This is a genomic window from Pseudomonas sp. A-RE-19, assembly GCF_019956555.1.
GTDB lineage: Bacteria > Pseudomonadota > Gammaproteobacteria > Pseudomonadales > Pseudomonadaceae > Aquipseudomonas.
In genome coordinates, this window is sequence record NZ_JAHBDQ010000025.1 from 1 (window position 1) to 57,671 (window position 57,671).

At 61.7% G+C, this 57,671-nt stretch carries 33 protein-coding genes and 1 pseudogene (1 of these 34 running past the window's edge); 19 read left to right on the forward strand and 15 right to left on the reverse strand.

Going from position 1 to position 57,671, the window contains the following annotated elements; translation table 11 throughout:
• Positions 1 to 198: 198 nt before the first annotated feature.
• The 5 genes and pseudogenes from KGB14_RS28675 to codA all read left to right on the forward strand — a co-directional run.
• A pseudogene (locus KGB14_RS28675) lies at positions 199 to 282 on the forward strand (hypothetical protein); the annotation flags it as partial.
• Between the two features lie 151 nt (positions 283 to 433).
• A complete protein-coding gene (queD, locus tag KGB14_RS17345) occupies positions 434 to 790 on the forward strand; it encodes a 6-carboxytetrahydropterin synthase QueD (RefSeq protein ID WP_003173033.1) in 357 nt (118 codons plus the stop codon).
• Positions 791 to 1,005: 215 nt separating this feature from the next.
• Positions 1,006 to 1,836 (forward strand): alpha/beta fold hydrolase, encoded by an 831-nt coding sequence (locus tag KGB14_RS17350; protein WP_223487979.1) that lies wholly within the window; start codon positions 1,006 to 1,008, stop codon positions 1,834 to 1,836.
• A gap of 250 nt (positions 1,837 to 2,086) precedes the next feature.
• On the forward strand, positions 2,087 to 3,358 hold the full coding sequence (codB, locus tag KGB14_RS17355) for a cytosine permease (protein WP_223487980.1): 1,272 nt from the start codon (positions 2,087 to 2,089) through the stop codon (positions 3,356 to 3,358).
• A gap of 13 nt (positions 3,359 to 3,371) precedes the next feature.
• The gene (gene codA / locus KGB14_RS17360) at positions 3,372 to 4,616 is read left to right on the forward strand and encodes a cytosine deaminase (RefSeq protein WP_095053066.1); all 1,245 of its coding nucleotides are present in this window, start codon (positions 3,372 to 3,374) and stop codon (positions 4,614 to 4,616) included.
• A gap of 102 nt (positions 4,617 to 4,718) precedes the next feature.
• On the opposite strand, the gene KGB14_RS17365 is transcribed toward codA, so the two are convergent.
• A complete protein-coding gene (locus KGB14_RS17365; protein WP_223487981.1) occupies positions 4,719 to 5,711 on the reverse strand; it encodes a diaminopimelate epimerase in 993 nt (330 codons plus the stop codon).
• Between the two features lie 167 nt (positions 5,712 to 5,878).
• On the opposite strand from KGB14_RS17365, the gene KGB14_RS17370 reads away from it, so the two are divergent.
• The 3 genes from KGB14_RS17370 (at position 5,879) to KGB14_RS17380 (ending at position 9,905) form a co-directional block, all read left to right on the forward strand.
• The gene (locus KGB14_RS17370) at positions 5,879 to 7,030 is read left to right on the forward strand and encodes an MFS transporter (RefSeq protein WP_223487982.1); all 1,152 of its coding nucleotides are present in this window, start codon (positions 5,879 to 5,881) and stop codon (positions 7,028 to 7,030) included.
• A 164-nt stretch (positions 7,031 to 7,194) separates the two neighbouring features.
• Positions 7,195 to 8,316 carry an HlyD family secretion protein gene (locus tag KGB14_RS17375; protein WP_223487983.1) on the forward strand — a complete coding sequence of 374 codons (1,122 nt, stop codon included), beginning with the start codon at positions 7,195 to 7,197 and terminating at the stop codon, positions 8,314 to 8,316.
• Positions 8,313 to 9,905 (forward strand): DHA2 family efflux MFS transporter permease subunit, encoded by a 1,593-nt coding sequence (locus tag KGB14_RS17380; protein WP_223487984.1) that lies wholly within the window; start codon positions 8,313 to 8,315, stop codon positions 9,903 to 9,905. Before KGB14_RS17375 ends, KGB14_RS17380 begins: the two co-directional genes overlap by 4 nt.
• 9 nt (positions 9,906 to 9,914) lie before the next feature.
• On the opposite strand, the gene KGB14_RS17385 is transcribed toward KGB14_RS17380, so the two are convergent.
• The 4 genes from KGB14_RS17385 to KGB14_RS17400 all read right to left on the reverse strand — a co-directional run bounded on the left by KGB14_RS17385 (position 9,915) and on the right by KGB14_RS17400 (position 13,863).
• Positions 9,915 to 10,355: a carboxymuconolactone decarboxylase family protein gene (locus tag KGB14_RS17385; protein WP_192343253.1), complete on the reverse strand. Its 441-nt coding sequence runs from the start codon at positions 10,353 to 10,355 to the stop codon at positions 9,915 to 9,917.
• A 241-nt stretch (positions 10,356 to 10,596) separates the two neighbouring features.
• A complete protein-coding gene (locus KGB14_RS17390; protein WP_223487985.1) occupies positions 10,597 to 12,042 on the reverse strand; it encodes a mechanosensitive ion channel domain-containing protein in 1,446 nt (481 codons plus the stop codon).
• 200 nt (positions 12,043 to 12,242) lie between these two features.
• The gene (ycaC, locus tag KGB14_RS17395) at positions 12,243 to 12,869 is read right to left on the reverse strand and encodes an isochorismate family cysteine hydrolase YcaC (protein ID WP_123357471.1); all 627 of its coding nucleotides are present in this window, start codon (positions 12,867 to 12,869) and stop codon (positions 12,243 to 12,245) included.
• Positions 12,870 to 12,996: 127 nt separating this feature from the next.
• Complete coding sequence (locus tag KGB14_RS17400; protein WP_223487986.1) at positions 12,997 to 13,863, reverse strand: pirin family protein; 867 nt, start codon at positions 13,861 to 13,863, stop codon at positions 12,997 to 12,999.
• A gap of 105 nt (positions 13,864 to 13,968) precedes the next feature.
• Here KGB14_RS17400 and KGB14_RS17405 point away from each other — a divergent pair, with 105 nt between their 5' ends.
• Positions 13,969 to 14,877, forward strand: a complete 909-nt coding sequence (locus KGB14_RS17405; protein ID WP_223487987.1) for a LysR substrate-binding domain-containing protein — start codon at positions 13,969 to 13,971, stop codon at positions 14,875 to 14,877.
• Positions 14,878 to 15,129: 252 nt separating this feature from the next.
• Complete coding sequence (dkgB, locus tag KGB14_RS17410) at positions 15,130 to 15,933, forward strand: 2,5-didehydrogluconate reductase DkgB (RefSeq protein WP_223487988.1); 804 nt, start codon at positions 15,130 to 15,132, stop codon at positions 15,931 to 15,933.
• A 3-nt stretch (positions 15,934 to 15,936) separates the two neighbouring features.
• On the opposite strand, the gene KGB14_RS17415 is transcribed toward dkgB, so the two are convergent.
• The 6 genes from KGB14_RS17415 to KGB14_RS17440 form a co-directional block, all read right to left on the reverse strand.
• Positions 15,937 to 19,149: an ATP-binding protein gene (locus KGB14_RS17415; RefSeq protein ID WP_223487989.1), complete on the reverse strand. Its 3,213-nt coding sequence runs from the start codon at positions 19,147 to 19,149 to the stop codon at positions 15,937 to 15,939.
• The gene (locus tag KGB14_RS17420) at positions 19,149 to 19,769 is read right to left on the reverse strand and encodes a response regulator transcription factor (protein ID WP_223487990.1); all 621 of its coding nucleotides are present in this window, start codon (positions 19,767 to 19,769) and stop codon (positions 19,149 to 19,151) included. The genes KGB14_RS17415 and KGB14_RS17420 overlap by 1 nt, the downstream gene beginning before the upstream one ends.
• 153 nt (positions 19,770 to 19,922) lie before the next feature.
• Complete coding sequence (locus KGB14_RS17425; protein WP_223487991.1) at positions 19,923 to 20,372, reverse strand: response regulator; 450 nt, start codon at positions 20,370 to 20,372, stop codon at positions 19,923 to 19,925.
• A 341-nt stretch (positions 20,373 to 20,713) separates the two neighbouring features.
• Positions 20,714 to 23,431, reverse strand: a complete 2,718-nt coding sequence (mgtA, locus tag KGB14_RS17430) for a magnesium-translocating P-type ATPase (RefSeq protein ID WP_223487992.1) — start codon at positions 23,429 to 23,431, stop codon at positions 20,714 to 20,716.
• A gap of 524 nt (positions 23,432 to 23,955) precedes the next feature.
• Positions 23,956 to 25,293: a lysine N(6)-hydroxylase/L-ornithine N(5)-oxygenase family protein gene (locus KGB14_RS17435; protein WP_223487993.1), complete on the reverse strand. Its 1,338-nt coding sequence runs from the start codon at positions 25,291 to 25,293 to the stop codon at positions 23,956 to 23,958.
• A 130-nt stretch (positions 25,294 to 25,423) separates the two neighbouring features.
• Positions 25,424 to 25,906 carry a sigma-70 family RNA polymerase sigma factor gene (locus KGB14_RS17440; protein WP_317851030.1) on the reverse strand — a complete coding sequence of 161 codons (483 nt, stop codon included), beginning with the start codon at positions 25,904 to 25,906 and terminating at the stop codon, positions 25,424 to 25,426.
• A 304-nt stretch (positions 25,907 to 26,210) separates the two neighbouring features.
• On the opposite strand from KGB14_RS17440, the gene KGB14_RS17445 reads away from it, so the two are divergent.
• The 3 genes from KGB14_RS17445 to KGB14_RS17455 are packed head-to-tail and all read left to right on the forward strand — an operon-like array spanning position 26,211 to position 30,750.
• Entirely contained in the window at positions 26,211 to 27,374 is a 1,164-nt protein-coding gene (locus tag KGB14_RS17445) for an efflux RND transporter periplasmic adaptor subunit (protein ID WP_223487994.1), read from the forward strand.
• The gene (locus KGB14_RS17450) at positions 27,375 to 29,348 is read left to right on the forward strand and encodes a MacB family efflux pump subunit (RefSeq protein WP_223487995.1); all 1,974 of its coding nucleotides are present in this window, start codon (positions 27,375 to 27,377) and stop codon (positions 29,346 to 29,348) included.
• Positions 29,349 to 29,355: 7 nt separating this feature from the next.
• On the forward strand, positions 29,356 to 30,750 hold the full coding sequence (locus tag KGB14_RS17455) for an efflux transporter outer membrane subunit (RefSeq protein WP_223487996.1): 1,395 nt from the start codon (positions 29,356 to 29,358) through the stop codon (positions 30,748 to 30,750).
• 140 nt (positions 30,751 to 30,890) lie between these two features.
• Here the strand turns inward: KGB14_RS17455 and KGB14_RS17460 are convergent, their stop codons facing one another.
• Positions 30,891 to 32,516, reverse strand: coding sequence for a PvdJ/PvdD/PvdP-like protein (locus KGB14_RS17460; RefSeq protein ID WP_223487997.1), 1,626 nt, complete (start codon positions 32,514 to 32,516; stop codon positions 30,891 to 30,893).
• 307 nt (positions 32,517 to 32,823) lie between these two features.
• On the opposite strand from KGB14_RS17460, the gene pvdM reads away from it, so the two are divergent.
• The 6 genes from pvdM to KGB14_RS17490 all read left to right on the forward strand — a co-directional run bounded on the left by pvdM (position 32,824) and on the right by KGB14_RS17490 (position 41,795).
• Positions 32,824 to 34,194: a pyoverdine-tailoring dipeptidase-like protein PvdM gene (gene pvdM / locus KGB14_RS17465; RefSeq protein ID WP_223487998.1), complete on the forward strand. Its 1,371-nt coding sequence runs from the start codon at positions 32,824 to 32,826 to the stop codon at positions 34,192 to 34,194.
• Positions 34,191 to 35,477 (forward strand): aminotransferase class V-fold PLP-dependent enzyme, encoded by a 1,287-nt coding sequence (locus KGB14_RS17470; RefSeq protein ID WP_223487999.1) that lies wholly within the window; start codon positions 34,191 to 34,193, stop codon positions 35,475 to 35,477. The genes pvdM and KGB14_RS17470 overlap by 4 nt, the downstream gene beginning before the upstream one ends.
• A 43-nt stretch (positions 35,478 to 35,520) precedes the next feature.
• The gene (locus tag KGB14_RS17475; RefSeq protein ID WP_223488000.1) at positions 35,521 to 36,408 is read left to right on the forward strand and encodes a formylglycine-generating enzyme family protein; all 888 of its coding nucleotides are present in this window, start codon (positions 35,521 to 35,523) and stop codon (positions 36,406 to 36,408) included.
• A 282-nt stretch (positions 36,409 to 36,690) separates the two neighbouring features.
• Positions 36,691 to 38,340 carry a cyclic peptide export ABC transporter gene (locus tag KGB14_RS17480; RefSeq protein ID WP_223488001.1) on the forward strand — a complete coding sequence of 550 codons (1,650 nt, stop codon included), beginning with the start codon at positions 36,691 to 36,693 and terminating at the stop codon, positions 38,338 to 38,340.
• A 113-nt stretch (positions 38,341 to 38,453) separates the two neighbouring features.
• Positions 38,454 to 40,934 (forward strand): TonB-dependent siderophore receptor, encoded by a 2,481-nt coding sequence (locus KGB14_RS17485; RefSeq protein ID WP_223488002.1) that lies wholly within the window; start codon positions 38,454 to 38,456, stop codon positions 40,932 to 40,934.
• Positions 40,935 to 41,435: 501 nt separating this feature from the next.
• Positions 41,436 to 41,795 (forward strand): DUF6124 family protein, encoded by a 360-nt coding sequence (locus tag KGB14_RS17490; protein WP_223488003.1) that lies wholly within the window; start codon positions 41,436 to 41,438, stop codon positions 41,793 to 41,795.
• A gap of 237 nt (positions 41,796 to 42,032) precedes the next feature.
• Here KGB14_RS17490 and KGB14_RS17495 read toward each other — a convergent pair whose 3' ends face one another.
• From KGB14_RS17495 to KGB14_RS17505, 3 genes are all read right to left on the reverse strand, one after another.
• Positions 42,033 to 42,989 carry an alpha/beta hydrolase gene (locus KGB14_RS17495; protein WP_223488004.1) on the reverse strand — a complete coding sequence of 319 codons (957 nt, stop codon included), beginning with the start codon at positions 42,987 to 42,989 and terminating at the stop codon, positions 42,033 to 42,035.
• 75 nt (positions 42,990 to 43,064) lie between these two features.
• Positions 43,065 to 55,451: a non-ribosomal peptide synthase/polyketide synthase gene (locus KGB14_RS17500; protein ID WP_223488005.1), complete on the reverse strand. Its 12,387-nt coding sequence runs from the start codon at positions 55,449 to 55,451 to the stop codon at positions 43,065 to 43,067.
• Between the two features lie 12 nt (positions 55,452 to 55,463).
• Positions 55,464 to 57,671: the end of a non-ribosomal peptide synthetase gene (locus tag KGB14_RS17505; protein WP_223488006.1), read on the reverse strand. 5,613 nt of this gene lie beyond the right edge of the window; 2,208 of the gene's 7,821 nt are visible here — the last part of the coding sequence; its start codon lies beyond the right edge, outside the window — the gene reads right to left on this strand; its stop codon occupies positions 55,464 to 55,466.

Here is a 57,671-nt window from a genome sequence, read left to right on the forward strand (position 1 = left end):
GTCCCCAAAATGATGGCGTTAATGGGCTGAAAAGCCTTTTTTCGTCTGCTTCCCGCACAAAAGCAAACGCCCCGAACAAGTCGGGGCGTTTGCTTGATCCGCTAATATTGCGTTTTCACACAGTCTGCTTCGGCAGCTCCTACATTGATCGAGGACAATCGTAGACCGAGACACGCTTATAATCCCCGCCTGCCAGACATCAAGACGGGTATGACCGCCATCCACATCAAGTTCCCTGCCCTGACCCTCAAGGCCGGCCCACGTGCCTTGGCGCGCATCCGGGCAAACCATGAGTTCCTGGAACTGACCGCCAACGGTCGCCTTGGCGAGCGCTTGCTGACCCTTTAGTCAGTGTTTTGCCCAGAGCTCTGGTAAACTCGCCGCCTGCCCTCATCGCCGCGGCGATCGCCACCTGACAGAGCTGAACATCACTGTGGAAATCTTCAAAGAATTTACCTTCGAATCCGCCCACCGCCTGCCCCACGTGCCGGATGGCCACAAGTGCGGCCGCCTGCACGGTCACTCGTTCAAAGTGGCGATTCACCTGAGCGGCGACCTCGATCCGCACACCGGCTGGATCCGCGACTTCTCGGAAATCAAGGCGATCTTCAAGCCGCTCTACGAGCGCCTGGACCACAACTACCTGAACGACATTCCCGGCCTGGAAAACCCGACCAGCGAAGTGCTGGCCAAGTGGATCTGGAATGAATTGAAGCCCCTGCTGCCGGAACTCAGCGCGATCCGCATTCATGAGACCTGCACCAGCGGCTGCATCTATCGCGGTGAGTAAACCGAGCTAAAGACAACGAAAATCCCTTGTGGGAGCGAGCCTGCTCGCGATGGCTGCCTATCAGTTACATTGATGTTGTGTGTGCCGACGCTATCGCGAGCAGGCTCGCTCCCACAGGTGGAACTGCGTTTCGTCAGTGAATAGAGAAACAGCCTTCAATGGCTGTTTTTTTATGCCTATGCTTTTTGGCTCGCACACGCCAAGAGGACACACCCATGACTGACTGGCCGCTGGCTCAAACCTATCGCTTCAACGGGCACCACGTTCGCTACGCCGTACGTGGCGACGGCCCGCCGTTGGTGTTCGTGCATGGCACGCCCTTCTCTTCCTGTGTGTGGCACCGGATTGCACCGCACTTCATCACCACGCACCGGGTCCACTACTTCGACCTGCTGGGTTACGGGCTTTCCGCACAGCCGGACGGCGATGTGTCTCTGGGCGTACAAAACCAGTTGTTGGTGCAATTGCTGGAGCACTGGGGCCTGGAACAGCCGGACGTGGTGGCCCACGATTTCGGCGGTGCCACTGCGTTGCGCGCACACCTGCTGAACGGCAAGGATTACCGCAGCCTGACACTGATCGACCCGGTGGCGCTGTCGCCCTGGGGGTCACCGTTCGTGCAGCATGTGCGTGAGCATGAAGCGGCGTTCAGCGGATTGCCCGATTACATTCAGCGGGCGATTGTGCCGGCCTATATTCGTGGCGCGATCAAGCGCGAGATTCCCGATCATGAACTCGAGCCCTACGTGCGGCCTTGGCTGGGGGAGCCGGGGCAGGCGGCGTTCTACCGGCAGATCGCGCAGATGGATGAACGTTATACCCGCGAGGTCGAAGGGCTGTACCCGACGGTTCGTTGCCCGGTGCAGATTCTTTGGGGGGAAGACGACCAGTGGATTCCCATTGAGCGCGGACGTGCACTGCATCAGATGATTGCGGGATCGCAGTTTCATGCCATCCCCAATGCCGGGCACCTGGTTCAGGAGGATGCGCCGGAGGTGATTGTGGCGGCCCTTTTGCGGTTTTTACCGCAACACCCATCCCCCTGAAAAAACCGCATTGACTGTGGGAGCGAGCCTGCTCGCGATAGCAATGGCACATCCAGCATCAAGGGTGACTGGCGGACCGCTATCGCGAGCAGGCTCGCTCCCACATGGGGGCTGTGCTCCTTCAGGTGCACCGCTTTCGAGCCCTTCTGCGGCCAAATCCGCCTGCTCGTCTATAAATAACAACACCCTCGCGCCATTGGCACGAGCACTGCAGTACCCCCCGCGTCCTCCATCCAGCAAGGAACGCCACATGACGCAGAACGATCCGGGCAACGATTACCCCCTCAGCGAAGTCCCGATGCATGCCCGCAAGGGGCTTGCCTCCACGGCCATGGTGCTGCTGGGTTTTACCTTCTTCACCGCAACCATGTTTGCCGGCGGCAAGCTCGGTGTGGCATTCAGTTTCGGCGAGATGATGGCGGTGATTATCCTCGGCAATCTGCTGCTGGGCATCTACGCCGCCGGGCTTGGCTACATCGCCTTCAAAAGCGGCCTCAACTCGGTGCTGATGGGACGTTTCTGCTTCGGTGAAGTGGGCAGCAAGCTCAGCGACCTGATCCTCGGTTTCACCCAGATCGGCTGGTACGCCTGGGGCACCGCGACCGCCGCCGTCGTACTCGGCAAATATTTCGAACTGAGCGAGAGCACCGTTCTGGGGCTGATGGTGCTGTTCGGCCTGGGCTTCTGCGCCACGGCGTACATCGGCTATCGCGGGCTGGAGATTCTGTCGTACATCGCCGTGCCGGCCATGATGTTGCTGCTGATGCTGTCGATGTGGGCCGCGACGGTGAAGGTCGGGGGGCTCGAGGGTTTGCTCGCGGTGGTTCCGACGGGAACGCTGGATTGGTCGACCGCCATTACGCTGGTGTTCGGCACGTTCGTCAGTGGCGCGACGCAGGCAACGAACTGGACGCGCTTCTCCCGTTCGGCGCGGGTGGCGGTGCTGGCGAGCCTGATCGGTTTTTTTGTCGGCAACGGTCTGATGGTGTTGATCGGTGCCTATGGGGCCATCGTCTATCAGCAACCGGACGTGGTCGAGATGTTGTTGCTCCAGGGTTTCGCCATGGCCGCGATGGCGATGTTGCTGCTCAACATCTGGAGCACCCAGGACAACACCATCTATAACTTCGCCGTCGCCGGCTGCAACCTGCTGCGCACCAGCCGGCGCAAAACCGTGACCCTGGCCGGTGCGGTGATCGGCACGCTGCTGGCACTGCTGGGCATGTACGACATGCTGGTGCCTTACCTGATTCTGCTGGGCACGGTGATTCCGCCGATTGGCGGGGTGATCATGGCGGACTTTTTCTTTCGCTATCGGGGCCGCTACCCTCGTTTGGCCGACACACAGTTGCCCGCGTTCAACTGGCCGGGGCTGAGCGCTTACGCGGTCGGCACAGTGGCGGCATTCAGTTCGCCGTGGGTCGCGCCGCTGGTAGGGATTGCCGCCGCCGCGCTAACGTATGTGCTATTGACCGGGGTACTGGGTGCCCGTACCGCCGACGCACCACTCCAAGATCTCTAAAAGGACTCGCCTGATGCACATCATCAACGCCCGCCTGCGCAACCAAGAAGGCCTGCATGAGTTGCACCTGGAAAACGGCCTGATTCACACCATCGCCCGGCAAACCGAGGCCCCGTCCCTGGGGCCTGATGACCTGGACGCTGGCGGTAATCTGGTGGTGCCGCCCTTCGTCGAGCCGCACATTCACCTTGACGCCACCCTGACCGCCGGTGAGCCGCGCTGGAACATGAGCGGCACGCTGTTCGAAGGCATCGAGTGCTGGGGCGAGCGCAAGGCAACGATCACCCAGGAAGACACCAAGACCCGCGCCAAAAAGACCATCCAGACCCTCGCCGCCCATGGCATCCAGCATGTGCGCACTCACGTCGACGTCACCGACCCGGAACTGACCGCGCTCAAGGCAATGCTCGAAGTCCGCGAGGAAAGCCGCCACCTGATCGACCTGCAAATCGTCGCGTTCCCTCAGGAAGGCATCGAGTCGTACCGCAATGGTCGGGAACTGATGGAAGAAGCGATCCGCCTGGGCGCCGATGTGGTCGGGGGCATTCCGCATTTCGAGTACACCCGGGATCAGGGCGTCAGTTCGGTGAAGTTCCTGATGGACCTGGCCGAGCGCACCGGTTGTCTGGTGGACGTGCATTGCGACGAAACCGACGACCCGCACTCACGCTTCCTTGAAGTGCTGGCCGAAGAGGCCCGCAGCCGCGACATGGGTTCGCGCGTCACCGCCAGCCACACCACGGCCATGGGCTCCTACGACAACGCCTACTGCGCCAAACTGTTTCGGCTGCTCGGGCATTCGGGGATCAGTTTTGTCTCCTGCCCCACCGAAAGCATTCACCTGCAAGGACGCTTCGATAACTTCCCGAAACGCCGGGGCGTGACCCGGGTCAATGAGTTGCTCGAAGCGGGGATGAACGTGTGTTTCGGTCAGGACTCGATCGTCGATCCGTGGTATCCGCTGGGCAACGGCAACATCCTGCGGGTGCTCGAGGCCGGTTTGCACATCTGCCACATGCTCGGTTATCGCAATCTGCAAAGTGCGCTGGATCTGGTGACTGACAATAGCGCCAAGGCCATGAACCTGGGCGACCGCTATGGGCTGGAACAAGGGCGACCGGCGAATCTGCTGATTCTGTCGGCGGACAGCGATTACGAGGTGATTCGCAGCCAGGGTCTGCCGCTGTATTCGGTTCGCGGGGGCAAGGTGTTGATGAAGCGGCAGATGCCGGTGGTGGAATGGGCGGATCAGCTTTAGAAAGCCGCTGACCAGACGGGCCTCTTCGCGGGCAAGCCTCGCTCCTACAGATCTGCGCTAACCCCGTAGGAGCGAGGCTTGCCCGCGAAAGCAATCTCAAAATCACCGCATCAACCGCGCCGTACCAAACAACCTCACCCGACTCAATTCGCCACCCCGTTCTTCCAGCAAAATCGGTGCCGTGCCGCCAGGCATGATCACCTTCACCTCCCCGGCCGCCACCCACCCCACACGCCACGCGGCGCACGCCACCGCACTGGCGCTGGTGCCCGACGATGCGGTCGGCCCTTCGCCGCGCTCGAACACCCGCGCAACGATTCGCCCCGCGGATTCAAGCATCGCCCATTGCAGGTTCACCCCTGCCACACACGGCTGCCCTGCCCCGGTCGGCATGGCATAGGCGATGCGGGTCAATCCTTCGGCCAATTCCGGCTCGCGCATCCGGGCGTTACTTGGCAACGCATCGGCGGCTGTCACCAACGTCACGCAATGGGGATTACCGATACGCACGAACTGGCTGTGGTTCCAGGCAGGATTGAGCGCCGACAACGGGCGCACATGACTGACTTCGCGCCCCGTCAACGTCAAGGGTTCAACGCCCTGCGCACCCACCGCTTGTGGCCCGAACGATGGCTGTCCCAGGTCCAGCCAGAACCCGTTCACACCCTCGATCTCGGCGGGTTTCACCGAAGTCTCCACCGGCGAAACCGCATCGGCCTTGTCGTGATGAACCCTGAGCAGACAGGCCTCTTCCCTCGGCATCAGCCCTTGCTCGCTGAGGGCCTTGGAAAAAATCGTCAGCCCATTGCCACTGCGCTCGGCCAGGGTGCCATCGGTGTTGACGATCAACAGGTCAAAGGGCGGCGACGATTGAAATGGCCCCACCAGCAAGCCATCGCAGCGATGTGCTTTGCTACCGGGCGGTTGTGTACCCGGAGCCCAGCCGCAGAACGCCTCGATGGCCGATAACGCCCAAGCCTCCCGGGTTTGCGCGGCATGACAGGCCTGCGCAGGCAATTCGATTCCGTTACTGCGCACGTTGTCCGGCGTCACGACTGCGTAAATATTGCCTCGAGCATCGTACATCCGCGTCATGGCGCCCCCTTCTGAGCATTTGATACGTCGACGATATCGCGAAACAGCGGCTCGCTGTGCAAGGATGTCACCCTGCCTGACTGCGGCCCGCCCGGACGTGATGATCGAACCCTTTGCGATTGTTCACTGTCCCTTGGGGAAGCGACGTTTTTTGCCAAGGATCGATGATGACCAACCTCAATACCCAAGCCGCCTTCGTCCCCGGACGTCTGGAACAGATGTCCACCCGCATCGCCTTTTTCATCGCCGGGTTCGGCATCGCGGCCTGGGCACCGCTGGTGCCTTACGCCAAGGCGCGGGCCGGGCTGGATGAAGGAACCCTCGGGCTGTTGCTGCTGTGTCTGGGAGTGGGCTCGATTCTGGCGATGCCCATGGCCGGGATTCTGGCTTCGCGTTTTGGCTGCCGTCGGGTGTTGAGCGGCGGGACCTTGTTGATCTGCGCGGCACTGCCACTGTTGGCGACGGTGTCTACGATTCCGGCGTTGATCGCCGCGCTCTTCATGTTTGGCGCCGGGCTGGGCACGGTGGATTCGACGGTGAACCTGCAAGCGGTGATCGTCGAGCGAGCCAGCGGCAAGACCATGATGTCGGGGTTTCATGGGTTGTTCAGCCTCGGCGGCATCGTCGGCGCGGCGGGTGTCAGTGCCCTGCTCGGCTTGGGGATGTCACCGCTGGGGGCGATGCTGGTGGTGATCGTGCTGCTGGTGGTGGCGTTGCTCAAGGCCGCGCCACATCTGTTGCCCTATGGCAGCGAAAGCTCCGGCCCGGCGTTTGCCGTGCCGCATGGCATCGTGCTGTTTATCGGCGGCATGTGTTTCATCGTGTTCCTGGCCGAAGGCGCGGCGCTCGACTGGAGCGCAGTGTTCCTGGCGCAGGAGCGCGGGATCGACACGGCGTACGCGGGGCTGGGTTATGCGGCGTTTGCGCTGACCATGACCGTCGGGCGTTTGACCGGCGATGCCATTGTCCGGCGCCTCGGTGCCACACGAGTGATCGTGTTTGGTGGCCTGACGGCCGCGGCGGGCTTGGCGTTGGCGACGTTCGCAACCAGCTGGGAAGCGGCGCTGGTGGGTTATGCGCTGCTGGGGGCTGGCTGTTCGAACATTGTGCCGGTGCTGTACACCGCCGTGGGCAAACAGACCGTCATGCCGGAAAGCATCGCCGTGCCGGCCATTACCACGTTGGGCTATGCAGGAATTCTCGCCGGGCCTGCCGTGATCGGCTTTATCGCCCATGGCAGCAGTTTGAGTTTTGCCTTTGGGTTGATGGCGGTATTGCTGGTGGCCGTGGCGATTGGCGGGAAGGTGTTGAAGGTTTGAGACGTCGCAAACTGATTCATGGCGTTCTTCAAGGACATGACCGGCATCCCCCCTGGCGCATGGATTAAGTAAGCGACGATCGGCCGCAGAAACCTATTGCCAGTAAATATTACCTGCGACATATTACATCCGTAATAAAACAGCGTTTCTCACAGGTAATCTCCATGACCAGCATGCCCAGCCTTGAACCCGACCTTGCTGTCGCGGTGAGCACACCCAAGCCTCCCCTGCTCAAGCGGTTGATCTTGCTGTCGACGGTCATCGCGACCCTGGTGTTCGCCGGGCTGTACGCGACTCACTGGTGGACCGCTGGCCGCTTCATCGAAGAAACCGACGACGCGTACATCGGCGGCGATGTGACGGTGATCGGGCCGAAGGTGGCAGGTTACATCGAAGAGGTGCTGGTCACCGACAACCAGAGGGTCAAGGCCGGCGATGTGCTGATTCGTCTCGACGCCCGCGATTACCGCGCCAACCTGGCCAAGGCCGAAGGTGCGGTGGCCGCTGAAGAAGCGCTGCTCGCCAACCTCGACGCTACCGAACAACTGCAACACGCGGTGATCGGCCAGGCCCGCGCCGGTATCGACGCTACCGGTGCCGAAACCGCCCGCTCCCGGGACGATGATGCTCGCTACAAAAAACTGGTTGGCAGCAACGCCGTCTCGGTGGAGAGCGCCCAACGAGCCAACGCCACCTTCAAGACTGCCCAGGCGCAGAGTGCCCGGGCCCAGGCCGAACTGCTGGCCGCGCAACGTCAGTTGAACGTGATCGATACCCAGAAACAGCAAGCCCGCGCGGCGTTGATACAAGCGCGGGCCGAGCGTGATCTGGCGCAGTTGAACGTCGGTTACACCGAGTTGAAAGCACCCGTCGATGGCGTGATCGGCAATCGCCGAGCACGGGTTGGTGCTTACGCCCAGGCCGGTTCGCAACTGTTGTCGGTGGTACCGGCCAGCGGGCTGTGGGTCGACGCCAATTTCAAGGAAGATCAGCTGGCCCGGATGACGCCGGGCCAGCGTGTAATCGTTCATGCGGACGTGCTCAAGGGGCGTGAATTCCACGGCCATCTGGACAGCCTCGCGCCGGCCAGCGGTTCGCAGTTCAGCGTGCTGCCACCGGAAAACGCCACCGGCAACTTCACCAAAATCGTTCAGCGAGTACCGGTGCGGATCCTGCTCGACCCGGCCGACGGCGTGCTCGGTCATCTGCGCCCCGGTCTGTCGGTGACGGCTGAAGTGGACACCCGCGCCGAGCCTGAATCCCCAACCGTGGCCAGCGCGCCATGAACCGCGCCCTCGCCGCCCCCGCACAGCCGTTCAACGCCGCCAACATGGCGACGGCGACCAAGGTGTTCGCCTTCGCCACCATGTGCATCGGCATGTTCATTGCGCTGCTGGATATCCAGATCGTCTCGGCGTCGCTGCGTGACATCGGCGGCGGGCTCTCGGCCGGCACCGACGAAACCGCCTGGGTGCAGACCAGTTACCTGATCGCCGAAATCATCGTGATTCCGCTGTCGGGCTGGCTGTCCCGGGTGTTCTCGACCCGTTGGCTGTTTTGCGCTTCGGCGGTGGGCTTCACTTTAGCCAGCCTGCTCTGCGGCGCGGCCTGGAACATCCAGAGCATGATCGCCTTCCGCGCCCTGCAAGGGTTTCTCGGTGGTTCGATGATTCCGTTGGTGTTTACCACGGCGTTCTTTTTCTTCACCGGCAAACAACGGGTAATCGCCGCCGCGACCATTGGTGCCGTGGCCTCGCTGGCGCCGACGCTGGGGCCGGTAATCGGTGGCTGGATCACCGACATTTCGTCCTGGCACTGGCTGTTCTACATCAACCTGGTGCCGGGCATTTTCGTTGCGGTGGCGGTGCCGATGCTGGTGAAAATCGACCAGCCGGAATTGTCGCTGCTCAAGGGTGCCGACTACCTGAGCATGCTGTTCCTGGCAGTGTTTCTCGGTTGCCTGGAATACACCCTCGAAGAAGGCCCACGCTGGAACTGGTTCAGCGACAGCACGATTCTGACCACCGCCTGGATCAGTGGCCTGGCTGGATTAGCCTTCATTGGTCGCACCCTGTACGTGGCCAACCCGATCGTCGATTTGCGCGCCTTGAAAGACCGCAACTTCGCCCTCGGCTGTTTCTTTTCGTTCGTCACGGGGATCGGCCTGTTCGCGACGATTTACCTCACGCCATTGTTTCTCGGCCGCGTGCGCGGTTACAGCGCGCTGGACATTGGCCTCGCGGTTTTTTCCACCGGGGTGTTCCAGATTCTGGCAATTCCTCTGTACGCCTTTTTGGCCAACCGCGTCGACCTGCGCTGGATCATGATGACCGGCCTTGGGCTGTTCGCCTTGTCGATGTGGGATTTCAGCCCGATCACCCACGACTGGGGGGCCAAAGAATTGATGTTGCCGCAAGCCTTGCGCGGGATTGCTCAACAACTGGCGGTTCCGCCAGCGGTGACCCTGACCCTCGGCGGGTTGGCACCGGCACGGCTCAAACATGCGTCGGGGTTGTTCAACCTGATGCGTAACCTCGGCGGCGCGATGGGTATCGCTGCGTGCGCCACGATCCTCAATGACCGCACCAACCTGCACTTCACCCGGTTGGCGGAGAACCTCAACAGCACCAACGAAGCGCTGAATCAGTGGTTGTCCCAGGTCGGCCATAACTTCGCCGCCCTCGGCCAGAGCGGCGACATCGGCGTCACCGCCAGCCTGCATCAGCTGTGGCTGCTGACCTACCGCGAAGCGCAGACGCAAACCTACGGCGACGCGTTCCTGATGATCATGGTCTGCTTCATCCTCGCCACGGCGATGGTGCCCTTGATGCGCAAGGTACAACCACCGGCCGCGCCGAGTGCCGATGCTCATTGAGCCCGACGCTTACTCCTGAGGCATTTTGCGGAAACCCACGGCCAGGCGGTTCCAGCTGTTGATGGTGGAAATCGCCACGGTCAGGTCGACCATTTCCTTGGGGCTGAACTCGGCGCTGAGCAGCGCATAGTCTTCGTCCGGGGCGTGGGTCAGGCTCAGTTGCGTCAGGGACTCGGTCCAGGCCAGCGCGGCGCGCTCACGATCAGTGAAGAACGGCGCCTCGCGCCAGGCCGTCACGGCGAACAGTCGACGTGGCGTTTCCCCGCCCTTGATGGCATCGGCAGTGTGCATGTCGATGCAAAACGCGCAGCCGTTGATCTGCGACGCGCGCAGCTTGACCAGTTCAATCAACGACTTTTCCAGCGGCAGCTTCGAAACGGCGGCTTCCAGGGCCATCATGGCTTTGAGACCGTCCGGGGAAGCGGTGTAGAAATCGATACGAGGTTGCATGGTGAGCTCCAATCACAGGTGGGGTTGGCGCTACGTTAATGCGGACCTTAGGTTGAACAAATAGCCAATTATTGGGAAGTTGAGGATGCCAATGGACCACAAGATTTTCAGTGACTGTGCCGACGCTTTCGCGAGCAGGCTCGCTCCCACATGGGCTTTGTGTCAGACATCAGTTGTATAAGCACCAAAGATCAAATGTGGGAGCGAGCCTGCTCGCGAAGGGCCGGAACAGGCAAACACATCAGCCGCTACGCTTGCGCAACCACTGCAAAAACCCTTTCTTCTCCACCACCTTGGGCGTTTCCTGAATCAGCGTCTGAGCCTTGTTCAAGCGGAAATCCAGCAACGCCTTCATCGCTTCGCCGATGTCATGCCGCGCATCCAGGCACGGCTGGAGGTATTCCCTCTCGATCCGATACAAATTGCAGACCGTCTTGGCGCTAAAGTCCGCCGGCATCGCCATATCGGACAAAATCCCGCCCTCGCCGATCACCTCTCCCGGCCCCATGCGCCCGGTTTCGAACTTGACCCCGCCACGACTCAGCTCCACCGACACGACGCCGGATTCGATGATGAACAAATGATCGCTGACCTCCCCCGCCGGCAGGATCATTTCACCGGGGCGGAAAGTTTGCAGTGTCATGTTCTGGCTGAAGGTTTCTTTTTCTTCCTGACGCAGGGTCGAGAAAATGTTCGAGGCGTCCAGCAATGCCCGTGGCCGCGACAGGTTGGCAGGTGCATTCGGTTCGACGTTCGACAACAGGCTGACACCGCTGGCCTGCAAGTGCCGGAACGCCAGGTCGAACAGCAGATTGCGGACCATGCGTTTCTGGTCCATCGAGACGACGAAACCACTGATTTCGTATTCCACGCCCGTGGCGCTGGAGCCTTTCAACGCTACACACGGCGCCGGCTTATTCAACAGATAGCGGCATCCTTGCATCGCCCGTTCCAGCGCGTCGATCACCGTTTGCGGACGTGCGTGCGGGCTCAGTTGCAAGCTGATGGAGACGCCGAAAATGTCACTGGGCCGGCTGAAGTTGATGATCTTGGCCTTGGCTGCCAGGGAGTTGGGGATTACCGCCATGCTGCCCTGGGCCGTTTGCAGGCGCGTCGCGCGCCAGTCGATGTCGATGACCCGGCCTTCGGTGCCGTCGATGGAGATCCAGTCATCCAGTTGATAGGGTTTGGTGGTGTTGAGGACGATCCCGGAAAAAACGTCGCTGAGGGTACTTTGCAAGGCCAGGCCGACGATGATCGCCAACGCGCCGGACGTTGCCAGCACGCCCTTGACCGGCAGATCGAGTACGTACGCGAGGGCGGCGATAATCGCGATCAGGAAGATCACCGCGCCAAGCAAATCCTGCAGCAAGCGCCCGGTGTGCCCGACCCGTTGCATCATCACCGCACCGATCAGCACCGTCAGAGTGCGCGCACCAAACAGCCACCAGCCGATCTGCAAACCGGTGGCTGCCAGGTGCAGCGGGACGTTGTCGACCCAGGGCGCCGTCTCCATGGGGTTCATGCCTTCGTTGAACAGCAGCATGCTGAACAGCGCGAAAATCACCACCCGCACCGCCAGTTTCCAGTTGCTGCCGCTGGCCGCGATCAAACGCCACAATCCCAGATCGATCAGGATAAGAATCAATGCGCTGATCAATGGGTGTTCGGTGAGCAGTGACAGCATCGAGCGACTCCAGCAAGGGCCAATGGCGCAAAGATCTCACAGATTGCAGGAGCTGGCGAAGCCTGCGATCTGCAAAACACCACAAAACAAATGTGGGAGCGGGCTTGCTCGCGAAGGCTGCTTCACATTCAACAATAATGTTGACTGTTACACCGCTTTCGCGAGCAAGCCCGCTCCCACATTAGATAGGTGTTATCGGGTTACTTGCTGTTAGTCAGGGTGTTGTAGCTGGTCATCAGGTTGCGGTAGTCCGGAATGTGGTTGGAGAACAGGGTCGCCAGACCTTCCACATCGTTGCGCCAGTCACGATGCAGTTCACAGGCCAGGCCGAACCAGGTCATCAGCTGGGCACCGGAGGACGACATGCGATCCCACGCCGATTGACGGGTCAATTCGTTGAACGTGCCGGAGGCGTCGGTCACCACGAACACCTCAAAGCCTTCGGCCAGGGCCGACAGCGCCGGGAACGCCACACAAACCTCAGTCACTACACCGGCGATGATCAGTTGTTTCTTGCCGGTGGCCTTGATCGCCTTGACGAAGTCTTCGTTGTCCCAGGCATTGATCTGACCAGGGCGAGCGATGTACGGCGCATCCGGGAACAACGCCTTGAGTTCCGGCATCAACGGGCCGTTAGGGCCGGTTTCGAAACTGGTGGTCAGAATCGTTGGCAGCTTGAAGTATTTGGCCAGGTCGGCCAGGGCCAGCACGTTGTTCTTGAAACGGTCCGGATCGATGTCGCGCACCAGAGAAAGCAGACCCGCCTGGTGATCGACCAGCAGAACGGCGGCGTTATCCTTGTCGAGACGTTTGTAGGAAGTAGTCATGGGGTAATCCTCGCTTTTTATCGATGCCGAACGGGCCGGCGTAAGTGAACTCTGTTTTTTCGTTTAAACGCGGCCAGGCAAGCGCATTAGCCAATGCCCGGCACGCCACAGCGCTACAACAATGATTTCAATCACTCATCCGGCCGAAGCGGCCCGACTGGAAGTCGGTAAAGGCCTGATGGATTTCCTGCTCGCTGTTCATCACGAACGGGCCGTGGCCAACGATGGGTTCGTCGATTGGCTCGCCGCTGAGCAGCAACACCACGGCGTCGTTATTGGCCTCCAGGCTGAGCTGATCACCGTTGCGTTCGAACAACGCCAACTGCCCTTCACGCACCAGTTCCTTTTGATTGACCTGAACCGTGCCACGCAGCACTACCAGCGCCGTGTTGCGCCCATCGTGCAGGTCCAGGGTCAGCAACTTGCCGGCATTCAAGCGAATGTCCCACACGTCGATCGGCGTGAAGGTGTGCGCCGGGCCTTTACGGCCGTCGAACTCACCAGCGATCAGGCGCAAGCTGCCAGTGTTGTTCTTGAGCGGGATGCTCGGGATGTCACCGTCGAGAATCGTCTGGTAACCGGGGTCGGCCATCTTGTCCCTGGCGGGCAGGTTGACCCACAGCTGAACCATTTCCAGCGTGCCGCCGGTTTTGGCGAAACCTTCAGAGTGGAACTCTTCATGGAGAATCCCTGAGGCCGCGGTCATCCATTGCACGTCGCCGGGGCCGATTTTGCCGCCGCTGCCGGTGGAGTCACGGTGTTCCACTTCGCCCTTGTAAACGATAGTCACGGTTTCGAAACCACGGTGCGGGTGCTGACCAACGCCACGACGTTCAGTGGTCGGGGTGAATTCGGCTGGACCGGCGTGATCCAGCAGCAGAAACGGGCTGATGTGTTTGCCCAGGTTGTCGTAGGAAAACAGCGTGCGAACCGGAAAACCATCGCCGACCCAATGGGTTCGTGGGCTGGTGTAGATACCGATGATGTTTTTCATCTTTTCCTCCAAATCTGTGGTGTGACGCGATGGACAAAGCTTAAAACCGACGCCTTTGGTGCGCTAGACTGCAAAAATCAGCCTTAGCGTTCTATTTGGAGAACGATGGTGGAAGACCTCAACACCCTGTACTACTTCACTCAGGTGGTGGAACACCGCGGTTTCGCCCCGGCTGGCCGCGCGCTCGACATGCCCAAATCCAAGCTCAGCCGACGCATCGCCGAGCTCGAAGAACGCCTCGGTGTGCGGCTGCTGCACCGCACCAGCCGGCATTGCTCGTTGACCGAAATCGGCCAGGCTTATTACCAGCGTTGCCTGGCCATGCGCGTGGAGGCCGAAAGCGCCGCCGAACTGATCGAACGCAACCGCTCCGAACCACAAGGCCTGGTGCGTATCAGTTGCCCCACGGCGCTGCTGAACACCTGGGTCGGGCCGATGCTGACCCGCTACATGCTCAAATACCCGTTGGTGGAGTTGTTTATCGAGAGCACCAACCGCCGGGTCGATCTGATCCACGAAGGGTTCGATATCGCTCTGCGAGTGCGCTTTCCACCGCTGGAAAACACCGACATGGTGATGAAAGTGCTGGGTAATAGCACTCAGTGCCTGGTAGGGAGTCCGGCGTTTTTGCAGCGCTTGTCGTCACCGGCCACGCCGGCGGATCTCAGCGGTCTGCCGAGCGTGCATTGGGGTGGCGCGCAGCGTGAATATCAGTGGGAATTGTTCGGTGCCGATGGCGCCAGCGCGCTGATTCGTCATACACCGCGGATGGTCACCGACGACTTGCTGGCCTTGCGTCACGCGGTGCTCGCCGGCATCGGCATCGCCCACCTGCCTGGTGTGGTGGTGCGTGATGACATTGCCGCCGGGCGACTGGTGGAGCTGGTGCCAGGCTGGACACCCAAGTGCGGGATCGTGCACGCGATCTTTCCTTCGCGACGCGGATTGTTGCCGTCGGTGCGGACGTTGATTGACTTTCTGGGCGAGGAGTTCAGCCATAGCGATATTGCTTAGGCGGGTTAAAACCCGACACCGAGTCGTGGCTATCGCGAGCAGGCTCGCTCCCACAGGAGATCTGTGGTGTACGCAGATCCAGTGTGGGAGCGAGCCTGCTCGCGATAGCGTCATATCAGGCCCCTCAATACCCCTGACAAGTCACTCATTCATGACTTGCAGTAAACAGTGCTTTGCCCAACCAGCGGTTTTTCTCAAGGGTGCAGCCGGGGATACTCCTGCCCATTCTTACTGCAACCTCTGGAGTCATTGATGTCTATCCCCGCATTCGGTCTTGGTACCTTTCGCCTGCAAGGCCAGGTGGTCATCGATTCGGTGAGCACCGGTCTTGAGCTGGGTTACCGGGTGATCGACACCGCGCAAATCTACGAAAACGAAGCCGAGGTCGGCCACGCCATCGCGGCCAGCGGCATTGCCCGTGACGAGCTGTTCATCACCAGCAAAATCTGGGTCGCCAACTTTGCCAAAGACCGTTTGATCGACAGCCTCAAAGAAAGTCTGAATAAACTGCAAACCGATTACCTGGACCTGACGCTGATCCACTGGCCGTCGCCGGAAGATCAGGTACCGGTCGAAGAATTCATGGGGGCGCTGCTCGAAGCCAAAAGACAAGGCCTGACCCGGCAGATCGGCGTGTCCAACTTCACCGTCGAGCTGATGCAACAGGCCATTGCCGCCGTCGGTGCCGAGAACATCGCCACCAACCAGATCGAGCTGCACCCGTACCTGCAAAACCGCAAGGTCGTCGAGTTCGCTCAAAGCCAAGGCATCCAGATCACCTCTTACATGACCCTGGCCTACGGCGAAGTGTTGAAGGACCCGGTCGTCCAGCACATCGCCGATCGTCTTCAGGCGACACCGGCCCAGGTCACGCTGGCCTGGGCCATGCAGCTGGGGTACGCGGTGATCCCTTCCTCCACCAAGCGCGCCAACCTGCAAAGTAATTTGCAAGCCTGCGCCCTGACCCTGAGCGACGCCGACATGGCGCTGATCGCAGGTCTGGATCGCGGCCAGCGGCTAACCAGCCCCAAGGGCATTGCGCCACAGTGGGATTGAGTCTCAACCTTGGCTCAAGTGCTTGTCCAGCAAGGACATAGCGTGTTGCAGCTGGTCGACGGCGTTGTCGACCAGCGTCAGGTCACCCGCATCAATAACATGCTCCAGTTGCTCGCAACGCTCGATCAGGCGTTGCGCCCGAACCATGCGCGCACTGCCCTTGATGCGGTGCGCCAGATCTTGCAAACCGCGCCGATTGCCACTGGCGTGAGCCTGAAGCAGATTCTCCCGATCGGTCCGATTGGTCACAACCAGTTCGCGCACCAGACGATCGAGCAGTGAACGGTCCGCACCGATGTATTGCTCCAGGCCACTGAGGTCTATCTCGGGTGGCGATTGCGTTTCGCTCACGAATCTGGAGGCCAGCCATGCGCTCAAATCCGCCAGCAGAACAGGCTTGAACAGGCAGTCGTCCATGCCTGCCTCCAGGCAGCGGAGCTTTTCCTCGGGTTGTGCATTGGCGGTAAAGCCCAGAATCAGCGTCGGCGGCAAGCCCAGGGCGCGCTCTTCATCGCGTATGGCACCGGCCAGTTCATAACCGCTGAGCATCGGCATCGTGCAGTCGGTTATGACCAGATCGAATTCATGTTCGCGCCACTGCTCAAGCCCCCGCGCGCCATTTTCAGCGTCCAGAACCTGATGCCCCAGATGGCCCAACTGCCATAAAAGCAGTAATCGATTGGCCGGATGATCGTCGACCACCAGAATCGTCAGCGGCCGCGTCGGCACCTGCGGCGCATTATCCAACCCCGCACTGGAAGGCAGTGGTTGCAATGCGATCAGCTCCAGATGGATGTCGACCTGCGTGCCTTGCCCAGGCACGCTCGCCAGCTGCAACCGCCCGCCCATCATCTCGCACAGCGTGCGGCTGATGACCAGGCCCAACCCGGAACCACTGCGAGCTGATTGCGGATTATTGCCGGCCTGAACAAACGAGCTGAATAGCCGTTGCTGATCGACGGTGCTGATGCCAATGCCCGTGTCTTCAATGCGCACGCTGACCGCCAGGTGCCCGGACGCAATGGACGATGCCCGCAACGTCAGGCTCACCCTGCCCTCACGGGTGAACTTGATGGCGTTGCTCAGCAGATTGGACAGCACCTGCTTGAAACGTGTGGGATCAATCAACACATCGCAGTCACTGTGTTCGTCCAAATCGATTCGCCACGCCAGCGCTTTCTGCCGTGCAAGGCCTTCGAAAACCCGACACACCGAATCCACCAGCCCCCGCAGATTGGCGCGCTCGGGTGTCAGGGATAAATGCCCGGACTCGATGCGGGCGATGTCCAGAATGTCACCGATCAGCGCCAGCAGTTGTTGCGCGGCACTGGACGCCACCTCAATGGCAAAGCGATCGGTGACGCCCTCGTCCGCACGTTTGAGGGCCAGTTCGAGCATGCCGATCAGGGCGTTCATCGGTGTGCGGATTTCATGACTCATGGTGGCCAGAAAAGTGGTTTTGGCGCGGTTGGCATCGTCCGCCTCGTCTTTGGCGTCCTGCAACTGCTGCAACCATTGCTGACGCTGACGGATCTGCCGGCGCTGCCAGGCGATCCAGCCCAGGGCGAGTAACAGCAAGGCGCCAGCCACGGCAAACGCCTGCAGAATGCTTTGACGATGACGCAACCAATAGCTGTCATCCACCACCACGTCATTGCTCCAGCGGGCCACCAGATCGTCCATCTCCTGGGGCGAGATGCTCAGCAACGCCTTGTTCAGAATCGAGTGCAGCGCCAGCGCATCACTTCCGGTCGCCAGAGCGATGCGCGCCGGTTCATCGCCCACGGTACTGCTGATGCGCAGACGCCCGCTGTAATACCGGGCAATCAGGTAGCGGGTCATGAACAATGAACTGAGCGCGGCATCGGCCTCCCCCTTCATGACCATTTCCAGGCCTTGGGCCGGGCCTTGCACATCCAGCATCCGCACCTGCGGTGCCCGGGCGAGAATGAATGCACGCATCGGATGACTGTGATAAATCGCCAGGCGTTTGCCGGCCAGATCGTCCAGCGTTCTCGGGCTACCGGGGGTGACTGCACTGACCAGCGTGTATGGGTTGGTGACGTAAGGGCTGGTAAAACGCAGCCCGGCTACGCCTTCAGTCGTGGGGATGAGAGCCGGCAATACGTCGATCTCGCCAGCCTTGAGTCGCTGGATCTGCTCGTCCAGGGATTGGCCCCGCAGCACGTTGAAATTCAAACCGCTACGCTGGCTGATCAGCGTCAACAATTGCGCGGTCAACCCGCTGAATCGCCCTTGGGCATCATAGAAAGTCAAAGGCGCAAAGTCCCCGACCACGCCGACCCTCACCGTCGGATGCTGATCCAACCAGCGCTGTTCACTGGCGCTCAGACTCACTCGTTGCAGACCCAGCCGATTGGCGCGGCCGGCACTCCATCGTTGCTCGATGGCAGAGCGTTGCTCCATCGGGATCGCCGCCAGTGCCTTGTCGACGATGTTTTTCAGGCGCGTATTGTCCCGAGCCAATGCGAAACCGAACGGGTTGGCGTCAAGGCCGGATGGCCCCATCAACTGAACGTTATTGTGGTAGTTGTTGTTGATCAGGTAATTGGCACTGATAAGGTCCCCGAGGTACACATCATCCTGCCCGTACGCCACGGCTCCGAGTGCATCGAGCGCCGACGAGTAACGTTGCAGATCAGCCTTGGGGTAAAAGGCTTTGACGGTCTGCTCCGGTAGATAGTCGGCGACCATGGCGATGCGTTTTCCGGCCAGATCCTCGGGCATGCGCTCGTCCAGCCTGGTGACCAGCATCGGCTGATCTTCGGCATAGGCGCTGGATCGAGACAGATCGGGATCGGCGGCCTCGAAACTGTTGGAGGTTCCCAGCAGATCCAGGTCTTTGCGTTTGAGTGCCTCCATCGCCGCCTCGCGTGTGCCATAGCGCAGCACCTCGATGTTGACATGCAGCAGTTGCCCAAGCAGCTCGACGTAATCGGCGGTAATGCCCTCCAGTTCATCGTGATTGCGCGTCAATTCGAAGGGCGGGTAGTCCGGCCCCGTTACACCGACGCGCAACACCCGTTTGCTGACCAGCCAATTGCGATCATCCCTATCCAGCTGGACGGCATAGCCTTCCACCGTGGAGCGCCCCAGCAGGCGCAATGACTTGGGCTCGTCGGCCACCGCGACCCGTGCCAGCGATACCAGACACAGCATCAAGCCCCATAGAAAAACACGCACGGTCAGGCTCATCAGATCAGATGATTGCGCTTGGCGAAGTCCCGCAGGTGTACGGCGGCGTTCACCCCCAGCTTTTCGATCAAGCGGGTCTTGTAGGTGCTGACCGTCTTGTGACTCAGGTGCATCAGTTCGCCGATCGCCTTGTTCGTCATGCCCCGGGCCAGGTGCTGCAGGATGGTCAGTTCGCGGTTGGAGAGTTTGTCGATCATCTGTTTTTCGCTGCGTTGCAGGGGGTTCTGCGATCCCGAAGGCAGGCGCGCGAAATAGGTGTAACCGGTCATGACCGCATGCACGGCTTTTTGCAATTGACTCAGGACATTGGTCTTGGCGACATACGCCATGGCCCCGGCGCGCATGCAACGATCCTGAAAGAACCACGGATCGAGCGATGAGAACACCAGCACTCGGCACGAAAAATCACTGGCTTTGATCCGTTCCAGCACATCCAGCCCATCGCCGTCGGGCATGACCAGGTCCAGCACCACAAGTGCAGGTGAATGCTCACGGAGCATCGACAATGCCTCGCTACCGCCGGCAGCCTCGTAAATCCGCTTGAACCCCTCCATTTCCAGTACGATTTTGACTGCGGCGCGTACCACTGGATGATCGTCCACAATCAGCACTGACTTCATGGCAACTCCCTGTGCAAAGACCTGACGATTGCGCACGAATGCACTCCGGATAACGCCGGACCGGACGCAACGGCTGCGCTAAGACTTTTGCATGGAGTGCAGGAAAAATGAACCTGACAAAAATGATAGTAGCGACAAACGGTAGCCCCGGAATCAACCGATCCGTTGCCGATACCGCTCATGCTCCGAGGACTGAACACCTTCACACCCAAGCGGATCGATGAGCGCCATCAGCTGTTGAATGGACAAAAGATCCGGCAGCGCCGCATGGCTCACCTGAACCTTCTGCTGAACCGTTCGCTCAATACCGGCGGCAGGCGTCAGCGGCAATCGTGCCTGCTGGCCATCGTAGATCAAGGTGTGATTAACCTGGCCGTTATCGAGGAAGAACCCCGGCAGGTCAAACGCCCCACCCGCCAGCGAGGCATTGATGACCACCAGATCGAACGGCTCGTAGCCGTACTCGATCAGAGTCAGCATTTGCGCAAGGCTGTGCACCGGTGCCACCCGGTAGTAACCGAGCTGGTTGAACAACCGCTCGGTTTTCATCCGGTGAAAATGCTGTTCGTCGACGATCAGAATTCGTAAGGCTTTGTTCGGCAAAACGTGCCCCCACTGAGGGTTTCAGATTCGTGAGGGCGCAAGGCTACGGAAGACCTGTCGTGTTTTCTGTAGGACTTTTCCTAAAAATGAATGCCTCTGTCCGACGATGGGCGATTGAAGATCAAAAGATCGCAGCCTTCGGCAGCTCCTACCGGGTGTAAACCGTTCGAATGCCTTCGACTGCACCGGCCGGGTGTAACCGTTCGAATGCCTTCGACTGCACCGGCCGGGTGTAACCGTTCGAATGTAGGAGCTGCCGAAGGCTGCGATCTTTTGATCTTGATGTCAGCGCAAGCAAGATCAAAAGATCGCAGCCTTCGGCGCCTCCTACGTTGGCAGCATTACTGCCAGCCAAACCGTCGAACGTAGAAACCTTTAACCGCCTGGGTCAGCGCCATGTACGCCAGCAGTATCATCGGCAGGAACACGAAATACAGCGATGGCAGCGCCTGCAGTTTGAAGTAATGCGCCAGCGGCCCCATCGGCAGAAAAATCCCCACGGCCATGATGACCCCGGTCATTACCAGCAGCGGCGTGGCGGCGCGGCTCTGCAGGAACGGGATTTTCGGCGTGCGGATCATGTGCACGATCAGCGTCTGGGTCAGCAGCCCGACCACGAACCAGCCAGATTGAAACAACGTCTGATGGTCCGGGGTGTTGGCATCGAACACATACCACATCAAGGCAAAGGTGCTGATGTCGAAGATCGAACTGATCGGGCCGAAAAACAGCATGAAGCGCCCGACATCCGCCGGCTGCCAGCGTTGTGGTTTTTTCAGCATGTCCTCGTCGACGTTATCGAACGGGATGGCGATCTGCGAAATGTCGTAGAGCAGGTTTTGCACCAACAGGTGCATCGGCAACATCGGCAGAAACGGAATGAACGCACTGGCCACCAGCACCGAGAACACATTGCCGAAGTTCGAGCTGGCGGTCATTTTGATGTACTTGAGCATGTTGGCAAAGGTGCGCCGCCCCTCCAGCACGCCCTCCTCCAGCACCATCAGGCTTTTCTCCAGAAGGATGATGTCCGCCGCTTCCTTGGCGATGTCCACGGCGCTGTCCACCGAAATGCCGATGTCGGCGGTACGCAGGGCCGGTGCGTCGTTGATGCCGTCGCCCATGAAACCGACCACGTGGCCGTTACCCTTGAGCAGACGCACGATGCGTTCCTTGTGCGACGGCGTGAGTTTGGCGAAGACGTTGGTGGCCTCCACCGCCACCGCCAGCTCGGCGTCGCTCATGCGTTCGATGTCGTTACCCATCAGCAGGCCTTGCTGCTCAAGACCGACTTCGCGGCAGATTTTCGCGGTCACCAGTTCGTTGTCGCCAGTCAGCACTTTCACCGCCACACCATGAGCGGCCAGGGCCTTGAGCGCTGGCGCGGTGCTTTCCTTCGGTGGATCGAGGAAGGCCACGTAGCCGATCAGCGTCAGTGCCTGTTCATCGGCCAGACTGTAAGTGTCGCGCCCCTCGATCATCGGCCGCGCCGCCACCGCCACCACCCGCAGGCCTTCGGCATTGAATGTCGCGGTGACCTGGCGAATCCGCGCCAGCAGTTCATCGCTCAGCGCTTCGTCGGCAACGCCGTGACGCACCCGGGTGCACACCGCCAGCACTTCTTCCACCGCGCCTTTGCAGATCAGCAGAGGCGGCTGATCACGCTCGGCCACCACCACCGACATGCGCCGACGGGTGAAGTCGAACGGAATCTCGTCGACCTTGCGAAACGCCGTACCGACTTTCAGTTCACGGTGCACTTCAACGTGTTCCAGCACGGCCACGTCCAGCAGGTTTTTCAGGCCGGTCTGGTAGTAGCTGTTGAGGTAGGCCATTTCCAGCACGTCATCGGAATCGTTGCCCCAGACATCGACGTTGCGGGCGAGGAAGATTTTGTCCTGGGTCAGCGTGCCGGTCTTGTCGGTGCACAGCACGTCCATGGCGCCGAAGTTCTGGATCGCATCGAGACGTTTGACGATGACTTTTTTGCGCGACAGAAACACCGCGCCCTTGGCCAGCGTCGAGGTGACAATCATCGGCAGCATTTCCGGGGTCAGGCCCACGGCAATCGACAGCGCGAACAACAACGCTTCGGTCCAGTCACCCTTGGTGAAGCCGTTGATGAACAGCACCAGCGGCGCCATGACGAACATGAAGCGGATCAGCAACCAGCTGACGTTGTTGACCCCGGTCTGGAACGAGGTCGGCGCGCGATCGGTAGCACCGACCCGTTGCGCCAGCGCACCGAAATAGGTGTCGTTGCCCGTGGTGAGAATCACCGCCATCGCCGTGCCGGACACCACGTTGGTGCCCATGAACAGGATGTTGTCGAGGTCCAGCGGGTTGCAGGTGTCGTTGTTCTGCTGACGGGGAAATTTTTCCACCGGCATCGATTCACCGGTCATCGCGGCCTGGCTGACGAACAGGTCCTTGGCGTTGAGTACCCGGCAATCGGCAGGAATCATGTCGCCGGCCGAGAGCACGATCAGGTCCCCCGGCACCAGTTGCTTGATCGGCAGTTCGATGCGTCGTGCCCCGCTGTCCGCCACCTCCCGACGCATCACCGTGGCCGTGTTGCTGACCATCGCTTTGAGCGCGTCGGCGGCCTGATTGGATTTGGTTTCCTGCCAGAAGCGCAGCAAGGTCGAAAGCACCACCATGGAGAAAATCACGATGGCGGCTTTCAGGTCTTCGGTCAGCCAGGAGATGACCGCCAGCAAGGTCAGCAGCAAGTTGAACGGATTTTTGTAGCAGTGCCACAGGTGCGTCCACCACGGTAGCGGTTGCTCGTGCTCGACTTCATTGAGGCCGTATTGCTCGCGCAATGTATCGGCTTCAAGTTCACTCAGGCCGTCGGTGTGACTGCCGAGGTTGTCCAGCAGTTGGCCAGTGTTGCTGTTGGCGGCGGCGACCAGGGTTTGCGCCAATGTCGGTGGGACTTCACGACTGACCGTGGTGTCAGTAAAGCTTTCGAGCAACACCAGACGGCGGAAGTGCCGGGCGATGTGGCGGGTACGCAGGAATCCGGCGAAGAATTCCTTGAGCAAGGTAAGGTTCATGGCAGTGCCCCCAGGGTCAGCCGGGAAACCGTCGAGCAGGCGTGTCGAGGCGCTGCGATGACGACACGAGGGTCGAACATCACACGCTGTTGAGCGTCGATGAGAGGGACGTCGGGAGTCGTGCCGGAACTGGCCACGATCGGGATGCCGCTGCTCGCTTTTCGGCGAGATAACGGCACCAAAGGCTGCGCGTTTATCTTGCCGGGAAAATGCCGGTTACCGAGACCGGCCGACAACTGTCACTCGAACAAGTACCCACTGTGGGTCTCCGCTATTGATGAAAACGCGCGAAGCTTACGCCGCGATTTCTAGAGAGTAAACGCTGCAAAGGCGTGTGATGGGGGAATCGCGAGGTTCTTCAGGAAGGGTTCAGGATTCAAGATTTGTGGGACTCTTTCGGGCCCCTTCGCGAGCAGGCTCGCTCCCACAGTGGATCTTCAGTGAACACAGAGTTTGTGTAAGACAAAGATCAAATGTGGGAGCGAGCCTGCTCGCGATGGCGGCCCTTACAGCCGCAACAAATCTCAGCTGGCAGTCGCCAACAACACATCCATCACCGACCGACCCTGCCCACGCAACTTGCCATGCTCATACAACGAACCGGCAATTTCATCGGCACGGATCGGCAGGATCGACAGCAAGGTGTCGCTCAAGCCGTGGCTGGCCTGGCAGAAGCCCTGCATGTAGATGCCGGCCTTGCAGCGCTCGTCGGTGATCAGTTTGTAGTGGCGATCGACCTCGAAATCGCCCAGGTACTGTTCCATCGGCGCCAGCAGTTTGCGGTGCATCTGACGCTCGTAACCGGTGGCCAGCACCACGGCGTCGTAGCGGCGAACCGTGACGTCGCCGGTGGCATTGTTGCGTACCGCCAGTTCGATACCGCGCTCGGTGGCGGTGGCTTTTTCAACGGTGGTCAGGGTACGGAACGCATGGCGCGCGATGCCCGAGACTTTCTGCCGGTAGAAGATGCCGTAAATGCGTTCGATCAGGTCGATGTCCACCACCGAATAGTTGGTGTTGTGGTACTCGTTGACCAGGCGCTCGCGTTCGCTGCTGGCCTGCTGGAACACCAGGTCGGTGAACTCCGGCGAAAACACTTCGTTGACGAAGGGGCTGTCATCGGCCGGTTTGAGGGCCGAGCCGCGCAGGATCATGTCCACCTGCACCGACGGGAAGCTGTCGTTCAGGTCGATGAAGGCTTCCGCCGCACTCTGCCCGCCGCCGATGATCGCGATGTTCATCGGTTGGTTGTTCACGCAGCGCTGCTTGGCCATGCGCTCCAGATACTGGGAATGGTGAAACACCCGACCGTCATCCTTCAGTGCCTTGAACGCTTCGGGAATACGCGGTGTACCGCCGGCGCTGACCACCACCGAGCGGGTGGTGCGCACATGCTGCAACCCCTGAGTATCACGGGAGATCACCCGCAGCGCTTCGACCTGCTGATGGTGCAGCACCGGCTCGATGGCCAGCACTTCCTCGCCGTAGCGGCTCTGCTCGGTAAATTGCCCGGCGACCCAGCGCAGGTAGTCGTTGTACTCCATGCGGCATGGATAGAAGGTGCCGAGGTTGATGAAGTCCACCAGACGACCGTGGTGCTTGAGGTAGTTGACGAAGGAATACGGGCTGGTCGGGTTACGCAGCGTCACCAGATCCTTGAGAAAGGAAATCTGCAGTTCGCTCTGAGTGACCAAGGTGTTGCCGTGCCAGCGGTAGTCCGCCTGCTTGTCGAGAAACAGCACATCCAGTTCGCCCTGACTCGGCCCGCGCTCTTGCAGGGCGATGGCCAGGGCCAGGTTCGAAGGGCCAAAACCGACGCCGATCAGGTCGTGAACGATGGGCGATGCAATTGCCTGTGTCATTTCCAGTGTCCTCTGGATGAACCCCGGAGCAGCGGGGATAACGCCTGGGTGACCTGACCGGCCTTGTGCGGCAGCAGATCGTCTGTTGAATAGGAACGAGGACAATGAAAAAAAATTTAACGAGGGCTGATTAAGGAGCGTCCCACTGACGCATTCGCACCCGGCAATGCTTCATGGCATTGACGATGTGCTTTTCCACCAGCGCCCGGGAAATCCCCAGGTGCTCGGCGATTTGCGGGTGCGACAAGCCTTCGATCTTGCGCAGCAGAAAACTCTCGCGACACAACCGTGGCAATTCCGCCAGCGCACGCTGGAGCATGTCCAGACGCTGACCGTGATCGAGGCTGTTGTGGGGGGATGGCGTGAAGTAGCGCTCTTCACTGTCGAGTACGTCCAGGGATTCGACCTGCCGCAAGGCATTGCGTCGGTGGTCGTCGATCACCAAATTGAGCGCGGTGCGATAAAGAAACGCCCGGGGTTGTTCGATCGGCGTGTCGCTGGAGCGCTCCAGCACCCGCAGATAAGCGTCATGCACCACATCTTCGGCCACCTGACGGTTACCTAGCTTGGCGTTGAGGAAACACACCAGCTCGCGATAGTAGTTTTCCAACATGACTCCCGGTTCTTGGGCCAATCTGTGCCATAAAGAGTGCGCCATAAAAGAGATGGCGGCACGATGATGGCAGCGCGCAAGGGGCGTAATTTATAGTAATTCTCATATAGATTTAAAGCGCTGGATCCATTTGCCTGAGAAATAACCTCATTTGCCGACCTGTCACCCGGCTTAAATTCCGCTCCGGGGTTCTCGTTTACAGGACAGCTTCCCGTGTCTGTCGGTCCACCGACAGCGTTCAACGGCGCGGATCACCGCCGCGATCGCCGAGCGACGGGCCGATTTTCACCGGCTGGAACCCCGCATGAAACGTCCCCGCCCCACCCGACGCGCCCTGTTTGTCACGCTGTGCCTGATCCCCATCGTGGCCCTGGCCGCCTGGCAAGTGATTCCGCCGGGGCGTGAGAAACTCGCCACCGCCGCCGTGACCCGCGCCGATATCGAAAACAGCGTGACCGCCCTCGGCACCCTGCAACCGCGACGTTACGTCGACGTCGGCGCTCAAGCATCCGGGCAGATCCAGAAGATTCATGTCGAGGCCGGCGATCAGGTCAAGGAAGGCCAATTGCTGGTGGAGATCGATCCCTCGACCCAGAAGGCCAAACTCGACGCCGGGCGCTTTTCCATCGACAACCTCAAGGCCCAGTTGCAAGAGCAGCGTGCCCAGCACGACCTGGCGCAGCAAAAGTACCAGCGCCAGCAGCACCTCAAGGCCGGCGGCGCGACCCGCGAAGAAGATGTACAAACCGCCCGCGCCGAAGTGCGGGCGACCCAAGCGCGCATCGACATGTTCCAGGCGCAGATTCGTCAAGCCCAGGCCAGTTTGCGCAGCGATGAAGCGCAGCTGGGTTACACGCGGATCTACGCGCCGATGTCCGGCACGGTGGTCGCCGTCGGCGCCCGGGAAGGCCAGACGCTCAACGCCCAACAACAGACGCCGCTGATCTTGCGCATCGCCCGGTTGTCACCGATGACCGTATGGGCCGAGGTGTCCGAGGCCGATATCGGCCAGGTCAAACCCGGCATGATCGCCTGGTTCACCACGCTCAGCGGTGGCAGCCGGCGCTGGAGCAGCACCGTGCGGCAGATTTTGCCGGTGCCGCCGCGCCCGCTCGAACAGGCCCAGGGTGGCAGCCCCACCAGCGGTCGCAGCGGCAGCGAACGAGTCGTGCTTTACACCGTGCTGCTGGATGTCGACAACGCCGACAACGCCTTGATGACCGACATGACCACCCAGGTATTTTTCGTCGCCCGGCAGGCGCAGAACGTGCTGACGGTGCCCACCGCCGCCCTGCAAAACGGCACCGCGACGGATCGCCAGGTGGCGCAAGTGGTGGCAGCCAACGGCGAGGTTCAGCGCCGCGAAGTTCGCACCGGGATCAGCGATCGGTTACGCACACAGATTCTCGACGGGCTGGCGGAAGGCGAGCATGTGCTGAGCGCTCCGCTCACTGCCAGCGGAGGCTGAATGCAAACGCCCCTGATTGACCTGCGACAGATCCGCAAAGCCTACGGCGGTGGTGACAGCCCTTTGGTGGAGGTGCTGCGCGGCATTGACTTGTCGATCCACGCTGGCGAATTTGTCGCCATTGTCGGCGCCTCCGGTTCCGGCAAATCGACCCTGATGAACATCCTCGGCTGCCTCGACCGCCCCACCAGCGGCGACTACTTGTTCGCCGGGGAAAACGTCGCCAGCCTGGGCAGTGACGAGCTAGCCTGGCTACGGCGCGAGGCCTTCGGCTTCGTGTTTCAGGGGTACCACCTGATCCCGTCCGGCTCGGCCCAGGAAAACGTCGAGATGCCGGCCATTTATGCCGGCACTCCGGCGGCCGAACGCCATGCCCGCGCGACGGCCCTGCTCGAGCGTCTCGGCCTGGGCTCGCGCACCGGCAACCGTCCGCATCAGCTTTCCGGTGGCCAGCAGCAGCGGGTGTCGATCGCCCGGGCGTTGATGAACGGCGGTCACATCATCCTCGCCGACGAACCCACCGGCGCCCTCGACAGCCACAGCGGCGCCGAAGTCATGCGCCTGCTCGACGAACTGGCCCGTCAGGGGCATGTGGTGATCCTGATCACCCACGACCGGGAAGTGGCCAGGCGAGCCAACCGGGTCATCGAAATCCGCGACGGTCTGATCATCAGCGACACCGCCACACCCCCCTCGGCAGCTCCCCGTACGGCCCGCCCCGGCGCACTGCAAGCCGTGGACCTGCGCCAGCGCCTGAGCGTCGGCAGCGAGGCCAATGGCGCCTGGCAAGGCGAACTGCTGGACGCGGTTCAGGCGGCGTGGCGCGTGATGTGGATCAACCGCTTCCGCACTGCCCTGACGCTGCTGGGGATTGTCATTGGCGTTGCATCGGTGGTGGTGATGCTGGCAGTGGGCGAAGGCAGTAAACGACAGGTGATGGCGCAGATGGGCGCCTTCGGTTCCAACATCATTTACCTCAGCGGCGCCGCGCCCAATCCGCGTACCCCGCCCGGAATCATTACCCTCGACGACGTCGCCGCGCTTGCCAACTTGCCCCAGGTGCAGCGAATCATGCCGGTCAACGGTTCGACGGCCGGCGTGCGTTTCGGTAACGCCGATCACACTGCCTATGTGGGCGGCAACGACACCAACTTCCCGAGCATCTTCAATTGGCCGGTGGTTCAGGGCAGCTATTTCACCCAGGCCGATGAAGACAGTGCCGCCGCGGTCGCGGTGATCGGCCACAAGGTCAGGGAGAAACTGTTCAAAGACCTGATCGACCCGATCGGCCAGTACATCCTGATCGAAAACGTGCCGTTTCAGGTGCTCGGCGTGCTGGCCGAAAAAGGTTCCAGCTCCGGCGACGCCGACAGCGACAACCGCATCGCCGTGCCCTATACCGCCGCCAGTGTGCGGCTGTTCGGCAGTCGCAACCCCGAGTATGTGGTGATCGCCGCCAAGGATGCGCGCAAGGTCAAAGAGGCCGAGCAGGCGATCGAACAAGCGATGCTGCGTGAGCACAAGGGCAAGCGCGATTTCGAACTGACCAACAACGCCGCCATGATCCAGGCCGAGGCCCGCACCCAGGGCACGCTGTCATTGATGCTCGGTTCGATTGCGGCGATTTCGTTGCTGGTCGGCGGCATCGGCGTCATGAATATCATGCTGATGACCGTGCGTGAACGCACCCGGGAAATCGGGATTCGCATGGCCACCGGCGCCCGTCAGCGCGACATCCTGCGCCAGTTTCTCACCGAGGCGGTGATGCTCTCGGTGGTCGGCGGTGTCGCCGGGATCGGTCTGGCGCTGCTGGTCGGTGGCGTGCTGCTGCTCGGCAATGTCGCGGTCGCGTTCCAGTTGTTCGCCGTGCTCGGCGCCTTCGGCTGCGCCCTGGTCACCGGTGTCATCTTCGGCTTCATGCCTGCCCGCAAGGCTGCCCGGCTCGATCCGGTCACGGCCCTTACCAGTGAATGATCGACCTATGAAAGTGCCCCTGGCCCTTCTCGCCGCCAGCCTGTTGCTGGTCGCCTGCAGCAACCCTGCGCCGCGCCCCGACAGCGGCCTGCAACCCCCCGCCGCCTGGCAATCGCCGAACACCGCGGCCGCTGCACACAGCAATCGACAATGGTGGATGCAGTTCGGCAGCCCGCAGCTGAATCGCCTGATCGAACAGGCCAGCGTGGGCAGCCATGACCTGGCCGCCGCCGTTGCCCGGGTGCAGCAGGCCCAGGCCAGCGCCACCATTGCCGGCGCCCCGTTGCTGCCCGAACTCAAGGCCGGCCTCAATGCCAATCGCCAACGCTTGCTGCATGGCAAGGGGTACAGCCAACTGGACGTCAGCCCCGATAATCGCTCGCTGAATTATTACGATGCCGAACTGAGCGCCAGTTACGAAATCGATTTCTGGGGCGGTAAACGGGCGGCCCGGGACAGTGCCCTGCTCGGCTTGCAGGCCAGCGAGTTCGACCGGGCCACCGTCGAGCTGACCTTGCAGAGCGGCGTGGCCAACAGCTACACCCAGGCCCTGTCGTTGCGTGAACAGCAGCGGATCGCCGAGCTGAACCTGGCCAATGCCCAAAGCGTTTTGCGATTGGTGCAGACCCGCTACAACGCCGGCAGCGCCACCGCACTGGAACTGGCTCAGCAAAAAAGCCTGGTGGCCGAACAGCAACGCAAACTGCCGCTGGTGCAGCAACAGGCCCGGGAAGCGCGGATCACCCTCGCTGCCCTGCTCGGCCAACCGGTGCAGGCACTGACGCTGACGGAGCAGCCGTTCGATCAATTGCATTGGCCGGACATTGCCAGCGGCGTGCCCAGTGAACTGTTGAGCCGTCGCCCGGACATCGCCAGCGCCGAAGCCAAACTCGCCGCCGCCCAGGCCGATGTGACCGTCGCCCGCGCGGCGATGCTGCCCACCCTGACACTCACCGCCAGCCTGGGCACCGGCGCCGACCTGGCCTCGGACCTCATGCGCACCACCTTTTACAACCTGTCCTCGGGGTTGGTGGCGCCGATCTTCAATAATGGTCGCCTCAGCACCGCCCGCGACAAAGCCACGGCGCGCCAACAGGAACTGCTGGAAACCTATCGCGGGGCAATCATCAACGGCTTCGCCGATGTGGAAAAAGCCCTCAACAGCATTCATGGGTTGGACGAACAACGTCAGTGGCAAGGGGAAGAACTGAGCCAGGCGCAGAGCGCTTTCGACATCGCCCAGCGCCGCTACCAGGCCGGCGCCGAAGACCTGCTCACGGTGCTGCAAACCCAGCGCACGCTGTATGCCGCCCAGGATTTGAATGTGCAACTGAGATTGTCGCGGTTGCAGGCCAGTATTGCGCTGTACAAGGCGTTGGGTGGGGGGTGGCAGGTGCTCTAACTCAGTGTGAAATTTGAGATCGCTTTCGCGAGCAGGCTCGCTCCCACATTGGATTTGCGTCGTGCACAAACGTTGTGTTCAGCGATGTCCAGTGTGGGAGCGAGCCTGCTCGCGAAAGAACGATAACGCGGTCCATCTGATTAAACCGGCCATCCCTTGACCTTCAAATGCCGCGCATACCACGGCCGTCGCGGCACTTTGCGCAACAGCTTGCTCATGTTGTCTTCATCGCCAAAGGTAATGCGCAACGCCAGCTTCATGGTTTCCGGGTCCATTTCCACCGAGCGCCCCGTTTGCAACCCCGGGGTCGTGCTGCAGCCATGGGTGTCCGGCCCGAGCCAAGGATCGCCCACTTCCACCCAACGCCCCGGCGCAAACCATGGCACGCCGTTAACCTCCAGGCGGCTCAGCTCGCCGGGGTGAAAACGCTCATGGGCGCGGAACCAGTCTTCGAGGCGATCGTCGATCCAGCCGTGGAAACGCCAGAATACCGGGTTGACGTGGGACGAAAACGGATCGCCGAGAAAGTCGTTTTCCGGGGCATACCAGCGCGCCGCGAAGTCGGCCTGATCCCGGGCCATCGGCACCGGTATGTCGTTGGACGGGTCCCGCGCCACCGACGCCCAGCGCATGTGCAGCCAGTCGTGCAGGCCCAGCTCGACCTCCGAGCCGAACTGGCCGAGGGTCAGTTTCGACAGGTAACGCGGATCCCGGTACTGCGACTCCCAGACCTGGAAGTTGCTGTGATAGGTCTCTGCGGCTTTGATGTCACTGACCCACTTGGTGTATTCGTCATCGCCCTCGGTCAACCAGGTCGGCGGCAAGGCATTGCCGTCGTGATTGTCGAAATAGCGCGCGAAGCCCTGGCGATCACGCTCGAGTTCCGGCTGCGGCAAGGGGAACGCCGGCCATGAAGGCAGATCCTGCATGGACCGGGCGATGCCGAGCATGTGCCGGTGCATGAAGAAAAAATCGATCCCCGAACCGTTGCGGTCCTTGCGCGGCCCGCGAGCATCACGCTCCTTGTCCCGTGGGCCGGGTTGCCAGCCAATACCGCGCAACGCCTCGCGTTTTTTCTCCGAGAGCTTGTGCCATTTGTCCCGGGACGCGTGCCAGAGCTGATGAAACAATCGATGCTCGGGGGACACCAGCCACGCCAGAAACGCCGGATTGAGGGCAGTTCGCTCCCGCGCTTCGGGAAACCGGCGCTTGATGGCGATAAAACGACTGTCGCGTTCGGGCAAACCCAACGGGCGATTCAGGCTCAGCACCTGGCCGCTGAACGTACCGCTGCCGGCGTTGCCGAAAGCTGCCCAAACCTCATCGAGCTTTGCCTTGAACTCATAAACCGGCGCCACCAACGGGGCGTCGGTGCGCATCAGCCGCCAGTACAGCTCGGCGCCAGTGGCCGGTGCCAGATCGCCGATGACCTGATAGCGCGGCTGGCCTTCCCCGCGCAGGTGAGTGCCGGTGTCCAGGTAACCGCGCAACCCTCGCCCGCGATGAGCGATGTCGAGAAACAGCTCCAGCCCGCCCTGCGGCAAGCCATCGAGCCCGGCATCGCTGCCGACGAAACGAATGTCCCAGACCCCACGCAAGCTGTCGGCCAGTTGCTGGCCGGCGGTGCTGGCCAGGTCGACCGCGGCCTCCCCCGGCGTGATCGGTTCCTTATCCCGGGTCAACTCACGATGAGCATAAAAAGCGGCCGGCACCACAGCGCTCGTGAGCGCCAGGCCCGCCATGAACCAGCGTCGAGAAATCGTCATTGCCCTACCTGTGTCAGCCCTGAAGCAGGCTTTATCCAAGCTAGAACGTTTGTTGCCTCTACAAATTTAAATGCGATCCCTGTAGGAGCTGCCGAAGGCTGCGATCTTTTCGGGGCCGCCGGAGAGCAAGATCAAAAGATCGCAGCCTGCGGCAGCTCCTACGGGGGATCGCATTTCAAATGTAGGCGTTGGCGCAGCCTGTGATCTTTTTCGGGACCACCTAAATTCCTGTGTCGTCCACTCGTTCCTCCCAGATAGCAAAGGCCCCTGCGCCTGCACCGGGGCGGCGAACCTGACTGAGATGGCGATGACAAAAACACGTTCGAAAAAAGCTCTGTACCTCGGCCTGCCACTGGCCCTGGCCATCAGTGCCGGCGCAGGCTGGCTGGTCTGGGATTACGGGTTCAAGGACAACCCCGGCTACCCGGTCAAGGTCATGAAACAAGCCACCGAACTGCAGGAGCGGATTCTGTCCTTCGACAGCCACATCACCGTTCCCCTGAGCTTCGGCGCCCACGGCAACGAGGCCGACAAGGACGGTTCCGGCCAGTTCGATTTGATCAAGGCCAACCGTGGCCGACTGTCCGGCGCAGCCCTGACGGTGTTCGGCTGGCCGGAAATGTGGAACGGCCCGAATGCGCCGCACAGGCCCACCGACGGTTTCGTCGAAGAAGCACGCAACCAGCAGGAGGTACGCTACAAAATCATCTCCGGCCTGGTGCGCGACTTCCCCAATCAGGTCGGCATCGCCTACACCCCCGACGACTTCCGACGCCTGCACGGCGAAGGCAAGTTTGCGATTTTCATCAGCATGCTCAACGCCTATCCGCTGGGCAATGACCTGAACAAACTGGACCTGTGGGCCGCCCGTGGCATGCGCATGTTCGGTTTCAGCTACATCGGCAACAACAGCTGGGCCGATTCGTCACGACCGCTGCCGTTTTTCAACGACTCCCCCGATGCCCTCGACGGACTGTCGGACATCGGCAAACTGGCGGTGCAGCGCCTGAACGATCTGGGCGTGATCATTGATGTGTCGCAGATGTCGACCAAAGGCCTGGAACAAGTGGCGCAACTGAGTCGCACGCCGATGGTGGCCTCGCACTCGGCGCCACGGGCCTCGGTGGACATCCCGCGCAACCTCAGCGACAAGGAGCTGCAGCTGATCAAGAACAGCGGCGGTGTGGTGCAAGTGGTCGGTTTCTCGCAATACCTCAAACCGCTGACCCAAGGCACACAGGACAAACTCAACGCCCTGCGCGCGCGCTTCGATCTGCCGCCATTGCCCAACCTGGCGATGGCGCTGATGCCCGGCGACCCGATCATCACCGCTTGGTCTGAACAGAAGCTCGGTCAATACGCCAGCGGTCTGTATGCCATTCTCGAAGAAGAACCCAAGGCCACGCTCAAGGACCTCGGCGATGCCATCGATTACACCGTGCGCAAGGTCGGCATCGACCACGTCGGCATCGCCTCGGACTTCAACGACGGCGGCGGCATCAAGGGTTGGGAAAATGTCGGCGAGATCCGCAATGTCACCGCCGAACTGATCCAGCGCGGTTATTCCGAAGCCGATATCGCCAAGCTCTGGGGCGGTAACTTCCTGCGGGTCTGGGAACAGGTGCAGAAAGCCGCGAAGCCCACGCTGATTTCTCGCCAGGAACCGGTCAAGCCATGAGCGACCGTCGGACCTTTCTGAAACAGGCCGGGATCCTCGCCGCCTGCCTGCCATTGGGTGCCAGCCTCGGCTCACCGGTCGCTGCCGCGCAGATGCAAGCCCTGCCCCGGGACAAATGGGCGCAATTGCGTCAGCTGTTCGACCAGGACCCGAACTACATCCACTTCGCCAATTTTCTGGTGACCTCCCACCCCAAACCCGTGCGCGAGGCCATCGCCCGTCACCGCACCGCGCTGGACCTGAATCCCGGGCTGGCCATGGACTGGGACCAGGGCGTGACCCACCAGCGCGAAGAAAACGTGCGGCTCTGGGCCGGCCGGTATTTGCAGGCCAAACCGACACAGATCGCCCTCACCGGCAGCACCACCGAAGGCCTGGCGATGATTTATGGCGGCGTGCAGGTGCGCCCCGATCAGGAAATCCTCACCACGGTTCACGAGCACTATTCCACGAACAACATCCTGCAGTTTCGCAACCAGCGCGATGGCACCCGGGTGCGCAAGATTCAGTTGTTCGAACAGCCACAGTCGATCTCGGCCGATCAGGTGCTGGATACCCTCAACCGCAACATCCGCCCCGAGACCCGCGTACTGGGCATGACCTGGGTGCACTCGGGCAGTGGCGTGAAGCTGCCGATCAGCGACATCGGCGGACTCGTCGATGAACACAATCGCCAGCGCGACGACCAGGACCGGATCGTTTACGTGGTCGACGGCGTGCACGGCTTTGGCGTCGAAGACTTGAGCTTCCCGGCAATGAACTGCGACTTCTTCATTGCCGGCACCCACAAATGGATGTTCGGCCCCCGCGGCACCGGCATCGTTTGCAGCCGCAGCGAAGAACTGAAAGACGTCAGCCCGAGCGTGCCGACCTTCTCCGAAGCCACGACCTTTTCCACCACCATGTCCCCGGGCGGCTATCACGCTTTCGAACATCGTTGGGCCGTGGACGAAGCGTTCAAATTGCACCTGGAACTGGGCAAGGCCGACGTCCAGGCGCGCATCCATCAGCTCAACAGCTACCTGAAACAACGATTGCAGGAGCAGCCGGGCGTCGAGCTGGTCACCCCGGTCGATCCGGGGTTTTCGGCAGGGTTCAGCTTCTTCCGGGTCAAGGGTCAGGACAGCGATGCCATGGCCGCTCACCTGATGCAAAACCGGATTGTCAGCGATGCGGTCAGCCGCGACGTCGGCCCGGTGATCCGTACCGCGCCGGGCCTGCTCAATACCGAAGCCGAGGTGGACCGCTTCATCGACGTGCTGGGTAAAAAACGCTCCGCGTGAACCCTCGCTGCGAGGCACCGTTTTCCTTTAACCGAGACGACTTATGAAAACGCTCCAAATGCCCTCTTCCCTGCGAACCCTATCGGCCCTGGCGCTGACCGCACTGCTCGCCGGCCCGCTGCCCGGCACCGCACAGGCCGCAACCCCGCCCGCCCCCGGCAAGGTGTTCAAGGACTGCAAGGACTGTCCGGAAATGGTCGTGCTGCCCGCCGGCCGCTACACCATGGGCACGCCAGAGGATGAAGTCGGCCACCAGCCCGATGAAGGTCCGCTGCATGAAGTGACCTTCACCCGCCCTTTCGCCATCAGTCGCTTCCAGGTACTGGCCGGCGAATGGGACGCATACGTGCGCGCCACCGGCAACACCCCCGCCGACTTCGATGATCGCCCGGGCCGGCGCTGCACGGCCGGCAAACCCAGCTTCAAGCAGACCGCGCGCCACCCGGCCGTGTGCATGAACGCGGCCGAGGCCCAGGGTTATATCGCCTGGCTGTCGAAGAAAACCGGTCATGCCTATCGCATGCCCAGCGAATCGATCCGTGAGTACGCCGCCCGTGCCGGCAGTACCGGGTCTTTCCCGTTTGCGTTCGATGAAGGCGCCGATTACCAGATCTCGAAAAACGCCAACACCTATGGCGCCGCCGACGGCTACAACTTCACCTCCCCGGCCGGCACCTTCCCGGCCAACGCCTTTGGCATGTACGACATGCACGGCAACGTTTACGAGTGGGTCGCCGATTGCTACCGCGAAGACTATGTCGGCGTGCCCAGCGACGGCAGCCCGTGGCTGGAGCCAAACTGCAAACGCCAGGTGATGCGCGGCAACGACTGGGGCGAAGCGCCGGTGTTTTCCCGCTCCGGCAATCGCAACAGCAGCCTGCCCACCAGCAGCGGCGACTGGCTGGGGTTTCGCGTGGTGCGTGAGCTCTGAATCCTCTGTGGCGAGGGGCTTGCCCTTGTGGGAGCGAGCCTGCTCGCGATGACGGCGGCACCTTCAGCATCAATGTTGCCTGACCCACCGCTATCGCGAGCAGGCTCGCTCCCACAAGTTTGCGCGGCTTTGCCTACCAGCATTAGGGCCTGCCCCCTCACCACAGGTCTTGTGACTAACCGGCAATTACCCTCTGCAGCCGATTAAATAAACCCCGCAACCATTCGTTTTCCTTAAGTACCGGCACTCCCTCCGCACTCCGCATCGAAGCAGGAATCCTCCATGACCAAGCCAACGCGTGGGGCGATCAACGAATTGTTCGCCCTGCTCAAGCCCTTCCGCCTGATCGTCTCTGTGTCCATCGTGCTCGGCATGATCGGTGGTCTGAGCGTCACCGTGTTGCTGGCGACTATCAACAATGCCCTGCACTCCGCCGATGGCCTGACCCGCACCGTGGTGATGATTTTCGCCGGGCTGTGCGTGCTGGCGCTGCTGACTTCGATTTTGTCCGACATCGGCACCAACTACGTCGGGCAGCACATCATCGCCAGGCTGCGCAAAGAGCTGGGGGAGAAAGTGCTGTCGGCGCCGATCGACCAGATCGAGCGCTACCGCAGCCACCGGTTGATCCCGGTGCTGACCCATGACGTGGACACCATCAGCGATTTCGCCTTCGCCTTCGCGCCGCTGGCGATTTCCCTGACCGTGACCCTGGGTTGCCTCGGCTATCTGGCCATGCTGTCGTGGCCGATGTTTCTGATGATGCTGGTGGCCATCGTCATTGGCACCGCAATCCAGGCCATCGCCCGGGCGAAGGGCATGCGCGGCTTTTACGCGGCGCGAGACTCCGAGGACGAGCTGCAAAAGCACTACAACGCCATCGCCGAAGGGGCCAAGGAACTGCGCATCCACCGCCCGCGACGTCAGCGCATGTTCGTGTCCGGCATCCAGAAGACCGCCGAGAAAATCTGTGACACCCAGATCCGCTCGATCAATACCTTCGTCATCGCCAAGTCGTTCGGCTCGATGCTGTTTTTCGTGGTCATCGGCCTGGCGCTGGCCCTGCAATCGTTCTGGCCCAGTGCCGACAAAGCCGTGATGAGCGGTTTTGTGTTGGTGCTGCTGTACATGAAAGGCCCGCTGGAACATTTGGTCGGCACGCTGCCAATCATCAGCCGGGCGCAGATCGCGTTTCGCCGGATCGCCGAACTCAGCGAACAGTTTTCCTCCCCGGAACCGCACCTGCTGCTGGAAGATCAGGGCCACACACCCGGCCCGGTCCACAGCCTGGAACTGAGCAACGTGCGTTATGCCTTCCCGCCGGTGGAAGGCAGCGAGCCCTTCCGCCTCGGCCCGGTCAACCTGCGCATCGAGCAAGGCGACATCGTATTCATCGTCGGTGAAAACGGCTGTGGTAAAACCACGCTGATCAAGTTGCTGCTGGGGCTTTACGCGCCCACCGAGGGCGAAATCCGCGTGAACGATCAGCCGATCACCGCCCTCAACCGCGATGACTACCGGCAGCATTTCACCACGATATTTGCTGACTATTACCTGTTCGATGACCTGATTCAGGGCGACCGGCAAGTGCCGCAGGATGCCACGCGCTACCTCGAACGCCTGGAGATCGCGCACAAGGTCAGCGTGCGCGACGGCGCGTTCAGCACCACCGACCTTTCCACCGGCCAGCGCAAACGCCTGGCGCTGGTCAATGCCTGGCTCGAAGAACGACCGGTGCTGGTGTTCGACGAATGGGCGGCCGATCAGGACCCGACCTTCCGCCGCATTTTCTACACCGAACTGCTGCCCGACCTGAAGCGCCTGGGCAAAACCATCATCGTCATCTCCCACGATGACCGCTACTTCGACGTGGCCGATCAACTGGTGCGCATGGAGGCCGGCAAGGTCAAAAGCGAACTGCAACCCGCGTAATCGACGAGGCCGTGGCCGACCGGAAAAATAATTTTCCGGTTTGCCGCGGCCTCCTCGTCTTAATGAGATGAATAAGAACCATTACCAACTATACCTGCCAAGGTCTTAACCTCATGTCCGCATCCCGTTTCATGCTTCGACCTCTGACCCGCGCCCTGTTAATGAGCAGCACGACCCGCTCCCGCATGACCTCCACCGGCCTCGGCCTGGCGATGACCCTGGCCATGACGCCTTATGTCCAGGCCCAGGAATGGACCCTGAACATCCCGGCCCAGCCACTGGCTCAGGCGCTGCAGACCCTCGGTCATCAGACCAACCTGCAAATCATCTACAGCCCCGAAAGCATTCAGAACCTGCGCTCCAGTGCCCTCAACGGCCGCTATCAGGAAGATGATTCGCTCAGCGCGCTGCTCAAGGGCACCGGAATCCGCCATCAGCGCGACGGCAACACGGTCACCCTGCTGGCGCCGGCCACTGGCAGCGCGATGGAACTGGCACCGACCAGCGTCACCGGTCAGCAATTGGGCGCGACCACCGAAGGCAGCAACTCTTACACCACCGGGACGGTGACCATTGGCAAGGGCGAGCATTCACTCAGGGAAACCCCACAGTCGATCACCGTCATCACGCGCAAGATGCTCGATGACCAGAACCTGAACACCATCGAACAGGTCATGGAAAAGACCCCGGGCATCACCGTTTACGACTCGCCCATGGGCGGCAAGTATTTCTACTCCCGGGGCTTTCGCATGACCGGCCAGTACCAGTACGACGGCGTGCCGCTGGACATCGGCAGCAGCTACGTGCAGGCCGACAGCTTCAACAGCGACATGGCGATCTATGACCGGGTCGAAGTGTTGCGCGGCGCAGCCGGGATGATGAAAGGCGCCGGGGGTACCGCGGGCGGCGTGAACTTCGTGCGCAAGCGCGGCCAGGACACCCCGCACACCCAACTGTCGCTGTCCGCCGGCAGCTGGGACAACTACCGTGGCCAGGTCGACACCGGCGGCCCGCTGAACGACGCCGGCACCATCCGTGGCCGGGCCGTGGTCACCCAGCAGACCCGTCAGTATTTCTATGATGTGGGCGCGCGCAAGGACCAGATCTACTACGGCGCCCTGGACTTCGACCTGAGCCCCGACACCACGCTGGGTCTGGGCATGGCCTATGAAGACGTCGATGCCACCCCTTGCTGGGGCGGCCTGCCGCGCTACGCCGACGGCAGCGACCTGAAACTCTCGCGCTCCACCTGCCTGAATACCGCCTGGAACAACCAGCGCAGCAAGCGGGCCACTTACTTTGGCGATTTGAAACACCAGCTCAATGACAACTGGGCGCTGAAGGTCGCGGGGGTTTACTCGAAGAACACCCAGGACATGGAATACGCCTTCCCGAGCGGTTCGGTACCGGTCGGCGCCACCAGCTCCAGTACCCTGATGCTCGGCAGCATCTATGACTACGACCAGGTCGACTACGGCCTCGACGCTTACGTGGATGGAAAATTCGACGCGTTCGGCCAAGAGCACGAGCTGACCTTCGGTGCGAACGCCAGTCGCTCCCACAAGGATGACTTCTACGCCGTGGCCGTTCTGCCCCAGCGTCAGAATGTGCTGAACCCCGACCACCACCTGCCCCAGCCGGATGAAAGTTACTACCTGGCCAACGCCTCCCGTGGTGGTCCCGTGGACATGCGGATCCTGCAATACGGCGCCTACTCCACGGCACGCCTGAAACTGGCAGACCCGCTGACCTTCGTCCTGGGCAGCCGCGTCAGCTGGTACAAATCCGAAACCGACTCCGTCTCGTACTTCCGTGGCGAAGGCACGCCGATCAGTTCCGAGTCCAAGGAAACCGGGCAGGTCACCCCGTTTGCGGCGCTGCTGTTCGACATCAACGACAACCTGACCGTCTACACCAGCTACGCGGATATCTTCACCCCGCAGGGCGGCTACAAGACCATCACCGGTGCGACCCTCAAGCCATTGATCGGTCAGAGCTATGAACTGGGGATCAAGGGTGAATGGTTCGACGGTCGCCTGAACAGCGCCTTCAACCTGTTCCGCACCGTCCAGAAAGACGCCGCCCAGGATGACCCGGCCTGCCCGGACAGCAGCTGCTCGCAGAACTCCGGCAAGGTGCGCGCCCAGGGTTTCGAAGCCGAAGTCAGCGGTGAAGTCATCGACCGTCTGCAATTGCTGGCCGGCTACACCTACACACAGACCAAAGTGCTGGAAGACGCCGACGTCAGTCAGGATGGCGTGTCATACAACACCTACGTGCCGCGTCACCTGCTGCGCGTGTGGGGTGACTACGCCCTCAGCGGTCCGCTGGAACGCGTTACCGTCGGTGCTGGCGTCAACGCGCAAAGCAGCAACTACCGCACCTCACCTACCAGCGGCAACAACATCACCCAGGGTGGCTATGCGGTCTGGAACGGTCGCATCGGCTACCGCATCGATGACACCTGGTCCGTGGCGCTGAACGGCAACAACCTGTCCGACAAACGCTACTACGCCACGGTCGGTACCGAAGGTTTCGGTAACTTCTACGGTGAACCGCGCAACTTCGTGATGTCGGTCAAGGCTGACTTCTGATTGCAGCCTCAATGGAAACGCCCTGCAATTGCGGGGCGTTTTTTTGTGTGAGCAAGGCGAGAAAATGGCGGTGGTTTTAACTGAAAGTTCGGGGGTGCTTTTTTGGGCCTCATCCACCACAAGACCCGAAGTGATATCGCTAAACAAGCGCTGTTTAATCGACACTTCCAGATACTCACTCAGGCTACACATTCTTGCGCCATTGCCTACGACTGCGCCAGAATCCGCCGGCTTGTGCGCCTTGAGGCCGGGCTCTATCGTTTCCGGGTCGCTGACCAATCAGCGATCGGGTTTAGCAGCTCGGTAAATATCAAGGCACGCAGTGTCATCTCTCGATCAGCCGGCTACTTTTGCCTACGCTGGTCTGCGTTATGGTGACTGTGCGTGGGGCACTTCGGTGCGCCGGGTTCCTTGATCCCTGGTCTGCTAACCCGCGTACAGTCGCCACCTTTCTCGTTTAGCAGCGACATGTGGCGACTCCATTGATCAAGGAGTTTTACCATGTTCAAACCAACGCCAAATCCTCCGGAAACCGACGACGTTTCCCCCTACGAATCCCTCGATTCCAAAAAACTCAACGAAGCCGCCGACCGCGCCCTCGATTACTACCTCAAACCGGCGATACCCAAAGACACCCCGCGCAAACCCAGCACCATTTACCACGTCGGCGCCGAGGTCGATAACGAGACCCTGCTGGTCAACGCCTGCGAATCCCTGGCATCAGCGAGCATGATGCTCAGTGAGTTCGCCGGGTTGATGGACATGCCACATCGCAACATGATGTTGGGGATTCAGCAGGTGGTCATGCTTGGTGAGTTGGCGGTCAATCGGGTGCTGGATAACTTCGATCCGCGAGGCTAGCCAGCAAAAGCAAAAGATCGCAGCCTCGTTTCACTCGACAGCTCCTACAGGAAGCGGGGATGCCCGTTAAATGGGAATGTACGCGGTCGGTGTAGGCGCTGGCGAAGCCTGCGATCTTTTGGCGGTATCAAAGAGTGTCGAAGGGCAAGGTCAAAAGATCGCAGCCTTCGGCAGCTCCTACAGGAAGCGGGTACACCCGTTAAATGGCGGATGTACGCGGCATGGATTGGCTCACACTCAACCCAAATGCCGACTCAACGCCCGACTCAAGCGTTCATGCACACTCAGCACATCCGGCATGACCGACGCCAGCCTGAGCAAATCATGGGTCAGGCCCGGGCAATGTTCGAGTTCGACACTCACCCCTTGCGCGCGCAGTTTATCGACGTAGGCCTGGCCTTCATCGAGCAACGGATCGAAGCCGGCCAGCAGCACAATCGCCGGCGCCGCACCGCGCAGGTCCTCAGCCCGCAACGGTGAGAAGCGCCAGTCCAGCAGGTCTTCGGGGCTGCGGGCGTAGTGCTGGTAAAACCAGTCCAGCGTGTCGTTCTCCAGCAGATACCCTTCACTGAACAACAAACGCGAATCGTGGGTGCGCGAGGCATCGGTGACCGGATAACACAGCAGCTGCACCTTGGGGACGATGGCCACGGTGTGTGGTTGAATCACCGCCTGCAAGGCCAGCACCGTCGCCAATGTGGCACCGGCACTGTCGCCGCCAAACGCAACGCGACCGGCATCCAGCCCCAGGGACAGCGCCTGTTCCGCCAGCCAGGACAAGGCGTCTTCACCGTCCTCCAGCGCTGTCGGGAAGCGGTGCTCCGGCGCCAGCCGATAGCCCACCGACAACACCGCGCATGGCGTGCGCCGGCAGAATTCGCGGCAGACACCGTCATGGGAATCCAGGCTGCCCACGACAAAACCACCGCCATGGAAATACACCAGCACCGGCATCGGTGCCGTCGCCCCGCTCGGGCGATACAAACGCAACGCCAGCGGCGCACCGTCCCGGGCCGTGGTATTGACCTCCAGCACGTCAAGATCCTGAGGGGCATTCCAACGCAATTGCGTGGTGGTGTGTTCGAAGATCGCCCGGGCCTCGGCCGGCGTCATTTGATGCAGCGCCGGCAGGCCTGCGTCCTGGCGGTCTTGCGCCAGGTCGAGGAAGGCTTCCAGATCAGGGTGTAACGACATCGAAAGAATCCTTCTATCAGCGAAAAAGGGGCGCGCCTGAGCAACACCCCCCGGCAATGATTAAAAACCCGGCACTCAGCCCACCCGCGCCATGCAATGCTCGATCAACGCCTCAAGCTCGCGCTGATAATCCTGCATGAACCGCTCCATCGTGCTGGCCCGATAACGCTGGGTGCTGTAGATGCAACGCAGCGCCAACTGACCGTCGTAAACCTGGCCGACAATCTCCAGCCAGTTGCCCAGATTGGCCTGCAGGCAGTAGTTGTCGCCGGTTTCTTCCAGCGCCGGCACCAGCAACGCCTGCTCGTCGAAGCTCTGGTCGAACTGGCCTAGATAGTTGAACGTCACCCGTGCCTGCGGCAGGTCGGCCAATTGGCGGCCCAGTTGCGGGCCGGCCAGATGACGCAATACGCCGTAGCCGATGCCCTTCTGCGGGATGGCCGCCAACTGCGCTTGCACGTTGACGATCGACGCGCCGATGTCCGCGCTGTCGGGGGTGAGCCGGACCGGGAACATGCTGGTGAACCAGCCCAGGCTGCGGCTCAGGTCGATGCTCTCGAACAGGTCCTCGCGGCCGTGCCCTTCCAGCAAAATCAGCGCCGACGGCTGTTCGCTCCAGCGACACAGCGCCCGGCTCAGGGTCGACAGCAGCAAATCGTTGATCTGCGTGCGATAGACCGCCGGCGCCTGTTTGAGCAACTGCTCGGTGTGCTCGCGAGACAACTTGAGCCGCGCCTGGGCCTGGTGACGCACCTGATTCTTGCCGCGACGGTTGTCGCATGGCAGGTCGACGCCCGGCTGATCCAGTTGTTCCAGCCAGTAGCCCAGTTCCTGCTCGGCAATCATCGGCGCCTGCGCCTGCAACGCTTCGGCAAACGCGCGATAGCTGCTGGTACGGATCGGCAATTGCGGTTCGATGCCCATCACGCAGGCCTCGTAGGCTGCTTTCAAGTCATCGAGCAAAATCCGCCATGACACGGTGTCGACCACCAGATGGTGGATGACCATCAACAGCCGCGCCTGCCCGTCCGGCAGGGCGATGTGCACCGCGCGCCAGGCCGGTCCATCGTCGAGCTTGAGGCTGCGCTGTGTCAGGTTGGCCAAGGCTTCGACCTGTTCGCTGTTCTCAGCCTCGCGGCGCCAGAGCACCGGTTCGCGACGATCCGTTAGTGCGGCGTAGCGTTGCAACCAGCGCCCGCCTTCCTGACAGAAACGCAGGCGCAAGGCGTCGTGATGGTTTTCGATCCAGCCCAGCGCCTGCTCCAGGGCGTCCAGATCCAGCGTCTGACGCGCACTCAGCAACAACGACTGGTTGTAGTGATGAGGCTCGGCCATGCCCTCGGCAAAAAACCATTCCTGGATCGGCAGCAGATTGAACAACCCTTCACTGGCCACCTGGGTGAGGTCCACCGACGGTTGCGCGGTGCCCGCCTTCACCACGTCCTGTTCGACGATACCGGCGATGGTCTGGTAGCGCATCAGATCGCGCAGCTTGAGGTCCATCTGCAGGGTCGGGTGGTTCCTGACGCGGGAAATCACTTGCAGGCTCAGGATCGAGTCGCCGCCCAGTTCAAAGAAGTTGTCGCTGATACCGACCTGCTCCACCTGCAACACCTGCGCCCAGATGTCCGCCAGCAACTGTTCTTGCTGATTGCGCGGGGCGACGTATGCCTCGCTTTTGAATTCCGGCTCGGGCAATGCCCTGCGGTCAAGCTTGCCGTTGGGGGTGACTGGAAAGGCGCTGAGGCAGACGATCTGCGCCGGCACCATGTACTCAGGCAAGGTGGTGCGCAGACCGGCCTTGAGTTCATCGCCCAACTCCTGCCCGGCGTCGGTGACGACGTAACCGATCAGCTGCTTGCCGGAAGCATTGTCCCGGGCGATCACCAGGGCGTCGCTGACCTGCGCCAGTTGCCGCAGGCTGGCCTCGACTTCACCGAGCTCGATGCGGAACCCGCGCACTTTGACCTGATGGTCGATGCGGCCGACGTAATCGACCACGCCGTCCTGGCGCAAGCGCACCAGGTCGCCGGTGCGGTACAGCCGCTCGCCGCTGGCAAACGGGTTGGGCACAAAGCGCTCGCAGGTCAGGTCGGGCCGGCCATGATAACCACGGGCAACCCCGTAGCCACCGATGTACAACTCACCGGCAAACCCCGGCGGCAGCGGATTCAAATCCTCATCCAGCACATACAGCGAACGTGCCCCCACCGCGCGGCCGATCGGCGCATAAGCCGCTTCACACTGCTGGCTCACCGGCACTTTCCACAGCATCGGCGTGACCACGGTTTCCGTCGGGCCGTAGCCGTTGGTGAAGTACTCGGGACGCAACGCTGCCTTGACCTGTTCGAAAGTCTGCTCCGGCACCGCGTCGCCACCGAAGCAATAGATACGCACCGGCGGCGGTGCAATACCGCTGGCCGCGGCGTATTCGGCCAGTTGCTTGAGGTAGGCCGGCGGGAAGCAGGCGATGGTCACGCCATAGTCGTGCAGCGCTTGGTAAGTCTGCTCCGGCGTCCACAGGCAACCGTCCCGCACCACCAGCCGGCCGCCGCTGTACAGCGTACTCAACCAGCGCTCATGAGCACCGTCGAAGGCGAACGACATGAAGTGCAGCTCGCAGCTGCGGGTGTCCATCTCATACAGTTTGGCGATGGCCTGACAGTGCATGCTCAGGGGCCCCTGGGTCACCGCAACGCCTTTTGGCCGCCCGGTGGAACCCGAGGTGTAAACCAGATAAGCCAGCCCGTGCTCCAGCACGCGGCACACCGGCGCTTCATCGCCATAGCGGGACTCGTCGAGGTGATCCAGCTCAAGGTGCAACAGGCCCTCGGGCGCGGGTAATGTTTCCCGCAGACTGCTTTGGGTCAGCAGCAACGCCATGCCGGAATCTTCGATCATGTACGCCAGACGCTCCGGCGGATAATCGATGTCCAGCGGCACATACGCCGCGCCGCTTTTGAGCACGGCGAGGAAGCTGACCACCATTTCCAGCGAACGCGGCAGTGCCACGCCGATCACCACTTCCAGCCCGGCGCCGTGCTCGATCAGGCAGTGGGCCAGACGATTGGCCCGTCGTTCCAGTTCGCCGTAGCTCAGGCTCATCCCGGCGCATTGCACCGCAATGGCCTCGGGCTGACTCAGTGCGTGCCGGCTGATCAGCTCCGGCAACAGCTGCGGTTGATGATCGGATAGCGGCTCGGCGCTCCAGGTTTGCATCGCTTGCCATTGTTCAGAGGACAAACGCTGCAGGTTACCCAGGCGTTCGTAAGGCGCGCGCATCATCGCTTCAAGGGTGTTTTCCAGCGTCAGGCGAATCCCCTCCACCGCCTCGGCACTGAAGTGGCTGCGCAGGTACAGGTATTCGATCGACAACTCATCACCGAGCATCACCGCCAGGTCCATCGGCACGTTGGTCACGCCATGGCCGATGGATTTGCCGAAGGTCAGGTCGGTGTCGTTTTCTTCCTGCAAGCGATCATCGATCGGGAAGTTCTCGAACACCACGATGCTGTCGAACAGCGCCTGGCCACCGAGGTTCGACCAGCGCTGCACATCCGCCAGCGGTGCCTGGGAATAGTCGCGGATATCCAAGTTGTAGACCTGAACCTGATTCAGCCAGTCGGCCAGACGCAGGTCCGGTTCCGGGGTCTGGATGATCGGCAAGGTGTTGATGAACAGGCCCAGCATGTTGCCGACATTCGGCAGGCTCTCAGGACGCCCGGACACCGTGGCACCGAACGTCACCGTGCGCTGGCCGGTATAGCGTTGCAACAGCAACAGCCAGGCGCCCTGGATCAGGGTGTTGGGGGTGATGCGCAGGTCGCGGCAGAACTGCAGCAGCCGGGTGGTCTGCGCACTGTCCCAGTTCGAATAAATCGCGTCATGACCCGACACGTCCGCCGAGTGGCGCGGATGAATCGCCTGACTCAACGCGGTGGGTTCGTTGACCGCTGCCAGACGTGCCTTCCAGAACAGTTCCTGGGTGTCCTGATCCTGCGCTTGCAGCCAGGCGATGAAGTCGCGGTAACGGCCGTTTTCGCCGCTGACCTGGCCCTTGGCGTAGTACTGCAACACTTCACCGAACAGCCGTGAACTGCTCCAGCCATCCATCAATATGTGGTGACTGGTCCAGACCATCTGGTACTGATCGTCGCTCAAGCGCAGCAGGGTCAGCCGTTGCAACTTCGCCTCGGCCAGGTCGAAGCCCAGTGCTCGATCCTCGGTGGCGAACGCGGCGATCCGCGTGTCGCTGATGTCCTGCCCGCGCCAGTCGAGCACCTGCATCTGCAACGCCGCGTGGTACTGGACGATCTGCAGGGGCTTGGTCAGCCCGTCCTGCCAATGGAAGCTGGTGCGCAGAATCGCCTGGCGCTCAATGATGTATTCCCAGGCAGCGCGGAAGCGCTCCACGTCCAGGCCCTTGACCGGCAAGCTGACCTGGTTGACGTACAGGCTGCTGCCGTTGTCCGACAGCGTATGGAACAGCATGCCCTCCTGCATTGGCGACAACGGATAGATGTCTTCAATTGCGGCAGCCGGCACCGGCAAGGCATCAAGCTGCGTCTGGTCGAGGCGGGCCAGCGGGAAGTCCGACGGGGTCAGCCCATGGCTGCCCGGCGGGCTCGAGCGTTTGAACGCCGTACTGCCGCTGACCGGGCTTTCATCGTTCTCAAGAGGAACATTCACCTGCACCACACGCGCCAACCGTTCCACCGTCTGCTGCTGGAACAGGTCTCTAGGAGTGAACCGAATCCCCGCCTGACGCGCCCGGCTCACCACCTGAATGGAGATGATCGAATCGCCGCCCAGGGTGAAGAAGTTGTCGGTCACGCCGACCCGTTCGAGTTTCAGAATGTCTTGCCAGATCCCGGCAATCTGCTGTTCCAGCGCGGTGCGCGGCGCCACGTAATCGCGTTGCAACTGGTTGGCATCCGGGGTCGGCAAGGCCTTGCGGTCGAGTTTGCCGTTGGGGGTCAGCGGCAATTGTTCGATGAACAACCATTGCGCCGGCACCATGTAATCCGGCAGATGCGCCTTGAGCCCGGCCTTGAGTACTTCGCTCAAATCGTCCTGCTGTTGCGGGCTCAGGTCGGCCTGCGCCGGCACCACATAAGCCACCAGTTGCTGACCGCTATGGCCTTCCACCGCCAGCACCACACCTTCGTGCACGCTGTCGTGGGCCAGCAGGCGCGCTTCGATTTCACCCAGTTCGATACGGAACCCGCGCACCTTGACCTGATGGTCGATGCGGCCGATGTATTCGATCACACCGTCTTCACGCAAACGGGTCAAGTCGCCAGTGCGGTACATCCGCTCGCCATTGCTGGCCAGCGGGTTGGGCACAAAGCGCTCGGCGGTCAGGCCCGGACGGAACAGATAGCCACGGGTAATGCCGTCGCCGGCCAGGTATAACTCGGCAGCAACGCCAACCGGCGCGGCTTGCAACTGGGCATCGAGCAAGTGTGCAGTAGTGTTCACCAGCGGCCGACCGATGTTCGCCTGACCGCCGGCTTCGCGGCGGGTGCAGGTCGAATAGGTGGTGTCTTCCGACGGCCCGTACAAATCGTAAACGTGCTCGACCGAGGTCTCGCGGTACAGCGCGTCCACCAGACCTTGTTTGAGCGATTCACCCGCCAGATTGATGATGCGCACACCTGAAGGGATCTGCCCGGCGCGCTGCAAGGCCGCGATGGCCGACGGCACGGTGTTGATCAGGCGCACCTGATCGCGCTCAGGCAGGTCCGGCAACTCCAGGGCGTTGCGCGCCATGATGATCGAACCACCGCGAGCCAGGGTGACGAAAATCTCCCACACCGACAGGTCGAAACACACCGAGGTCGAGGCCAGCACGCCTTGCAGCTCTTGCTCGCTGTACACCTCGTGCGACCAGTGAATCAGCGCCTGCACGTTGCGATGAGCAATCGCCACGCCTTTGGGTTTACCGGTGGAACCGGAGGTATAAATCACATAAGCCAGGTTGGCGGAGTCGATCCGGCCCTCAAGGTTGTGCGGCGCCAGGTCGGCGAAGGCCTGACCGCCCGCCTCCACCCACACCACTTGGGCTTGGGTCTCGGGCAATTGCGACAGCAAATGCGGCTGGGTCAGCAACACCCGCGCCTGACTGTCGTCGAGCATGTAGGCCACCCGATCCGCCGGGTAGTCCGGGTCCAGCGGCACGTAGGTGCCACCGGCCTTGAGCACCGCCATCAAGGCAATCACCAGCTCGGCGGAACGAGGCATTGCCACGCCCACGCGGATTTCCGCGCCGACACCCAGCGTTTGCAGATGACGGGCCAACTGGTTGGCGCGGCGATTGAGCTCGGCATAGGTCAACCCAGCACCGGCATGCCGTAAGGCAATCGCCTGCGGCCGTGCTTCGACCTGGGCTTCAAAGCCTTGATGAATCAGGGCTTGGGCCGGGTATGCGGCATGATGGTCATTCCATTCGGCCAGAGTACGCAGCTCGCTCGCCGGCAACAGGCCGATCTCGCCCAGCAAGCGTTGCGGTGCGTCGAGGAACTGGCGCAGCACTGCTTGCAGATGAGCGGCCAGGCCGACAATGCTGCGCTCGGCGAAATGTTCGGTGAGGTAGTTGAAGTCCAGGCTCAATACTTCGCCGGCACCGGCGATCAGCGTCAGGCCGTAGTTGGTTTGTTCACGGTGTTCGAGACCGCTGAAACGCAAGCCGCCCGGATTGGCCTCCAGGGTGTCGGACACCGGGTAGTTTTCGAACACCAGCAAGGTGTCGAACAACGCTTCGCCGTTGAGCGCGGCCAGGCGTTGAATATCCTGCAATGGCGTCTGTTCGTAATCGCGCAGCAGCAGGTTCTTGTCCTGCACGCTGCGCACCCAGTCGCTGACACTGCACGTCGCTGGCGGGCTGGCGATCACCGGCAGGGTATTGATGAACAGGCCCAACTGTTGCTCGATGCCCGGCAGATCCACCGGGCGACCGGACACTGTCGCGCCGAACGCAACACTGCTCTGCCCGGTGTAGCGCTGCAACACCAGCAGCCACGCGGCTTGCACCAGGCTGTTGAGCGTCACTTGCTGCTGGCGCGAGAAACCGTTGAGGCGCTGGGTGAAGGCTGCGTCAAAGGTCAGCTTATGCACGCCTTTGCCGGGGCCGGGCACGGTTTGCCCGTGGCAGGCCGAGGCCAACCGCGTCGGTTCGTCCAGTTCGGCCAACTGCCCGCGCCAGAAGGCTTGCGCCGCGTCCTTGTCCTGGCGTTGCAGCCAGGCCAGGAAGTCGCGATAACGGCCCTGCGCACTCGGCACCGGATGCCCGGCGTAATCCTGCAGCACTTCGCCAAACATCCGCGAGTTGCTCCAGCCGTCCATGAGAATGTGGTGGCAGGTGAAGATCAGGCGATGACGGTCATCGGCGGTGCGCAGCAGGCACAGGCGCAGCAGCGGCGGATTCTGCAAGTCGAAACCGCGTTCGCGATCGGCCAAGGCACGGGCCTCAAGCACGGCTTGCACGTCCGGTTCGGCGCGCACATCCACTTCCGGCATTTCCAGGGTCAGCTGGCGATAGATCACTTGCAGCGGTGTATCGAGGCCGTTGCGGCCCCAGATGAAACCGGCGCGCAGCACTTCATGGCGGTCCACCACCCGCTGCCAGGCTTGCTGGAAGCGCGCCACATCCAGACCGTCGATATCCAGCAGCATCTGATAGACGTACGCACTGGCGTCGGCGTCGTACAGGCTGTGGAACAGAATGCCCTGCTGCATCGGCGCCAGCGGGTAAATGTCCTCGATCCGCTGCGCCGCGATCGGCAGGCTGTCCAGATGCGCCTGGGACAACCCGGCCAATGGCACATCGCAAGGGGTCAAGCCGCCGCTCGGATGGCTCAGGCAATGGTCGATCAACTCACCCAGCGCCACTTCATAAGCGCGAGCCAGGGCGTTGATGGTCGCCTCTTCGAACACGTCACCGCTGTAGGTCCAGGTCAGGCTCAATTGCCCTTGGTAGACGCGGCCGTCGATGGTCAGCCAGTTGCTCATCGGCGCCTGTTCGTCCTGCCCGGCGCCCTTGTCTTCGGTGGCCGGCACCCACAGGGCGCCCTCGTCGAAGTTGTTATCGAACTGCCCCAGGTAGTTGAACGTCACCTTGGGTTGGGACAAGCCGCTCAGGGCCGTTTTCGCAGCGTCATTGCCCAGATACCGCAGCAAGCCAAAGCCGATGCCTTTGTTCGGGATCGCGCGCAGTTGTTCCTTGATGCCCTTGATGGACGCTTCGAGGCTGGCCTGCGGAGTCAGGCGCACCGGGAACATGCTGGTGAACCAGCCCACCGTACGGCTCAGGTCGAGGTCGTCGAACAGGTCTTCGCGGCCATGCCCTTCGAGCTGCACCAGGGCACTGTCGGAGGCGCTCCACTCACACAAAACCCGGGCCAGTGCGGTCAGCAGCAAATCGTTGACCTGAGTGCGATACACCGCTGGCGCCTGTTGCAGCAGTTGCCGGGTGCGCTCGGCATCCAGACGCGTATCGACGCTGCGCTCGAAACGGTTCTGCAGTTGTCCATCCGGGTTGTCCAGCGGCAAATCCGCCGGGGCTTCGGCCAGTTGCCCGCGCCAGTAATCCAGCTCGGCTTCCAGCCCGGCGCTGCGCGCATAAGCTTGCAGGCGCTCGCCCCAATCCTTGAACGCGGTGGTCTTGGCCGGCAGGCGCAACGGCGTGCCGGCGCTCAGTTGTTGATAGGCGGTTTGCAGGTCTTCCAGCAGAATCCGCCACGACACACCATCGACCACCAAGTGATGGATCACCAACAGCAGTCGCTGGCTGGCATCGGGCAAGTCCACCAGAACCGCACGGATCAACGGGCCGTCGCTCAGGTTCAGGCTGCGCTGCAGCTCCAGGCACAGCGCCGGCAACGCTTCGCTGTCTGGCAACGCCACAGTGCGCAGCAGTGCATTCGGCTGATCGACGGCGGCATGCTCCTGCACCCAATCACCTGCGGTTTGGCGATAGCGCAAACGCAAGGCATCGTGATGCCGTTGCAGGTGTTCCAGGGCCTGCTCCAACGCAGCCGCATGCAGAGGTTCGGCCGGGGTCAGCAGGATCGACTGGTTCCAGTGCTGACGCTCGGGAATCTCGGTGGCGAAAAAATACTGTTGAATCGGGGTCAGCACGGCAGTGCCGAGCACATCACCTTGCATCGCCTGCACCGCATCGCTCTGCTGTGCGACGGTGGCCAGGCGTTGCACGGTCTGGTGCTGGAAGATGTCTTTGGGCGAGAAGCGGATGCCCGCCAGACGCGCCCGGCTGACCACCTGAATCGAGATGATCGAATCGCCGCCCAATTCGAAGAAGTTGTCGTTGAGCCCGACCCGCTCGACTTTCAACACGTCCTGCCAGATCTCGGCCAGGCGCTGTTCGAGCTCGCTGCGCGGTGCCGCGTAAGCCTCTTGCACCAGGCTCACATCAGGGTTGGGCAATTGCTTGCGATCGAGCTTGCCGTTGGCCGTCAGCGGCAGGCGTTCGAGGAACACCCAGCTGACCGGCACCATGTAGTCCGGCAGGTTTTCACGCAATTGCGCCTTGATCGAATCGCGCAAGCTGGCATGGGCATCCGCGTCCAGTGGCTCGCTCGGCACGATCCACGCAGCTAGTTGCTGCCCACTGAGCCCTTCGACCGCCAGCACCACGGCTTCACGCACCGCGTCATGGTTGAGCAATTGGGTTTCGATTTCCCCCAGCTCGATACGGAAACCGCGAATCTTTACCTGATGGTCGATACGGCCGGTGTACTCGATCACCCCGTCGCCGCGTCGCCGCGCCTGGTCGCCGGTGCGATACAGGCGTTCGCCGGCCACAGGGTTGAACGGATCGGGAACAAAACGGGTGGCGCTCATGCCTGGCTGGTTCAGATAACCCCGCGCCAGCCCAGCCCCGGAGATGTACAACTCGCCGATGCACCCTTGGGGCACCAGATTCAGCGCGTCATCGAGCAAGTACCACGACAGGTCGACAATCGGCTCGCCGATCGGGCTGCTGTGGGCCTGTTGCAAGTCCGCCATGGACAGCGGGCGACAGGTCACATGCACGGTGGTTTCGGTGATGCCATACATGTTGATCAGGGTCGGCGCGCGATCGCCGAAACGCTCGAACCAGGGGCGCAGGCTCTGCACTTCCAGCGCCTCGCCGCCAAACACCACGTAACGCAGCGCAGGGTTGCGCGACGAGGCACTGGCCACTTGCATCAGCGGTTTGAACGCCGACGGCGTCTGGTTCAGAACGGTGACCTGTTCATCGCAAAGCAAGGTGTAGAACTCTTCCGGTGAACGGGTGACGTCGTGGGGCACCACCACCAGTTTGCCGCCGTGGAGCAGCGCGCCGAAGATTTCCCAGACCGAGAAATCGAACGCGTACGAATGGAACAGCGTCCAGCTGTCCTCGGGGCCGAAACCGAACCAGTGATCGGTGGCGCTGAACAGGCGAATGACATTGCCATGGGGCAGCAACGCGCCTTTGGGCTTGCCGGTGGACCCGGAGGTGTAAATCACATACGCGAGGTTGTCTGCAGTGGTCAGACAAGGAGGATTGGCGGCGCTGATTTCCTGCGGTGGTTGATTCAGATCCAGGCAGGCCAATCCCGGTGGAATCGGCAACTGCGCCAACAGGTGGCCCTGGGTCAGCAACAGCTCGATCCCGCTGTCCTCGATCATGTAGCGCAAACGGTCGTCGGGGTAGCTCGGGTCCAGCGGCACATAAGCGCCACCGGCCTTCAGCACAGCGACAATGGCGACGATCATGTCCAGCGAACGTTCCACCGCCACGCCCACCCGCACATCGGGGCCGACGCCACGGGCGATCAGCCGATGCGCCCATTGGTTGGCCCGGCGATTGAGTTCGGCATACGTCAGCCGTTGCCCGGCGAACACCACTGCCGGCGCGTCCGGACGATGCTCGGCCTGAGCCTCGATCAACTGATGAATGCACTGGCTGACCGGGTGCACCACCGGGCTCGGGTTCCAGTGCGCGAGTAGTTGTTGTTGCTGCGCGTCATCGAGCACCGGCAGCTGGGCAATGCGCTGGGTCGGGTCCTGAACGATCGCCCGCAGCAGGTTGCGCCAGTGCTGCGCCAGACGCTCGATGGTCGAAGCTTCGAACAGGTCCGTGGCGTATTTGAGCACCGCTTCAATGCCATGGGCCTGTTCGGTGGTGTTCAGTACCAGATCGAACTGCGCGGTTGCGCTTTGCCATTCCAGCGGCTCGATGCTCAAGCCGTTCAACCGCGTCTGGACACTGATCCGGCTTTCGGCCTGGTGATTGAACATCACCTGGAACAACGGGCTGTGACTCAGGCTGCGTCCCGGTTCCAGGGCTTCCACCAATTGTTCGAACGGCAGGTCCTGATGGGCCTGGGCTTCCTGGGCGGTTTGCCGAACCTGGCGCAGCAGATCGACGAAGCTGGCTTGCCCGTCGACGTCCGCCTTGAGCACCTGGGTGTTGACGAAGAAACCGATCAGACGCTCGATCTCCACGCGTCCGCGGTTGGCCACCGGCACACCGACGCGGATGTCGGCCTGGCCGCTGTAGCGGTGCAACAAGGCCTGGAACGAGGCCAGCAACAGCACGAATAGCGTGACGTTTTCTCGTCGGGCGAAGGCCTTGAGGCTGTCGCTCAGCGCCGGGTCCAGAATCAGGTTGTGGCTGGCTCCGACAAAGCTCTGCTCCACCGGACGCGCACGGTCGGTGGGCAGCTCCAGCACCGGTTGCTCGCCGCCGAGCTTGTGTTGCCAATAGGCCAGTTGACGCTCCTGTTCGCCGGCCTCCATCCATTGCCGCTGCCACAGGGCGTAATCGGCGTATTGAATCGGCAGGGCCGGCAGCCCGGCGTCATGCCCGAGGTTGAAACCGGCATACAACTGCACCAGCTCCTCGATCATCACCTGCAACGACCAACCGTCCGAGACGATGTGATGCAGGGTCAGCACCAGCACGTGATCGTGCGGGGTGACTTGCAGCAGGGCCGCGCGCAACAGCGGGCCGGTCTGCAAATCGAAAGCTTTCTGGCTCTGGGTCTGGACGAAGGCCTGGATCGACGCCTGCGGGTTTGTCGCCAGCTCAGGGCTCAGCTCGTGAAAATCCAGGGCAAACGATCCTGCGGGCAGGATCGTTTGCAAGGGTTGCCCGGCGTCTTGAGTGAACACCGTGCGCAAGGTTTCGTGACGTTCGATCAGCGCCTGGACGCTGCGCTGCAACGCGGCCACATCCAGCGGGCCCTGCAAGCGCAGGGCCGTGGGAATGTTGTAGGCCGCGCTGTGCGGCGCCCATTGCCAGAGAAACCACTGGCGCTGCTGAGCGTAGGACAACAACAACGGTTCTTCAGCCGTGCGCTTGAAAACCGGGGCAATGTCAAAAAGGTTGACGCCTTTCTGCTTGAGCAGCACCGCCAGAGCCTTTCTTTGCTTAGCCGAAAGTTGTCCTACCGACTCGATTAACTCTTGCACGCGTTGTTCCCCTCAAGAAATCAGTTTTTCCAGATCATCGAGGGATAGACGTTTGAGGGCCTCCAGGGATTTAGCCAATTCGTCCTGAACCGGCGATAAATCAACGCGCAATGCTTCGATACGGGTGCAGAACGCTTGCAGGGTGTCGGCTTCGAACAGCGCCTTGAGCGGCACCTTGTCACCCAGGCGTTCCTTGATTCGGGTCACCACTAGCGTCGCCAGCAGCGAATGCCCGCCCAACTGGAAGAAGTTGTCCGTCAGGCCCACGCGCTCGACTTCCAGCACCTCCTGCCAGACGGTCGCCACTGCCCATTGCAGATCGGTGCGCGGCGCGTCGTAACGCTGCAGCGTCGGATTGCCGCCCAGCGCCATCAGGGCCTTGCGGTCGAGCTTGCCATTGGGGGTCTGCGGCAGTGCGTCGATCACATGCAGATGGCCCGGCACCATGTGCGCCGGCAAACGACTGGCCAGGGCCGCCCGCAGGTTTTCCGCCAGCAGTTGACGGTCGCTCGCCACCACATAGGCATGCAGATGCTTGCCCGCCGCGCCCTCCTGCGCCAGCACCACGGCTTCGTGCACGTCGGGCTGCTCCAGCAATCGGGCTTCGATCTCGCTCAGCTCGATGCGAAAGCCGCGAATCTTCACCTGATGGTCGGCACGACCGATGTACTCAATCGTGTCGCCAGGCCCTTGGCGCACCAGATCGCCGGTGCGATACAGCCGCTCACCATGGGCCGCGAACGGGTCCGGCACGAAGCGTTCGGCGGTCAGGCCGGGACGCAGCAGGTAGCCACGGGTCACCCCGGCACCGGCCAGGTACAACTCGGCCGCCAGCCCTGCCGGCAACACCTGCAACTGGCTGTCGAGCAGGTAGGCCACGGTGTTGTCCAGTGGCCGCCCGATGTTCGCCCGGCCGTTGGCGGTGCGCAGGGTGAAGGTCGAATAGGTGGTGTCTTCCGACGGCCCGTACAGGTCATAAACCTGCTTGACCGACGTGCTGGCGTACAGCGTATCGACCAGCGTCTGCTTGAGCGGCTCGCCGGCCAGATTGAGGGTGGTGACCGACGCCGGAATCTGCCCGGCCCGTTGCAGCGCGGCAATCGCCGACGGCACGGTATTGATCAGCGTCACTCGCTCACGGGCCGGCAACTCGGACAGCGCCAGGGCGTTGTCCGCCAGCACCAGGCAACCGCCACTGGCCAGCGTGACGAAAATCTCCCACACCGACAGGTCGAAGCAGATCGAGGTCGAGGCCAGCACGCCACGCATCTGCTCATCGCGGTAAACACCCTGCGACCACTGGGTCAGCGCCGCGAGGTTGGCATGGGTAATCGCCACGCCTTTGGGCTTGCCGGTGGAGCCGGAGGTGTAAATCACGTAGGCCAGATTCTGCGCAACGATCCGGCTGACAGGCGCCGTGGACGGATACCCGGCGAGCCATTCGGCGCCCTCTTCGACCAACAACACTTGAGACGGCAACGCCTCGGGCAACATTGTCTGCAACGCGGCTTCGGTCAGCAGCACCGCTGCGCAACTGTCCTCGAGCATGTGCAGCAAGCGCGCTTGCGGATACTCCGGGTCCAGCGGCACGTAGGCACCACCGGCCTTGAGGATCGCCAGCAGCCCGACCAGCATGTCCGGCGTGCGGCGCATGCACACGCCGACCCGCACTTCCGGCCCGACGCCCAGCGTTTGCAGCTTGTGCGCCAGTCGATTGGCCCGAGCGTCGAGGGTGCGGTAATCGAGGGTCTGTTCGGCAAACAACACCGCCGCAGCCTGCGGTTGGCGTTGTACCTGCGCGTCGATGCGCTCGACCACGCTGCGCGCATCCAGCGTCGTGATCGCAGCCTTGCCCCAGTCGACAGCCGCTTGACCCAGTGCGCCGTCCAGCAGTTGCAACGCGCCCAGAGGCTGCGAAGCATCCGTCATGAATTGCATCATCAGGCCTTCGAGCTGGGTGCTCAGGTCGGCGATGGTGGCGTGATCGAAGCAGGCCTGATCGAAGCTCAAGCCCAGGGTCAACTCACGACCGGTGACCGCCACCAGTGTCAGCGGATAATGGGTCTGCTCCTGACGCTGGATGGTGGAAAACTCCAGCCCGGTGGCAGTGCCTTGGGCCAGCGCTTCGGCCATCGGGTAGTTCTCGAACACCAGAATACTGTCGAACAGCGCGCCCGCGCCCTGCCCCGCCCAGCGCTGGATATCGTAGAGCGGCGTGTG

Excerpts from the sequence above, each read along its gene's own strand:
- KGB14_RS17375 (WP_223487983.1), top strand. The coding sequence starts at position 7,195 with ATGACCAGCATGCCCAGCCTTGAACCCGACCTTGCTGTCGCGGTGAGC.
- KGB14_RS17405 (WP_223487987.1), top strand. The coding sequence starts at position 13,969 with ATGGTGGAAGACCTCAACACCCTGTACTACTTCACTCAGGTGGTGGAA.
- codA (WP_095053066.1), top strand. The coding sequence starts at position 3,372 with ATGCACATCATCAACGCCCGCCTGCGCAACCAAGAAGGCCTGCATGAG.
- KGB14_RS17400 (WP_223487986.1), bottom strand. The coding sequence starts at position 13,863 with ATGAAAAACATCATCGGTATCTACACCAGCCCACGAACCCATTGGGTC.
- KGB14_RS17485 (WP_223488002.1), top strand. The coding sequence starts at position 38,454 with ATGTCCGCATCCCGTTTCATGCTTCGACCTCTGACCCGCGCCCTGTTA.
- KGB14_RS17445 (WP_223487994.1), top strand. The coding sequence starts at position 26,211 with ATGAAACGTCCCCGCCCCACCCGACGCGCCCTGTTTGTCACGCTGTGC.
- KGB14_RS17455 (WP_223487996.1), top strand. The coding sequence starts at position 29,356 with ATGAAAGTGCCCCTGGCCCTTCTCGCCGCCAGCCTGTTGCTGGTCGCC.
- KGB14_RS17495 (WP_223488004.1), bottom strand. The coding sequence starts at position 42,989 with ATGTCGTTACACCCTGATCTGGAAGCCTTCCTCGACCTGGCGCAAGAC.
- KGB14_RS17380 (WP_223487984.1), top strand. The coding sequence starts at position 8,313 with ATGAACCGCGCCCTCGCCGCCCCCGCACAGCCGTTCAACGCCGCCAAC.
- KGB14_RS17370 (WP_223487982.1), top strand. The coding sequence starts at position 5,879 with ATGACCAACCTCAATACCCAAGCCGCCTTCGTCCCCGGACGTCTGGAA.
- KGB14_RS17440 (WP_317851030.1), bottom strand. The coding sequence starts at position 25,906 with ATGTTGGAAAACTACTATCGCGAGCTGGTGTGTTTCCTCAACGCCAAG.
- KGB14_RS17490 (WP_223488003.1), top strand. The coding sequence starts at position 41,436 with ATGTTCAAACCAACGCCAAATCCTCCGGAAACCGACGACGTTTCCCCC.
- KGB14_RS17415 (WP_223487989.1), bottom strand. The coding sequence starts at position 19,149 with ATGAGCCTGACCGTGCGTGTTTTTCTATGGGGCTTGATGCTGTGTCTG.
- KGB14_RS17390 (WP_223487985.1), bottom strand. The coding sequence starts at position 12,042 with ATGCTGTCACTGCTCACCGAACACCCATTGATCAGCGCATTGATTCTT.
- KGB14_RS17365 (WP_223487981.1), bottom strand. The coding sequence starts at position 5,711 with ATGACGCGGATGTACGATGCTCGAGGCAATATTTACGCAGTCGTGACG.
- KGB14_RS17420 (WP_223487990.1), bottom strand. The coding sequence starts at position 19,769 with ATGAAGTCAGTGCTGATTGTGGACGATCATCCAGTGGTACGCGCCGCA.
- KGB14_RS17450 (WP_223487995.1), top strand. The coding sequence starts at position 27,375 with ATGCAAACGCCCCTGATTGACCTGCGACAGATCCGCAAAGCCTACGGC.
- KGB14_RS17385 (WP_192343253.1), bottom strand. The coding sequence starts at position 10,355 with ATGCAACCTCGTATCGATTTCTACACCGCTTCCCCGGACGGTCTCAAA.
- codB (WP_223487980.1), top strand. The coding sequence starts at position 2,087 with ATGACGCAGAACGATCCGGGCAACGATTACCCCCTCAGCGAAGTCCCG.
- dkgB (WP_223487988.1), top strand. The coding sequence starts at position 15,130 with ATGTCTATCCCCGCATTCGGTCTTGGTACCTTTCGCCTGCAAGGCCAG.
- KGB14_RS17470 (WP_223487999.1), top strand. The coding sequence starts at position 34,191 with ATGAGCGACCGTCGGACCTTTCTGAAACAGGCCGGGATCCTCGCCGCC.
- pvdM (WP_223487998.1), top strand. The coding sequence starts at position 32,824 with ATGACAAAAACACGTTCGAAAAAAGCTCTGTACCTCGGCCTGCCACTG.
- KGB14_RS17480 (WP_223488001.1), top strand. The coding sequence starts at position 36,691 with ATGACCAAGCCAACGCGTGGGGCGATCAACGAATTGTTCGCCCTGCTC.
- ycaC (WP_123357471.1), bottom strand. The coding sequence starts at position 12,869 with ATGACTACTTCCTACAAACGTCTCGACAAGGATAACGCCGCCGTTCTG.
- KGB14_RS17475 (WP_223488000.1), top strand. The coding sequence starts at position 35,521 with ATGAAAACGCTCCAAATGCCCTCTTCCCTGCGAACCCTATCGGCCCTG.
- KGB14_RS17350 (WP_223487979.1), top strand. The coding sequence starts at position 1,006 with ATGACTGACTGGCCGCTGGCTCAAACCTATCGCTTCAACGGGCACCAC.
- KGB14_RS17435 (WP_223487993.1), bottom strand. The coding sequence starts at position 25,293 with ATGACACAGGCAATTGCATCGCCCATCGTTCACGACCTGATCGGCGTC.
- KGB14_RS17460 (WP_223487997.1), bottom strand. The coding sequence starts at position 32,516 with ATGACGATTTCTCGACGCTGGTTCATGGCGGGCCTGGCGCTCACGAGC.
- mgtA (WP_223487992.1), bottom strand. The coding sequence starts at position 23,431 with ATGAACCTTACCTTGCTCAAGGAATTCTTCGCCGGATTCCTGCGTACC.